Annotated in this window: 52 protein-coding genes and 1 riboswitch (2 of these 53 running past the window's edge); of the genes, 25 read left to right on the top strand and 27 right to left on the bottom strand. The window is 69.1% G+C overall.

Translation table 11 applies throughout. From position 1 onward, the window contains the following. The 8 genes from M5C96_RS03810 to M5C96_RS03775 form a co-directional block, all read left to right on the top strand. On the top strand, positions 1-459 hold the 3' portion of the coding sequence (locus M5C96_RS03810) for a cytochrome C assembly family protein (RefSeq protein WP_272567294.1). Its footprint begins 339 nt before the window's first position; the window shows 459 of its 798 coding nt (coding positions 340-798); its start codon lies beyond the left edge, outside the window; the stop codon is at positions 457-459. Beyond that, positions 456-677, top strand: coding sequence for a PP0621 family protein (locus M5C96_RS03805; protein WP_272567292.1), 222 nt, complete (start codon positions 456-458; stop codon positions 675-677). Before M5C96_RS03810 ends, M5C96_RS03805 begins: the two co-directional genes overlap by 4 nt. A gap of 13 nt (positions 678-690) precedes the next feature. After that, the gene (locus M5C96_RS03800; protein WP_272567291.1) at positions 691-2,397 is read left to right on the top strand and encodes a two-component system sensor histidine kinase NtrB; all 1,707 of its coding nucleotides are present in this window, start codon (positions 691-693) and stop codon (positions 2,395-2,397) included. 18 nt (positions 2,398-2,415) lie between these two features. Continuing rightward, on the top strand, positions 2,416-3,918 hold the full coding sequence (locus tag M5C96_RS03795; RefSeq protein WP_272567290.1) for a sigma-54-dependent transcriptional regulator: 1,503 nt from the start codon (positions 2,416-2,418) through the stop codon (positions 3,916-3,918). Continuing rightward, a complete protein-coding gene (gene ampD, locus M5C96_RS03790; protein ID WP_272567289.1) occupies positions 3,902-4,543 on the top strand; it encodes a 1,6-anhydro-N-acetylmuramyl-L-alanine amidase AmpD in 642 nt (213 codons plus the stop codon). Before M5C96_RS03795 ends, ampD begins: the two co-directional genes overlap by 17 nt. Positions 4,544-4,930: 387 nt before the next feature. Next, positions 4,931-7,873 carry a ribonucleoside-diphosphate reductase subunit alpha gene (locus M5C96_RS03785; protein WP_272567288.1) on the top strand — a complete coding sequence of 981 codons (2,943 nt, stop codon included), beginning with the start codon at positions 4,931-4,933 and terminating at the stop codon, positions 7,871-7,873. Between the two features lie 137 nt (positions 7,874-8,010). Then, entirely contained in the window at positions 8,011-9,207 is a 1,197-nt protein-coding gene (locus M5C96_RS03780; RefSeq protein WP_272567286.1) for a ribonucleotide-diphosphate reductase subunit beta, read from the top strand. Positions 9,208-9,389: 182 nt separating this feature from the next. Next, the gene (locus M5C96_RS03775; protein WP_272567285.1) at positions 9,390-9,995 is read left to right on the top strand and encodes a histone; all 606 of its coding nucleotides are present in this window, start codon (positions 9,390-9,392) and stop codon (positions 9,993-9,995) included. A 102-nt stretch (positions 9,996-10,097) separates the two neighbouring features. Here the strand turns inward: M5C96_RS03775 and M5C96_RS03770 are convergent, their stop codons facing one another. The 8 genes from M5C96_RS03770 to M5C96_RS03735 form a co-directional block, all read right to left on the bottom strand. Further along, complete coding sequence (locus tag M5C96_RS03770; RefSeq protein ID WP_272567283.1) at positions 10,098-10,994, bottom strand: carbohydrate kinase family protein; 897 nt, start codon at positions 10,992-10,994, stop codon at positions 10,098-10,100. A gap of 33 nt (positions 10,995-11,027) precedes the next feature. After that, positions 11,028-12,617, bottom strand: a complete 1,590-nt coding sequence (locus tag M5C96_RS03765) for a DUF3426 domain-containing protein (protein WP_272567282.1) — start codon at positions 12,615-12,617, stop codon at positions 11,028-11,030. Positions 12,618-12,675: 58 nt separating this feature from the next. Beyond that, the gene (gene prmA / locus M5C96_RS03760; protein WP_272567280.1) at positions 12,676-13,578 is read right to left on the bottom strand and encodes a 50S ribosomal protein L11 methyltransferase; all 903 of its coding nucleotides are present in this window, start codon (positions 13,576-13,578) and stop codon (positions 12,676-12,678) included. A gap of 79 nt (positions 13,579-13,657) precedes the next feature. Beyond that, on the bottom strand, positions 13,658-15,007 hold the full coding sequence (gene accC / locus M5C96_RS03755; protein ID WP_272567277.1) for an acetyl-CoA carboxylase biotin carboxylase subunit: 1,350 nt from the start codon (positions 15,005-15,007) through the stop codon (positions 13,658-13,660). Then, the gene (locus M5C96_RS03750; RefSeq protein ID WP_272567275.1) at positions 15,000-15,176 is read right to left on the bottom strand and encodes a hypothetical protein; all 177 of its coding nucleotides are present in this window, start codon (positions 15,174-15,176) and stop codon (positions 15,000-15,002) included. Before M5C96_RS03750 ends, accC begins: the two co-directional genes overlap by 8 nt. Before the next feature lie 7 nt (positions 15,177-15,183). After that, entirely contained in the window at positions 15,184-15,633 is a 450-nt protein-coding gene (gene accB, locus M5C96_RS03745; RefSeq protein ID WP_272567273.1) for an acetyl-CoA carboxylase biotin carboxyl carrier protein, read from the bottom strand. Positions 15,634-15,741: 108 nt separating this feature from the next. Next, positions 15,742-16,326, bottom strand: coding sequence for a TlpA disulfide reductase family protein (locus M5C96_RS03740; protein ID WP_272567269.1), 585 nt, complete (start codon positions 16,324-16,326; stop codon positions 15,742-15,744). 32 nt (positions 16,327-16,358) lie between these two features. Continuing rightward, positions 16,359-16,955: a hypothetical protein gene (locus M5C96_RS03735; protein WP_272567267.1), complete on the bottom strand. Its 597-nt coding sequence runs from the start codon at positions 16,953-16,955 to the stop codon at positions 16,359-16,361. Between the two features lie 188 nt (positions 16,956-17,143). Between M5C96_RS03735 and mpl the strand changes: the two genes are divergently transcribed. Next, positions 17,144-18,553 (top strand): UDP-N-acetylmuramate:L-alanyl-gamma-D-glutamyl-meso-diaminopimelate ligase, encoded by a 1,410-nt coding sequence (gene mpl / locus M5C96_RS03730; protein WP_272567264.1) that lies wholly within the window; start codon positions 17,144-17,146, stop codon positions 18,551-18,553. 76 nt (positions 18,554-18,629) lie between these two features. Here mpl and M5C96_RS03725 read toward each other — a convergent pair whose 3' ends face one another. From M5C96_RS03725 to tldD, 4 genes are all read right to left on the bottom strand, one after another. Next, entirely contained in the window at positions 18,630-18,941 is a 312-nt protein-coding gene (locus tag M5C96_RS03725) for a hypothetical protein (RefSeq protein ID WP_272567261.1), read from the bottom strand. A 106-nt stretch (positions 18,942-19,047) separates the two neighbouring features. Further along, on the bottom strand, positions 19,048-20,169 hold the full coding sequence (locus M5C96_RS03720) for a 3-deoxy-7-phosphoheptulonate synthase (RefSeq protein WP_272567259.1): 1,122 nt from the start codon (positions 20,167-20,169) through the stop codon (positions 19,048-19,050). 257 nt (positions 20,170-20,426) lie between these two features. Beyond that, a complete protein-coding gene (locus tag M5C96_RS03715) occupies positions 20,427-20,972 on the bottom strand; it encodes a hypothetical protein (protein ID WP_272567257.1) in 546 nt (181 codons plus the stop codon). 40 nt (positions 20,973-21,012) lie between these two features. Further along, the gene (tldD, locus tag M5C96_RS03710; RefSeq protein ID WP_272567255.1) at positions 21,013-22,473 is read right to left on the bottom strand and encodes a metalloprotease TldD; all 1,461 of its coding nucleotides are present in this window, start codon (positions 22,471-22,473) and stop codon (positions 21,013-21,015) included. A 161-nt stretch (positions 22,474-22,634) separates the two neighbouring features. Between tldD and M5C96_RS03705 the strand changes: the two genes are divergently transcribed. From M5C96_RS03705 to M5C96_RS03680, 6 genes are all read left to right on the top strand, one after another. Further along, on the top strand, positions 22,635-23,309 hold the full coding sequence (locus M5C96_RS03705) for a GntR family transcriptional regulator (RefSeq protein WP_272567253.1): 675 nt from the start codon (positions 22,635-22,637) through the stop codon (positions 23,307-23,309). Between the two features lie 26 nt (positions 23,310-23,335). Further along, the gene (locus M5C96_RS03700; RefSeq protein ID WP_272567251.1) at positions 23,336-24,016 is read left to right on the top strand and encodes a DUF2848 domain-containing protein; all 681 of its coding nucleotides are present in this window, start codon (positions 23,336-23,338) and stop codon (positions 24,014-24,016) included. Next, entirely contained in the window at positions 24,013-25,380 is a 1,368-nt protein-coding gene (locus tag M5C96_RS03695; protein ID WP_272567249.1) for an amidase, read from the top strand. The genes M5C96_RS03700 and M5C96_RS03695 overlap by 4 nt, the downstream gene beginning before the upstream one ends. A gap of 28 nt (positions 25,381-25,408) precedes the next feature. Continuing rightward, a complete protein-coding gene (locus tag M5C96_RS03690) occupies positions 25,409-26,332 on the top strand; it encodes a LysR family transcriptional regulator (protein ID WP_272567247.1) in 924 nt (307 codons plus the stop codon). 128 nt (positions 26,333-26,460) lie between these two features. Beyond that, a complete protein-coding gene (locus M5C96_RS03685; RefSeq protein WP_272567246.1) occupies positions 26,461-27,141 on the top strand; it encodes a DUF4286 family protein in 681 nt (226 codons plus the stop codon). 69 nt (positions 27,142-27,210) lie between these two features. Continuing rightward, positions 27,211-28,521, top strand: a complete 1,311-nt coding sequence (locus M5C96_RS03680; RefSeq protein ID WP_272567245.1) for an MFS transporter — start codon at positions 27,211-27,213, stop codon at positions 28,519-28,521. 42 nt (positions 28,522-28,563) lie between these two features. On the opposite strand, the gene rodA is transcribed toward M5C96_RS03680, so the two are convergent. Continuing rightward, positions 28,564-29,727, bottom strand: a complete 1,164-nt coding sequence (gene rodA, locus M5C96_RS03675) for a rod shape-determining protein RodA (RefSeq protein ID WP_272567244.1) — start codon at positions 29,725-29,727, stop codon at positions 28,564-28,566. Positions 29,728-29,835: 108 nt separating this feature from the next. Here rodA and M5C96_RS03670 point away from each other — a divergent pair, with 108 nt between their 5' ends. Next, complete coding sequence (locus tag M5C96_RS03670; protein ID WP_272567243.1) at positions 29,836-30,420, top strand: YqiA/YcfP family alpha/beta fold hydrolase; 585 nt, start codon at positions 29,836-29,838, stop codon at positions 30,418-30,420. Between the two features lie 15 nt (positions 30,421-30,435). Here M5C96_RS03670 and M5C96_RS03665 read toward each other — a convergent pair whose 3' ends face one another. Further along, positions 30,436-31,995 carry a PglL family O-oligosaccharyltransferase gene (locus tag M5C96_RS03665; RefSeq protein WP_272567242.1) on the bottom strand — a complete coding sequence of 520 codons (1,560 nt, stop codon included), beginning with the start codon at positions 31,993-31,995 and terminating at the stop codon, positions 30,436-30,438. Positions 31,996-32,078: 83 nt separating this feature from the next. Between M5C96_RS03665 and M5C96_RS03660 the strand changes: the two genes are divergently transcribed. From M5C96_RS03660 to mtgA, 4 genes are all read left to right on the top strand, one after another. Further along, positions 32,079-34,169, top strand: coding sequence for a ribonuclease catalytic domain-containing protein (locus tag M5C96_RS03660; protein ID WP_272567240.1), 2,091 nt, complete (start codon positions 32,079-32,081; stop codon positions 34,167-34,169). Continuing rightward, entirely contained in the window at positions 34,166-35,026 is an 861-nt protein-coding gene (locus M5C96_RS03655) for an energy transducer TonB (RefSeq protein WP_272567239.1), read from the top strand. Before M5C96_RS03660 ends, M5C96_RS03655 begins: the two co-directional genes overlap by 4 nt. 71 nt (positions 35,027-35,097) lie before the next feature. Then, complete coding sequence (gene aroE / locus M5C96_RS03650) at positions 35,098-35,949, top strand: shikimate dehydrogenase (RefSeq protein ID WP_272567237.1); 852 nt, start codon at positions 35,098-35,100, stop codon at positions 35,947-35,949. A gap of 24 nt (positions 35,950-35,973) precedes the next feature. Next, positions 35,974-36,705 carry a monofunctional biosynthetic peptidoglycan transglycosylase gene (gene mtgA / locus M5C96_RS03645; RefSeq protein WP_272567235.1) on the top strand — a complete coding sequence of 244 codons (732 nt, stop codon included), beginning with the start codon at positions 35,974-35,976 and terminating at the stop codon, positions 36,703-36,705. 57 nt (positions 36,706-36,762) lie between these two features. Here mtgA and M5C96_RS03640 read toward each other — a convergent pair whose 3' ends face one another. The 4 genes from M5C96_RS03640 to M5C96_RS03625 form a co-directional block, all read right to left on the bottom strand. After that, positions 36,763-37,560, bottom strand: coding sequence for an IclR family transcriptional regulator domain-containing protein (locus M5C96_RS03640; protein ID WP_272567234.1), 798 nt, complete (start codon positions 37,558-37,560; stop codon positions 36,763-36,765). A 73-nt stretch (positions 37,561-37,633) separates the two neighbouring features. After that, positions 37,634-38,428: an HpcH/HpaI aldolase family protein gene (locus M5C96_RS03635; protein WP_272567233.1), complete on the bottom strand. Its 795-nt coding sequence runs from the start codon at positions 38,426-38,428 to the stop codon at positions 37,634-37,636. Further along, on the bottom strand, positions 38,425-38,784 hold the full coding sequence (locus M5C96_RS03630) for a cupin domain-containing protein (protein ID WP_272567232.1): 360 nt from the start codon (positions 38,782-38,784) through the stop codon (positions 38,425-38,427). The genes M5C96_RS03635 and M5C96_RS03630 overlap by 4 nt, the downstream gene beginning before the upstream one ends. Further along, the gene (locus tag M5C96_RS03625; protein WP_272567231.1) at positions 38,781-39,764 is read right to left on the bottom strand and encodes a Bug family tripartite tricarboxylate transporter substrate binding protein; all 984 of its coding nucleotides are present in this window, start codon (positions 39,762-39,764) and stop codon (positions 38,781-38,783) included. The genes M5C96_RS03630 and M5C96_RS03625 overlap by 4 nt, the downstream gene beginning before the upstream one ends. Positions 39,765-39,974: 210 nt before the next feature. Here M5C96_RS03625 and M5C96_RS03620 point away from each other — a divergent pair, with 210 nt between their 5' ends. The 3 genes from M5C96_RS03620 to ruvC are packed head-to-tail and all read left to right on the top strand — an operon-like array spanning position 39,975 to position 42,407. Continuing rightward, positions 39,975-40,793 (top strand): lysophospholipid acyltransferase family protein, encoded by an 819-nt coding sequence (locus M5C96_RS03620; protein WP_272567230.1) that lies wholly within the window; start codon positions 39,975-39,977, stop codon positions 40,791-40,793. 1 nt (position 40,794) lies between these two features. Continuing rightward, positions 40,795-41,799 (top strand): phosphatidate cytidylyltransferase, encoded by a 1,005-nt coding sequence (locus M5C96_RS03615; RefSeq protein ID WP_272567229.1) that lies wholly within the window; start codon positions 40,795-40,797, stop codon positions 41,797-41,799. Between the two features lie 59 nt (positions 41,800-41,858). Further along, entirely contained in the window at positions 41,859-42,407 is a 549-nt protein-coding gene (gene ruvC, locus M5C96_RS03610; RefSeq protein ID WP_272567228.1) for a crossover junction endodeoxyribonuclease RuvC, read from the top strand. A gap of 52 nt (positions 42,408-42,459) precedes the next feature. Here the strand turns inward: ruvC and M5C96_RS03605 are convergent, their stop codons facing one another. Beyond that, a complete protein-coding gene (locus tag M5C96_RS03605; RefSeq protein ID WP_336297879.1) occupies positions 42,460-43,032 on the bottom strand; it encodes an RcnB family protein in 573 nt (190 codons plus the stop codon). A 230-nt stretch (positions 43,033-43,262) separates the two neighbouring features. On the opposite strand from M5C96_RS03605, the gene M5C96_RS03600 reads away from it, so the two are divergent. After that, entirely contained in the window at positions 43,263-44,357 is a 1,095-nt protein-coding gene (locus M5C96_RS03600) for an IS630 family transposase (RefSeq protein ID WP_272563777.1), read from the top strand. Positions 44,358-44,382: 25 nt separating this feature from the next. On the opposite strand, the gene M5C96_RS03595 is transcribed toward M5C96_RS03600, so the two are convergent. Continuing rightward, positions 44,383-46,047, bottom strand: coding sequence for a methyl-accepting chemotaxis protein (locus M5C96_RS03595; protein ID WP_272567226.1), 1,665 nt, complete (start codon positions 46,045-46,047; stop codon positions 44,383-44,385). 274 nt (positions 46,048-46,321) lie between these two features. Here M5C96_RS03595 and M5C96_RS03590 point away from each other — a divergent pair, with 274 nt between their 5' ends. Beyond that, positions 46,322-48,028, top strand: a complete 1,707-nt coding sequence (locus M5C96_RS03590) for a methyl-accepting chemotaxis protein (RefSeq protein WP_272567225.1) — start codon at positions 46,322-46,324, stop codon at positions 48,026-48,028. Positions 48,029-48,088: 60 nt separating this feature from the next. Here M5C96_RS03590 and thiC read toward each other — a convergent pair whose 3' ends face one another. The 7 genes from thiC to M5C96_RS03555 form a co-directional block, all read right to left on the bottom strand. Further along, on the bottom strand, positions 48,089-49,951 hold the full coding sequence (gene thiC / locus M5C96_RS03585) for a phosphomethylpyrimidine synthase ThiC (RefSeq protein WP_272567223.1): 1,863 nt from the start codon (positions 49,949-49,951) through the stop codon (positions 48,089-48,091). A gap of 116 nt (positions 49,952-50,067) precedes the next feature. Next, positions 50,068-50,191, bottom strand: a riboswitch (TPP riboswitch). Positions 50,192-50,236: 45 nt separating this feature from the next. Beyond that, on the bottom strand, positions 50,237-50,413 hold the full coding sequence (locus M5C96_RS03580; RefSeq protein ID WP_272567221.1) for a hypothetical protein: 177 nt from the start codon (positions 50,411-50,413) through the stop codon (positions 50,237-50,239). A gap of 22 nt (positions 50,414-50,435) precedes the next feature. Continuing rightward, complete coding sequence (gene lpxC / locus M5C96_RS03575) at positions 50,436-51,359, bottom strand: UDP-3-O-acyl-N-acetylglucosamine deacetylase (protein ID WP_272567220.1); 924 nt, start codon at positions 51,357-51,359, stop codon at positions 50,436-50,438. A gap of 145 nt (positions 51,360-51,504) precedes the next feature. Beyond that, a complete protein-coding gene (ftsZ, locus tag M5C96_RS03570; RefSeq protein ID WP_272567219.1) occupies positions 51,505-52,731 on the bottom strand; it encodes a cell division protein FtsZ in 1,227 nt (408 codons plus the stop codon). A 171-nt stretch (positions 52,732-52,902) separates the two neighbouring features. Continuing rightward, positions 52,903-54,132, bottom strand: coding sequence for a cell division protein FtsA (gene ftsA / locus M5C96_RS03565; RefSeq protein ID WP_092741824.1), 1,230 nt, complete (start codon positions 54,130-54,132; stop codon positions 52,903-52,905). Positions 54,133-54,148: 16 nt separating this feature from the next. Next, a complete protein-coding gene (locus M5C96_RS03560; protein WP_272567217.1) occupies positions 54,149-55,003 on the bottom strand; it encodes a cell division protein FtsQ/DivIB in 855 nt (284 codons plus the stop codon). Continuing rightward, positions 55,000-55,132: the final stretch of a D-alanine--D-alanine ligase gene (locus M5C96_RS03555; protein ID WP_272567216.1), read on the bottom strand. The gene runs 893 nt beyond the window's last position; the window shows 133 of its 1,026 coding nt (coding positions 894-1,026); the start codon falls outside the window, past its right edge; its stop codon occupies positions 55,000-55,002. Before M5C96_RS03555 ends, M5C96_RS03560 begins: the two co-directional genes overlap by 4 nt.

The raw sequence follows: 55,132 nt of genomic DNA, 5'->3' as shown, positions 1-55,132 counted from the left end.
CTGCACGTGAACGCATCCGCCTGGCTGCCGCTGCATCTGGCGCTGGGCATCGCGTCCTACGGACTGTTCGCCGCCGCCGTGGTCCACGCCTGGCTCATGACCCGCGCGGAGCGCAAGATCCGCCAGGCCGCGGACCCGCACAGCGGCATTCCCCTGCTCACCCTGGAGCGCCTCACCTTCCGCTTCGTGATGGCCGGCTTCGTGCTGCTGACCGCCACGCTGGTGGCCGGCTGGCTGTTCGGCGAAACGCTGTACGGCCGGGCCTGGAACTGGGAGCACAAGACGGTGTTCTCGGTCCTGTCGTGGATCACGTTCGCGGTGCTGCTGATCGGGCGCGCGCGTTTCGGCTGGCGCGGGCGCAGCGCCGTGCGCGTGCTGTATGCCGGCGCGGGCCTGCTGCTGCTGGCCTACGTGGGCTCGCGCTTCGTGCTCGAAGTGGTCCTGGGACGCGCCGCATGAAATACTTCGTCCTGCTGGCGGTGCTGGTCATCGCGTTCGGGGTGTGGCGCAACCAGCGGCGCCGGGAGATGCCGCCGCCCGCCGCGGCGCGCCCCGCCTTGCCGCAGGCCATGGTGTCCTGTGCCCGGTGCGGCGTGCACATCCCCCGCTCCGAGGCGCTGACCGACGGCGGCGCGAGCTACTGCACTCCCGAGCACCAGCGCCAAGGGCCGGCGTGAAAGGCCTCCGCCCGTGCCGGCCCTGAAACGCGCCAGCGCCCTGCTGTCCGCCGACGCCCCCTTCGCCCGGCTGTGGGGCAGCTTCCTGTCGGGCCGCATCATGGTCGCCGCCGCCCTGCTGCTACTGCAGGGCCTGGGCGTGGCGCTGAACCAGTCCTACGAACCCCTGCTCCTGGGCATCTGCGCCGGCTATCTGGTGGCCACCGTACTGCTGCTGGTGCTGGCCGGCAATGCGCCGCCCGGGCCCCATTCGTGGCTGCAGTGGATGTGCTCGATCGGCGTGGATTTGGCCTTGATCAGCACGCTGCAGATCCTGCACGTGGGCTCCATGAACTTCACGCCCCTGTTCGGCCTGCCCATCCTGATGGCCGGCGTGCTGGGCACGCTGACCCTGGCCCTGGGCACGACCGCGGCGGTCACGCTGCTGCTGCTGGCATGGGCCTGGTGGCTGGGCAGCAGCGGCGGCTCCGACGCCACGCAGCGCTATTTCCAGACGGCCCTCACCGGCACGGGCTACTTCATCGTCGCCTACCTGGTGCACCAGCTCGCCTCGCGCCTGAACCGGGAGCAGCAACTGGCCCAGGCCAGCCAGATGGCGGCCAAGGTGCAGGAACAGGTGAGCGCCCTGGTCATCCACAACCTGTCGGACGGCGTGCTGGTGCTGGACCAGCGCGACACCGTACGCATCGCCAACCCCGCGGCGCTGCGGCTGCTGGGCACCAACGCCCGCCACGCCCTGCCGTTCTCCATGGCCCATTCCTCGCCCTGGAAGCCGCTGCTGGCCATGGCGCGCCAGACCTTCCAGAAAGGCCAGCCGCAAAGCGCCGACGTGGACGTGCTGCACCCGGGGCAAAGCCCGCTGGCGCTGCACGTACGGGCCTGGCTCACGTCGTCGCAGGAGATCGCGCGCGAGACCGGGGGCGAGCACCTGTGCGTGATGTTCCTGCACGACCTGCGCGAGATGGAGGCGCGCCTGCGCACCGAAAAACTCGCCTCGATGGGCCGCATGTCGGCCGCCGTGGCCCATGAGATCCGCAATCCGCTCGCGGCCATCATGCAGGCCAATGCCCTGCTGGAAGAAGAACTGCACGAGCCCGGCCAGAAGCGCCTGGCCCACATGGTGCAGCAGAACGCCGAGCGGCTGGCCCGCATCGCGGAGGAGGTGCTGGACATCGCCCGGGTGCAGCACCAGATCAGCCACGCTCCCGGCTCCACCGTCGTGCTGTGCGATGCGGTCGCGCAGGTCTGGAGCGACTGGCAGGCGCAGGACCCGGGCAAGCGCCGGGCCCAGCTCGCGCTGGAGGCGGGCCGCGCGCCCGTGGAGTTCGATGCCGAACACCTGCGCCGCGTGCTCGTCAACCTGCTCGACAACGCGCTGCGCTACATGGGCGGCGAGCCCGACTCGCTCTACGTGGCCACCTACGTCAGCGCGGCCGGCTCCGTGGCGCTGCAGGTGTGGAGCGACGGCGCGCCGCTGGACAAGACCGTGGAGCGCCACCTGTTCGAGCCCTTCTTTTCCTCGGAAAGCCGCTCCAGCGGGCTGGGCCTCTATATCTGCCGCGAGCTGTGCCAGCGGCACGGCGCGTCGATCGGCTACCAGCGCCTCACCCGCACCCTGGCGCGCGGTGCGGTCGGCGGCAACGCGTTCACGGTCGTGTTCCGCAAGAACGCCCGGCCGCAGGACCCGAACACCACGCTGTTTGACACAATCGTCGTCTGACCCTGCCCGCACCTGTCCATGAACGCCAACGCCGCCACGATCCTCGTCGTCGATGACGAACCCGACCTGCGCACCCTGTACGAGCTGACGCTGCTGCGCGAAGGCTACCGGGTCGAGACGGCAGGCAACCTGCAGGAGGCCCGCCAGCAGTTGCAGGCCCGCAAGTTCGACGCCGTGATCACCGACATGCGCCTGCCGGACGGCTTCGGCATGGAACTGCTGCACGAGCTGCGCGACCAGCAGCGGCGCGAGCGCTGCGTGGTCATGACGGCCTATGGCTCGGCCGAGAACGCGGTGGAGGCCCTGCGCTCGGGCGCGTTCGACTACCTCACCAAGCCGGTGGACCTCAAGCAGTTCCGCTCGGTCGTCGCATCGGCGGTCCAGGGCACGGGCGGCGTGCCGCCGCCCCGCTCGGCCCGCCCCGGCACCGCGCTGCGCGCCCCGCAAGAGGCCGTGGCCGGCGGCACCACGCTGTCGCTGGACCGGCTGGTGGGTGAGTCCGAGGCCATGCGCAACGTCAAGCAGCGCATCGCCAAGGTGGCGCGCAGCATGGCGCCCGTGCTCATCCGCGGCGAATCCGGCACCGGCAAGGAGCTGGTGGCGCGCGCGCTGCATGCCAGCAGCCAGCGCGCGGACGGACCGCTGGTCGCCGTCAACTGCGGCGCCATTCCGGAAAACCTGCTCGAAGCCGAGTTCTTCGGTGCGCGCAAGGGCTCGTACACCGGTGCCACGCAGGACCGCGACGGCTACTTCCAGGCGGCGCGCGGCGGCACGCTGTTCCTGGACGAGATCGGCGACCTGCCGCTGGCGATGCAGTCCAAGCTGCTGCGCGCCATCCAGGAACGCAGCGTGCGGGCGCTGGGCTCCACGGGGGAAGAGACCGTGGATGTGCGCATCGTCAGCGCCACCCACCGCGACCTGTCGGCCGATGTGCAGTCCGGCCGGTTCCGCCAGGATCTGTATTACCGCCTCAACGTGATCGAAGTGGTCATCCCGCCGATGCGGGAACGCCGCGAAGACCTGCCCGCCCTGTGCGCCACACTGCTGGCGCGCATCGCGCAGGAATCGGGCGCGCCGGTGCCCCCCCTCACGCAGAACGCGCTCGACCGCATCGCCATGCACCCGCTGACCGGCAACGTGCGCGAGCTGGAAAACCTGCTGCACCGCGCCGTCGCCCTGAGCGATGGAGAAGAGCTGCACGTGGAGCCCCCGCACGCCTCGGCCGCCGATGCCGCGCGCGCCGATGCGGGCGCATCGCCCGTCCCCGGGGGGGAGCCGCTCGGCAGCGGCACGCCGCGCAGCGCCAACCCGGCCGCCTCCGTGCCCTTGCCCAGCGACCTGCAGGCCTGGCTGGACCAGCAAGAGCGCGAGATTCTGGTGCGGGCCCTGCGGGATACCGGCTTCAACCGCACCGCCACCGCGGCGCGGCTGGGCATCAGCCTGCGGCAGATCCGCTACCGCATCGCCCGCCTGGACATCGCCGCGCCCAACGACAGCGACGCGAATGACGACAGCGAATGAGGCACCGCACCCCGGCCCAGTGCCCTGCCCGGAGGCGGGGGACAGGCCGGTGTGGGACGGCGGCTGGTACCGGGACGCCACGCGCGAGCCCTCGCCCAACTTCGGCCCGCGCCCGGCCCAGGCGGTCATCGATCTCATCGTCGTGCATTCGATCAGCCTGCCCCCCGGCGAATACGGCGGCGGGCAGGTGCACCGGCTTTTCTCCAACACCCTCGACTGGGATGCGCACCCCTACTACGCCGGCATCCGCGGGCTGCAGGTGTCGGCCCACTTTTTCATCGAGCGCGACGGCCGGCTCTGGCAGTTCGTGGACTGCGATCTGCGGGCCTGGCATGCCGGGCCGTCGAGCTATCGGGGCCGCGCCAACTGCAACGACGACTCGATCGGCATCGAACTGGAGGGGCTGGAGGGCCAGACCTTCGAGCCCGCCCAATACGCCACCCTGGCGCGGCTTTGCGCCGACCTGCCGCTGCGCTACCCCATCGCCCACGTGGCAGGCCACGAAGACGTGGCCCCCGGCAGAAAGCAGGACCCGGGGCCGGGCTTCGACTGGCAGCGGCTTCGAGCGGACCTGCCGTGGCCACCCGCCGTGTTTCCACGGAAGTCAACCCGCCCACCGCCATAATTGAGGGTTTTCCCCAACCCTCTGCACGCGGGACGCCAAACCGCGACACTCTGGGCCCGCTGCCCTCCCGCCATGGAAGACAGCGCCCACGCGGCTCCTGAAGTCAAAACGCCCGGCGTCCTGCGCCAGACCACGTTTTCCCGTCTCCCAACCGCATCCACACGGCCTTTGCGCCATGCCTCGCTCACGGCTTCCAGGCCATGGAAACAGCATGTTTCCAGAATCCGGAGCAGAGGGCGCTGTACACTACCGGTAGTGTCTTGCTACCATTGCACACCCTAGATATAGCGTGTGGGCCAGCACCCAACCCCCACCCCGTTCTCCGCTTTGGCGCCGCCTTACGGCCCGCCAGATCCGCCTTTTCCGACAGCTCCCAAAGGACCTTTCATGCAAGCTGCGCTAAACCCTTCATCCACCACCAACGCTACGGGGCAGGCCCCCACTGCCGCAGACGAATCGCCGGCGGCGCAGCCCGGCAGCGACCTGCTGACGCACTACCAGATCATTCGCCGCAACGGCGCGGTGGTGCCGTTCGAACCGCAGAAGATCGCAGTGGCCCTGATGAAGGCGTTTCTCGCCGTGCACGGCACCCAGGGTGCCGCTTCGGCCAGTGTCCGCGAAGTCGTGGACACCCTGACCCAGAACGTGGTGCGCGCCCTCATGCGCTCGCGCCCGGGCGGCGGCACGTTCCACATCGAGGACGTCCAGGACCAGGTCGAGCTGGGCCTGATGCGCGGCGGCCACCACGAGGTCGCGCGCGCCTATGTGCTGTACCGTGAGCGCCGCTCGCAGGAGCGCGCCCACCAGCAGGAGCAGCGCACCCCAGCCGTGCCTACCCTGCACGTGATCGACCATGGCCAGCGCGTGCCCCTCGATGAAGCGCGCATGCTGAGCCTCATCCAGGCCGCCTGCTCCAACCTGGGCGCCGACATCCAGGCCGCGCCCATCGTGGCCGAAACCATGCGCAACCTGTACGACGGCGTGCCCATGGACGAGGTGTACAAGGCCTCCATCCTGGCCGCCCGCACCCTGATCGAGAAAGACCCCGACTACACCTACGCCACCGCCCGCCTGCTGCTGCACACCATCGTGCGCGAGGTGCTGGGCCGCGACGTGGCGCCCGGCGAAATGGGCGCCGCCTACGCGAACTACTTCCCCGTGTTCATCCAGAAGGGCGTGGACAACGACCTGCTGGACCCCCGCCTGCTCGAGTACGACCTGCAAAAGCTCGGCGCCGCACTGAAGTTCGAGCGCGACCAGCAGTTCGACTACCTGGGCCTGCAGACGCTGTACGACCGCTACTTCCTGCACGTGCGCAAGAGCCGCATCGAACTGCCCCAGGCATTCTTCATGCGCGTGGCCATGGGCCTGGCGCTCAAGGAAGACAACCGCGAAGCGCGCGCCATCGAGTTCTACGAGGTGCTCTCGTCGTTCGACTTCATGTCCAGCACCCCCACGCTGTTCAACAGCGGCACGCTGCGCTCGCAGCTGTCGTCGTGCTACCTGACCACCGTGCCCGACGACCTGGATGGCATCTACGAGTCGATCAAGGAAAACGCGCTGCTGTCCAAGTTCGCCGGCGGCCTGGGCAACGACTGGACCCGCGTGCGCGCACTGGGCTCGCACATCAAGGGCACCAACGGCGAATCGCAAGGCGTGGTGCCGTTCCTCAAGGTGGTGAACGACACCGCCGTGGCCGTGAACCAGGGCGGCAAGCGCAAGGGCGCCGTCTGCACGTACCTCGAAACCTGGCACCTGGACATCGAGGAGTTCCTGGAGCTGCGCAAGAACACCGGCGACGACCGCCGCCGCACGCACGACATGAACACGGCCAACTGGATTCCCGACCTGTTCATGCGCCGCGTGATGGAAAAGGGCACCTGGACCCTGTTCTCGCCCTCCAACGTGCCCGACCTGCACGACCTGTTCGGCACCGACTTCGAAAAGGCCTACGTGGCCTATGAAGAGAAGGCCGCGCGCGGCGAGATCAAGCCCTCGCGCACGCTGCAGGCGACCGACCTGTGGCGCAAGATCCTGACCATGCTGTTCGAGACCGGCCACCCCTGGATCACGTTCAAGGATGCCTGCAACGTGCGCTCGCCCCAGCAGCACGCCGGCGTGGTGCACTCGTCCAACCTATGCACCGAGATCACGCTGAACACCAGCGACACCGAAACCGCGGTCTGCAACCTCGGCTCGGTCAACCTGCTGCGCCATCTGAAGGACGGCACGAACGGCCGCGAACTCGACCACGTCAAGCTGCGCAAGACCATCTCCACGGCCATGCGCATGCTCGACAACGTGATCGACATCAACTACTACGCCGTCGAAAAGGCCCGCGCGTCCAACATGCGCCACCGCCCCGTGGGCCTGGGCATCATGGCCTTCCAGGACAGCCTGTACGAACTGCGCATTCCCTACGCGTCGCAGGCCGCGGTCGAGTTCGCTGATCGATCCATGGAAGCCATCTGCTACTACGCCTACTGGGCTTCGACCGAGCTGGCCAAGGAACGCGGCCACTACGAAAGCTACAAGGGCTCGCTGTGGGACCGTGGCATCCTGCCGTTCGACACGCTCGAGCTGCTGGAGAAGGCCCGCGGCGGCTTCGTAGAAGTGGACCGCTCGTCCTCGCTGGACTGGGATGCGCTGCGCAAGAAGATCGCGCAGGACGGCATGCGCAACTCCAACTGCGTGGCCATCGCGCCCACCGCCACCATCTCCAACATCGTCGGTGTCGATGCGTCCATCGAGCCCTCGTTCGGCAACCTCTCGGTCAAGTCGAACCTGTCGGGCGAGTTCACCGTCATCAACGGCTACCTGGTGCGCGACCTCAAGCGCCTGGGCCTGTGGGACGACGTGATGGTCATGGACCTCAAGCACTTCAAGGGTTCGCTGCACTCCATCGACCGCGTGCCGCAGGACGTCAAGGCGCTGTACTCCACGGCCTTCGAGGTCGAGCCGTCGTGGCTCGTCGAGGCCGCATCGCGCCGCCAGAAATGGATCGACCAGGCGCAGAGCCTGAACATCTACATGGCGGGCGCATCGGGCAAGAAGCTCGACGACACCTACAAGCTCGCCTGGGTGCGCGGCCTCAAGACCACGTATTACCTGCGCACGCAAAGCGCCACGCACGTCGAGATGAGCACCGTGAACACGCGCCAGCTCAACGCCGTGTCGTCGGGCACCAACGGCGGCGGCGCACAGGCCGCATCCAAGCCCAGCGCGCTCGAAGCCGCTGCGGCCGCAGCACAGGCACAGGCCGCGGCATTGCCCGCGACCGACGTGAAGTTCTGCGCGATTGACGACCCGACCTGCGAAGCCTGCCAGTGATGCGCACGCCATGCGCGGCACCCTGATCTATCAGGGTGCCGCGCATGTGCAGTGAAGCAACAAAAACATGGCTGTATCACGCTCCAGCGCTTTTAATTTTGCAGCGCTGCTTTCATAATCCGACCATTGGAAAACCTATGCTGACCTGGGACGAAGAAGTCAAGCCCTCATCGCAGAAACTCTTGGACGGCGGTCTGCAAAACAACCGCCCGGCGGAGTCGCCGTCCGCGCTTTCGCAAGCCGCTGCGGCACCCGCCGAAAGCCTGCCCACCGGCAGCACGCCCACCCCCTCGGCCCCGCCCTCCGACACCGTGCACCGCCGCGTGAATGCCGCCGACAAGCGCATCATCAACGGCCAGACCGACGTCAATCAGCTGGTGCCCTTCAAGTACAAGTGGGCCTGGGAAAAATACCTCGCCACCTGCGCCAACCACTGGATGCCGCAAGAGGTGAACATGACGCGCGACATCGCGTTGTGGAAAGACCCAAACGGCCTGACCGAAGACGAGCGCCGCATCATCAAGCGCAACCTCGGCTTCTTCGTGACCGCCGATTCGCTGGCCGCCAACAACATCGTGCTGGGCACGTACCGCCACATCACCGCGCCCGAATGCCGCCAGTTCCTGCTGCGCCAGGCCTTCGAGGAAGCGATCCACACGCACGCCTACCAGTACATCGTCGAATCGCTCGGCCTCGACGAGAGCGAGATCTTCAACGCGTACAACGAAGTCGCCTCCATCCGCAACAAGGACGAGTTCCTGATCCCCTTCATCGAGGCGATCATGGACCCCAACTTCAAGACCGGCACGCCCGAGACCGACCAGACGCTGCTCAAGTCGCTGATCGTGTTCGCCTGCCTGATGGAAGGCCTGTTCTTCTATGTCGGCTTCACGCAGATCCTCGCGCTCGGCCGCCAGAACAAGATGACCGGTGCCGCCGAGCAGTACCAGTACATCCTGCGCGACGAATCGATGCACTGCAACTTCGGCATCGACCTGATCAACCAGCTCAAGCTGGAGAACCCGCACCTGTGGACCGCGGAGTTCAAGGAAGAGATCAACGGCCTGTTCATGAAAGCCGTCGAGCTCGAGTACCAATACGCCGAAGACACCATGCCACGCGGCGTGCTGGGCATGAACGCCTCCATGTTCAAGGGCTACCTGCGCTACATCGCCAACCGCCGCGCCACGCAGATCGGCCTGGAGGCGCTGTTCCCCAACGAAGAAAACCCCTTCCCCTGGATGAGCGAGATGATCGACCTCAAGAAGGAGCGCAACTTCTTCGAGACCCGCGTCATCGAGTACCAGTCCGGCGGTGCACTGTCCTGGGATTGACCTCCCGACACATTCCAGGCCATGCATTTTCATTCCACGTCCCAGACCGGTAGCGCTGCGAAGTCCTGCCGTGCGGGGCGTTCCCGTGTTCATGGCGATGGGACTCGTCCCATCGCCATGGATCGCTCCATGTCCAATGCAGGCGTGGAGTGCTCTTTGCAAATTGACCCAAGGAGAAAATGATGGCAACTGCGAAAAAGACCGCCGCCAAGAAGGCAGTACCCGCGAAGAAAGCCGCCGCCCCCGCCAAGAAGGCGGCGGTAGCCAAGAAGGCCGCCGCTCCGGCGAAGAAGGCCGCTCCGGCCAAGAAGGCCGCCGCCCCCGCCAAGAAGGTAACGGCTGCGAAGAAGGCAGCACCGGCCAAGAAGGCCGCCGCCCCAGCGAAGAAGGCAGCGCCCGCCAAGAAGGCCGCCGCCCCCGCCAAGAAGGTGACGGCTGCGAAGAAGGCAGCAGCGCCGGCCAAGAAGGCCGCTGCTCCGGCCAAGAAAGCCGCAGCGCCAGCGAAGAAGGCAACGGCCGTGAAGAAGTCGGCTGCACCTGCCAAGAAGGCGGCAGCACCGGCAGCCAAGAAGGCCAGCGCCAAGCCAGCGACCGCGACCAAGAAGGCCGTGACGTCGGCGAAGAAGACCTCGGCCGCACCTGCTGCCAAGAAGCCTGCCGCAGCACCGGCCGCCAAGAAGGCCGCCGCGCCCAAGAAAGCCGCCAAGGCCCCTGCGCCCGCGCCTGCAGCCCAGACCACGCTGAACCCCCAGGCCGCCTGGCCCTTCCCCACGGGTGGCAAGCCGTAAGGCTCACGTCCACGGGAAGTCCCGCCAACCCGGTGCCCTGCACCGGGTTTTTTTATGCCCGCTGCACACGCATCGTGCGGCGGCAGGCCTGTGCCCCTGCGCTTACTCGGGGTGGAAGTCGAGCACGTAGTTCTGCGGCCCGCGCTGCGCGATCTTGAGCGCGCCCATGCGGTTGCCCAGCGCGGCGCAGCGCACCAGGGGCCAGTCGCGCTCCAGCCCGAAAAGCAGCGCACCCCGCCAGGCGTCGCCGCAGCCGGTGGGATCGACCACCTCGGCCGGCGCCGCGACCGGCACGTTGGTGCGCTCGCCGTTCTCCCACACGTCGCAGCCCTCGGCGCCCAGCGTGACGACGAGACCCCGCACCTTGCGGGAGATGTCCTGCAGGCTCCAGCCCGTGCGCTCGCACAGCATGCGGCCTTCGTAGTCGTTCACGGTGATCCACGTGGCCTGATCGATGAACTGCGCCAGTTCCTGGCCGTTGAACATGGGCAGGCCCTGGCCCGGATCGAACACGAACGGAATGCCCGCCTCGACCAGTTGCGCGGCGTGCTGCAGCATGGCGTCGCGGCCATCGGGCGCGATGATGGCCAGGCGCACGTCGGGCTCGGCCACGATGCGCGAGCGGTGGGCCTGCATCATGGCGCCGGGGTGGAAGGCCGTGATCTGGTTGTTGTCGCGGTCGGTCATGATCATCGCCTGGGCCGTGTAGAGGTCATCCACCTGCCCCACGTGGCGCGTGTCGATGGCCAGGCTACGCAGGCGCTCCTGATAGCCGGCGCCGTCGCTGCCCAGCATGGCCATGGGCACCGGATCGCCGCCCAGCAGCTTCAGGCTGTAGGCGATGTTGCCGGCGCAGCCGCCGAAGTCGCGGCGCAGGGAAGGCACGAGGAACGAGACGTTCAGGATGTGCAGCTGGTCCGGCAGTATCTGCTCGGCGAAGCGGCCCTCGAAAGTCATGATGGTGTCGAACGCCAGGGAACCGCAAATCAAGGCAGCCATAACAAATCCGGTGAAGAAGAAAAGATCCGAAGATCAGGGATAGAAAGCCAGAACACGGTAGCCGGAGACGCGCGCGCCGCCCGTGGCCACCACCATGGGCAAGGTGCCGCTCCATTCGCCGCCGGGCGCGATCTCCGCGGGCGCCCCCAGGTCCTGGGGCTGCAGCACGCGGCGCAGCACCGGCCGGTCCTGCGTGTCGGTCAGCGTGAGCTCCACCGACGGCATGGCCACGGCAAAACCGGCACGGCTCTTGATGGACAAGGCCAGCTGGTACGAGTCGCCCCGTCCCTTGTTGAAGGACGAGCTGTCGATCACCACCTCGGTGATGCGGCGCGGGGCGGCGATGGTGCATTGCAGCGGCGCGCACAGCGCCTGGAGGACGGGCCGCGCACCGGGGTACTGCGATGCCAGCTGGTCGCGCTCCTGCACCGCCATCTGCAGGCCGAGGCCTGCGGCCAGGGCCATCAGCAGCACGGCTAGGCCGGCCCGCACCGCCGGCTTGCCCCAGAAGGCCTTGCGGCGCGCGGCGCGCATGAAGCCCGGCTCATCAGCGGCCGTGGCATGCACCGCATCGTCGTCCTCGTCATCGTCTTTCGCAGGCGAGTGCAGCGGCAGGCGGTGAACGGAAGGCTGCGCACCGGCCAGGGCCGCAGAGGCGATGGCCGCTTCTGCCGGCAACGCCACCACGCCCTCCAGCCCACCACCGGCCTGCGTGGCGATGGCCACCGGATCGGTGTCGGCATCGATGGCTTCCAGGGCCATGTCCATGGCCACCGCTTTGGCGATGGCATCGTCGGTCGAAGCCTGCCGCCCATGACCATCCGGCACATCGGCGGCGGCTTGCAGCGGCCCATCGTCCAGATCGTCGGGCCATTCGGAATCGCGCAACTCCGCGAAGGGCAGTTCATAGCCCGCTGGCTCGGGTGGCGTTGCGCTGCGCGCGCGCCCTGCCACCGCCGCTTCGTCCTGCGGGGGTGTCGAGGCGGCGGGCACCGCACCGATGGGCCGTTCAGCGGCGGGCACCGATCCCGGCAAGGACCATCCCGATGGCAGTGGAGGTAGAACGGGCTTGGCCGGCGCGGCAGTGGAATCCGTCGCGCTTGAGCGGGTTCGCCAAACCAGCGGAGACGCAGGCTCCAGGCTCCAGTCGGCGGGCGGCTCCACGCCCGGCGACGCCAGCGGCCGCGCGGCGAGGTAGCTTGGCACCGGCGGGGTCTCCGGAACCTCCAGCGGCGCGGGCGGGGCGGGGTCGTCCATCGGCAGCAGTGCTGCCGGCGCTGCTGGCGTTGGGGGGAATGAATGTGGCGGTGCCGGAGCCGCAGAGGCGGTGGGCCCGCGTGGCACGCCGGGCGCGGGTGCTGTTGGAGAGGGTTGCGGCACGCTCGTCGCGCCAGCCCCCCAGGCCCGTTCGGCAGGCGCCGGCGGCCGCACGGCCGCGCGCGGAGCGTCGGGAATGGCCATTTCCGGCAGCAGGTCCTGCGACGCCGAGCGCACCAGATGGGCCGCCGCATCGAAGACCTCCTTGCACTGCCCGCACCGCACCCACCCATCGGAGATGCGCAACTGGTCCGCGACGACCTTGAAGGTCGTGCCGCAGGCGGGGCAGCGTGTGATCTGGCTCATCGGCTCGGGATTGTAGGTGGGCGCCATGCCCGCCCGAAGGGCGGCACGGCCCTGCCCGTCACCGCGCGGCCACCATCAGGATCCAGCCCTCCTGCGTGTCGGCCACCTCCAGGGGCAGCCACGGCGCATAGGCCTCTTTCAGCTCGTCGGCCTGGCGCTCCAGGATGCCGGCCAGCACCAGATGGCCGCCGGCCGCCACATGCGCGCACAGCAGCGGCGCCAGCACCTTGAGGGGTGTGGCGAGGATGTTGGCCAGCACCGTCTGGTAGGTGCCGCTGGCCTGGTCGGGCAGGCCCGCCTTCAGCGCCACGCCGTTGGCCTCGGCGTTCAAACGCGTGGACTCCACGGCCGCCGGATCGATGTCCACGGCATCGACATCCGTCGCACCGAACTTGGCGGCGCCGATGGCCAGGATGCCGGAGCCGCAGCCATAGTCGAGCACGCGGCCCAGCGGGTTGCCGCTGGCGCCGTGCGGCGCGCCGTTCGCCGCGATCCACCGCAGGCACATGCGCGTGGTGGGGTGCGTGCCGGTGCCGAACGCCAGTCCGGGATCGAGCCGGATGCTGCGCGTGGCCTGGGCCGGCAGCTCGTGCCAGGTGGGCACGATCCAGAAATCCGGCGTGATGTCCACCGGCGCGAACTGCGATTGCGTGAGGCGCACCCAGTCCTGCTCGGGCACGGTGGCCACGCCCAGCACGCGGCAGCCCTCGAAGAAGTCCTGCACCTCCAGCAAGGCCCGCGCCTCCTGCGCTTCGGCTTCGTTCTGGAACAGCGCCACCACCCGGCTGCGCTGCCAGCCGTCCTTGGGCGGCGGCATGCCGGGCTCGCCGAACAGCGCCTGCTCGGCATCGGTCTGCGCGTCGGCATCCTCGACCGACACGCTCAGCGCCTGCAGCGCATCGAGCGCATCACTCAGGGACTCGACCCGGTCTTCGGGGCACATCAGGCTCAGCTCAAACATGGGAGACCTCCGGGAGAAAACGAAAATGCTGGCACCCGTTGCCAGGTGCCAGCATGCAAAACCACCACGCGCGGCGATCTCAGCGCTTGTGCTGCGACAGCCACTCTTCCAGGTAATGGATGTTGGTGCCGCCCGCCACGAACTTGGCGTCCACCATCAGCTCGCGGTGCAGCGGCACGTTGGTGTTGATGCCCTCGATCACGGTTTCGGACAGCGCCGTGCGCATGCGGGCCAGCGCCTGCTCGCGCGTGTCGCCGTGCACGATGATCTTGCCGATCATCGAGTCGTAGTTCGGCGGCACGTAGTAGTTGGTGTAGGCGTGCGAATCGACGCGCACGCCCGGGCCGCCCGGCGCATGCCACATGGTGATGCGGCCTGGCGAGGGGATGAACTTGTACGGGTCCTCGGCGTTCACGCGGCATTCGATGGCGTGGCCGCGGATCTCGATCTGGCGCTGGGTGAAGGGCAGCTTCTCGCCGGCGGCGACCATGATCTGCGTCTTCACGATGTCCACACCCGTGATCCATTCGGTCACCGGGTGCTCCACCTGCACGCGGGTGTTCATCTCGATGAAGTAGAACTCGCCGTTTTCATACAGGAACTCGAACGTGCCCGCGCCGCGGTAGCCGATCTTCTTGCATGCGGCCACGCAACGCTCGCCGATCTTCTCGATCAGCTTGCGCGGGATGCCGGGCGCAGGCGCCTCCTCGATCACCTTCTGGTGGCGGCGCTGCATGGAGCAGTCGCGCTCGCCCAGATAGACCGCATTGCGGTGCTTGTCCGCGAGGATCTGGATTTCGATGTGGCGCGGGTTCTGGAGGAACTTCTCCATGTACACGGCCGGATTGCCGAACGCCGCGCCGGCCTCGGCCTTGGTCATCTGCACCGCGTTGACGAGCGCCGCCTCGGTGTGCACCACGCGCATGCCGCGTCCGCCGCCGCCGCCCGCGGCCTTGATGATGACGGGATAGCCCACCGCCTTGGCGATGCGGCGGATCTGCACCGGGTCTTCCGGCAGCTCGCCTTCGGAGCCCGGCACGCAGGGCACGCCCGCGCGGATCATGGCCTGCTTGGCCGAGACCTTGTCGCCCATGGTGCGGATCGACTCGGGCGTGGGGCCGATGAACTGGAAGCCGCTCTTTTCCACCCGCTCGGCGAAGTCGGCGTTCTCGGAAAGGAAGCCGTAGCCGGGGTGGATGGCCTCCGCATCGGTCACCTCGGCGGCCGAGATGATGGCGGGCATGTTGAGGTAGGACAGCGGCGAGGGCGCGGGGCCGATGCACACCGCCTCTTCGGCCAGCTTCACGTACTTGGCATCGCGATCCGCCTCGGAATACACCATGACGGCCTTGACGCCGAGTTCATGGCAGGCGCGCTGGATGCGCAATGCGATTTCGCCGCGATTGGCAACGAGAATTTTCTTAAACATAGGTTTCTTCGCGGCTCATCACCCATGCGCGGGCGCATGCGAGTGCGGTTGGCGTAGCCTTGCCCGGGGCAAGACGGCCGGCACCGGCGACGAGGATTTTCTGAAACATGGACGTTCCCTGGCGCCCGGCAACGAGGCCGGCGCGCCCGACAAGGACCGAGGAAGACATGCGCAATTTATTCGATCACGAACAGGGGCTGCCCGTATTCCACCGCCTGGCCGTTCTCCCCCAGGATGCGGGTGACGGTGCCGGACTTGTCGGCCTCGATCTCGTTGAGGATCTTCATAGCCTCGATGATGCAGATCGTCTCGCCTTCCTTGACCTGGCTGCCCACTTCGACGAACGACTTGGCGCCCGGGCTGGAAGCGCGGTAGAACGTGCCCACCATGGGCGACTTCACGATGTGGCCGGTCGGGGCGGCCGGAGCGGGCAGTTCGGCCACCGGCGCTGCGGCGGCCGCCGCGGGGGCCGGTGCCTGCTGGGCGGGTGCGGCCACATATTGCTGGACCACCGCACCGCCGCTCTTGACGATGCGGACCTTGCCTTCTGCCTCGGTGATCTCGAGTTCTGACACATTCGACTCGGACACGAGGTCGATCAAGGTCTTGAGTTTTCGCAAATCCATGGGAACTCCAACGCCAAAAACAAAATAGGGCGCGAATTTACCCCAAATTCGACCTATGGCCGGTATTTGGGCGCAAATTCATTGATCTTCGCGGTGGATTGCAGACCGCTATCCCAGGGAAGCCCATTGGGTGAGGTCTTCTGCGGTGACCTGGCCCATTTTACGGTGCACGATGCTGCCATCTGCACCCATCAGCACGCTGAAAGGCAGGCCTCCAGTGAGATTGCCCAGCGAACGGCCCAGTTCGGTGCCCGAAAGCCCCGCCAGTCCCACCGGGAAATCCAGCGGCAGGCGCCCCAGGAACTGCCGTACGGACGAGGGCTGGTCGATCGCCAGGCCCACGACTTGCCAGCCTTTGGCGGCATGTTCACGGTAGAAGGCATTCAAAAGCGGCAGCTCGTCCACGCAGGGCGGGCACCACGTGGCCCAGAAGTTCACCAGGAGCGGCTTGCCGCGAAAACGCTCCATCGCCACTGGCTCGCCGCCCGAGGGCGCCTCGAACTGTTGGGCCCACAGGGCGGCTTCGGCGCCGGACAGCACCGTGTGCGGCTGGAACCGCCACCACGCCAGCCCTGCACCGCCCAGCCCGGCGGCGGCGGCCACGCCGGCATACGCCATCAGCCTGCGGCGCGAAGCCTGGGGCGCAGCATCGGACCCGGCCGCGGGGGCCGGGCGGGTGTCGGGTGGGGACATAGGGGTGCCCGTATCGGAGGGCGGTGACACATTCATTCGGGAGGGCTTTCCAACAGCTTGCGCACGGCGCGAATGTCTCCGCGCGGTGCCCGGCCCCGCGCATCGGGGCGCAATGCGCCGCGCAGGTCATCCAGGTCATAGATCAAAAGGTGCACGCCGATCATCTCGCCCAGCACCGGCGAATGGCTGGAGAGGCTCAACGCCTCGACCGACTCGCCATGGAAGCCGGTGACGGTGCGCGGCTCGTAGTCCACATGGTGGTCGATCAGCGCGATCTCGGCAGATTTGCAGTCGTCGCAGAACAACTGCAGATAAATGTCGGACAGCCGGGTCGCCGTGCCATGCCACACCGCTCCGCCCAGGTGCGGGCGAAACGTCTCCATGCGCTCCATCCAGATCAGCGCCAGCTGCCGCAGCGCGAGCAATTCCTGGGGCTGGGTGTCGGCACAGAACAGGCCGATGTACTCGCGCACGGCGTCCTCGATCAGATCGTTGTCGGGCAGCGGTGTGCGGGTGGGCAGGCCCAATTGGCGAACGGCCCGGCGTTTGGCCGGGCCCCATTCCAGGCCTTCTTCGACGACCATGCGGGCCGCGGCGTTGGCGATCTCGGTGGCGAGGGCGTTTGGCATGGCGGCGATCGGGTGGGGGGAAGGGTCCATTGTGGCCTCAATGCAAGAAGGCGGCCCGGGAAAACGCCCGCATCCGGCAGGGGCATGGGGCACCCCATCGTGGACCTTGCTATTGAAAATGTAGCTATCGAGGCAAGAGGGATCTGCGCGGGCGGCCTTGCAGCCCTGGAACCTTAGAATCTGCGCCCATGCATATTCACATTCTGGGCATCTGCGGCACGTTCATGGGGGGCCTGGCGGCACTGGCGCGCGAAGCGGGCCACAAGGTCACCGGCTGCGACGCCGGCGTGTACCCCCCGATGAGCGACCAGTTGCGCGCCTTGGGGATCGAACTGATCGAAGGCTACGGCGCGGACCAGATGGCGCTGGCGCCCGATGCGTTCGTGATCGGCAACGTGGTCAGCCGCGCGCGCCTGCCCGACGGCACGCCGAAATTCCCCCTGATGGAGGCCATCCTCGACGCCGGCGCCGCCTACACCAGCGGCCCCCAGTGGCTTGCCGAGCACGTGCTGCAGGGCCGGCACGTGCTGGCCGTGGCGGGCACCCACGGCAAGACGACCACCACGTCGATGCTGGCCTGGGTTCTGGAATGCGCGGGCCTGCAGCCCGGCTTCCTGGTGGGCGGCGTGCCGCTGGATTTCGGCGTGTCGGCCCGGCTGGGCGCCGCGCGCCGTCCGGTGGCCGGCCCGGGCGTGGCGGGCGATGCGCCCGTGTTCGTGATCGAGGCGGACGAATACGACACCGCGTTCTTCGACAAGCGCAGCAAGTTCGTGCACTACCGCCCCCGCACCGCGGTGCTGAACAACCTGGAATTCGACCACGCGGACATCTTCGACGACCTGCCGGCCATCGAGCGGCAGTTCCACCACCTGGTGCGCACGGTGCCGCCGTCGGGCCGCGTGGTGGTCAACGGGCTGGAGGAAAGCCTGGCCCGCGTGCTGCATGCCGGCTGCTGGAGCGAGGTGGCGAGCTTCGGCGCGCTGGTGAGCGACTTCACGGCCCAGGGCGAGCCGCACGCCTTCGATGTGCTCTACCAGGGCCGGACCGTGGCCCGCGTGGAATGGGCGCTGACCGGGGTGCACAACCAGTTGAATGCGCTGGCCGCCATCGCCGCCGCCCACCACGTGGGCGTGGCGCCGGCAGAGGCCGGCCGTGCGCTGGCGCGGTTCCAGAACGTGAAGCGGCGCATGGAACTGCGCGGCACCGTGCGCGGCATCGCGGTGTACGACGACTTCGCCCACCACCCGACCGCCCTGCGCACCACGCTGGACGGGCTGCGCCGCAGCGTGGGCCCGACGGCGCGCATCCTCGCGGCGTTCGAGCCGCGCAGCAACACCATGAAGCTGGGCACCATGAAATCGCAGTTGCCCTGGGCACTGGAGCCGGCCGACCTGGCGTTCTGCCACACCGCCGGCCTTGACTGGGACGCGGCCCAGGTGCTCGCGCCGCTGGGCGACAAGGCCCGGACTGCGGCGGACATCGGCACGCTGATCGGACAGATCACCCAGGCGGCCCGGCCGGGCGATCACATCGTGTGCATGAGCAATGGCAGCTTCGGCGGCATCCACGGCAAGCTCATCGATTCGCTATCAAAATAATAGCAGCATGCCCTAGTAGAATATGCACTGGAGGCCGATTCGACCGATAGCGCAGAAGGCGACCCTCCGCCCCTCTTCAATACGTCACGGCCATGGCCGGGACATCCACCCGCACGATCGGGCGGGCCAGTGCGGCGCTGGCGGCCTCGGCGAACTGCCGGCCCCATTGCGCGTCGGCCAGCAGCGGGGCCCCGGCGGCCTGTGCCACCGTGAGCACCTTGTCGGCCAGCAGCACCTTGCCGCTGGCCCGCAGGGGCTCGCACTCCAGGCTGATGAACGCCTCGTCCAGCCAGCGGCGAGCATCTTCATTGCTCAAAGGCTGCGAGCCTTTCAGGTCGAAACGGAATTCCTGGCCCGGCGCCAGGGTGATCGAGACTTCTCTGCGCATGGATTGTTTTCCTGGTTGAGGTGGGGCCAAGGGCGGCCACGCAAGCCGATGCCCGCGGCGGGGCCATCGAGCTTACATCGCACGCCGCTGCCCCGGTCCCTGGTTTTCAGCGGGCTCGGCGGGCGGCCACGGCCGCCGACAGGTCGGCCAGTGCCGACAGCGAATCGTCCCAGCCCAGGCAGGCATCGGTGATGCTCTTGCCGTACTCCAGGGCACCCGGCTGGTCCTTGCCCGGCGTGAATTTCTGAGCACCGGCAGTCAGGTGGCTCTCGATCATCACGCCGAACACGCAGCGCGAGCCGCCCGCGATCTGCGCGCCGATCTCGCGCGCCACGTCGCGCTGCTTTTCGTGCTGCTTGCTGCTGTTGGCATGGCTGCAATCCACCATCAGCGTGGCGGGCAGCTTGGCAGCCTCCAGGTCCTGGCAGGCCGCGGCGACGCTGGCCGCGTCGTAGTTCGGCGCCTTGCCGCCGCGCAGGATCACGTGGCAGTCGGGATTGCCCTGCGTGTTGACGATGGCCACCTGCCCGTTCTTGTGCACCGACAGGAAGTGGTGGCCGCGGCTGGCGGACTGGATCGCGTCGGTGGCGATGCGGATGTTGCCGTCCGTGCCGTTCTTGAAGCCGATGGGCGCCGACAGGCCCGAGGCCAGTTCGCGGTGCACCTGGCTTTCGGTGGTGCGCGCACCGATGGCGCCCCAGCTGATGAGGTCGCCGATGTACTGGGGCGAGATCACGTCCAGGAACTCGCTGCCGGCCGGCACGCCCATGCGGTTGATGTCGATGAGCAGCTGGCGCGCGATGCGCAGGCCTTCGTCGATGCGGTAGCTCTCGTCCAGGTACGGATCGTTGATCAGGCCCTTCCAGCCCACCGTGGTGCGGGGCTTTTCGAAGTACACGCGCATCACGATCTCCAGCGTGTCGGCGTACTGCTCGCGCACCGCCTTCAGGCGCCGCGCGTATTCCAGCGCGGCGGCCGGGTCGTGGATGGAGCAGGGGCCGATCACCACCAGCAGCCGGTCGTCCCGGCCGGCCATGATGTCCTGGATGCCGCGCCGCGTGCGCGTGATCAGGGATTCCACCGCCGTTCCCCGGATGGGGAAGAAGCGGATCAGATGTTCTGGAGGGGGCAACACGGTGATGTCCTTGATACGTTCGTCGTCGGTCTGGCTGGTCTTCTCGACGTCGCGGTACCAGGCATCGCTGGTGGGGTTGGCAGTGGCCGTCATGGTTGCGTCCTCGTGGGTTGGATCGGAAAAAAAGGGGAGCGGAAAAACAAAAAACCGCCGGGCTTTTCAGCTTCGGCGGTTTCTAGAGGAGGGGGGCTCGGGTGGTTGCGCGCTGACCTCTCATCCGCCTGGGACAGAGAAGTAAAACCAAAAATAAAACGCGCTACGCACTTGCATCGGTGGCAATGTAACACCGATTTTTGCGCCGCAACATCCCCGGCGCGTTGCAGCGCTGCCACAAGCGGGATGCCGCGCTTTCATCGCCCGCGCCCCGCCAACCAGCGGCGCAGGCGCGCCAGCATCGGGCGCCGCCGGGCCGCGGCGGGCTCTGGAGAAGGCTCGCTGAGCATCGCCCCGCCCTGCTCGTACATGTCGATGACCAGCATCGCCTCGCCCAGGGTGCGCCAGGCCAGGCGCTCGAACGCATCGAAGCAAGCCGGCTCGCTGCGGCTTTGGCGGGTCAGTGCCTGGTGCCAGATCTCGATGGCATCGCGCAGGTCTTTCAGGGCCTGCTGGTAGGCCCCCAGCTCATAAAGCGCATGCCAGGCGGAGCCCAGCCCGGTGAGAAAGAACTGGTGCTCGCGCGCGGCGCGCTTCAGGTGTTCCAGGCTCCAGAAGATGGCGGAGGGATCGGCGCAGGCGCGGCGCAGGTGCGCGGCATCTTCGATGAGCGCGGACAGCGACGTCAGCGCATCGCGGAACTGGCGGGATTCTTCGTCGGCCACGCCTTCGCGCAGCAGCCGGCTCACATCGCCGAACGACTGTGCGGTGTTCAGCAGCTGGCTGGACGAGGGGTCAGGCATGGTGGGTGCACGCCTGGAAGGTCCGCCGCCGCCCGGGGCCTTATGCGGTGCCGCCGACCGTCAGGCCGTCAATGCGCAGCGTGGGCTGGCCCACGCCGACCGGCACGCTCTGGCCTTCCTTGCCGCAGGTGCCCACGCCGCTGTCGAGCGCCATGTCGTTGCCGATGAGCGTCACCTTCTTGAGGGATTCCGGACCGCTGCCGACGATGGTCGCGCCCTTGACCGGGTACAGGATCTTGCCGTTCTCGACCCAATACGCCTCGCTGGCCGAGAACACGAACTTGCCGCTGGTGATGTCCACCTGGCCGCCGCCGAAGTTGGTGGCGTAGAGGCCGCGCTTGATGCTCGCGACGATCTCCGCCGGGTCCTTGTCGCCGCCCAGCATGTAGGTGTTGGTCATGCGGGGCATGGGAATGTGCGCGTAGCTCTCGCGCCGGCCGTTGCCGGTGGGCGCCACGCCCGACAGGCGCGCGTTCATCGAGTCCTGGATGTAGCCCTTGAGGATGCCGTCCTCGATGAGCACGTTGCGCTGGCTGGCGTGGCCTTCGTCGTCCACGTTGAGGGAGCCGCGGCGGTCGGCCAGGGTGCCGTCGTCCAGCACCGTCACGCCCTTGGCCGCCACGCGCTGGCCGATGCGGCCGCTGAAGGCGCTCGAGCCCTTGCGGTTGAAATCACCCTCCAGCCCGTGGCCCACGGCCTCGTGCAGCAGCACGCCAGGCCACCCGGGGCCGAGCACCACGGTCATCTCGCCCGCGGGCGCAGGGCGCGACTCCAGATTGACGAGGGCGGCGTTCACGGCCTCATCGACGTACTGGGTGATCTGCGCATCATCGAAATAGGCCAGGCCGAAGCGCCCGCCCCCGCCGGCCGAGCCCACCTCGCGGCGGCCGGCCTGCTCGGCGATCACGGTGACCGACAGGCGCACCAGCGGGCGCACGTCGGCAGCCAGCGTGCCGTCGGAGCGCGCCACCAGCACCACGTCGTATTCGCTGGCCAGGCCCGCCATCACCTGGGCCACGCGCGGGTCCTTGGCGCGGGCCTGTTGCTCCACCTTTTCCAGCAGCGCCACCTTGGCCGTGCTGTCCAGCGAAGCGATGGGATCGGTGCCGGGATAGAGCGATCGGCTGGCGGAGATCTTCTTGAGCGAGATCTTCGCCCGCTTCTCCTGCGAGGCCGCCGAAATCGCCCGCACGGTGCGGGCGGCATCGAGCAAGGAGGCCTCGGAGATGTCGTCGGAATAGGCGAAGGCCGTCTTCTCGCCGCTCACGGCCCGCACGCCCACGCCCTGGTCGATGCTGAACGATCCGGTCTTGACGATGCCTTCTTCCAGGCTCCAGCCCTCGCTGCGCGTGTACTGGAAATACAGGTCGGCATCGTCCACCTGATGGGCCCGGATGTCGGCGAGCGCGCGCGCCAGATGGGTTTCGTCGAGACCGAAAGGCTCCAGGAGCAGGCGGCGGGCGACGGACAGGCGTTCGATGGTGGGTTCGCGGGAGATCATGGGCGGATTCTAGAAGCCTTGGTGCCTGCCGGCATGGCGCTTTGCGAGCATCCCACCCGGCGGCGCGGCCATGCTGGCGCGAATCGGCGATGGCTAAGACGACTCAGTGATATTTCACTGATATATCATTTGTGTTTCACCGCCCCCACCCACCCGTCCCGATGCCCGTCCTGCCCCAGCCCTCCCTTCCCGCCGCGCCCGGCGGCGGCGCCCAGTTGCGCGAGCAGGCCTACGCCGACATCAAGCGCCGCATCATTGCCTGCGAGCTGGCACCCGGCGCGCAGATCAACGAAGGCGCGTTGGGCACGCTGCTCGGCCTGGGCCGCACGCCCATCCACCAGGCGCTGCACCGGCTGGAGATGGAAGGGCTCGTGACCATCCTGCCGCGCAAGGGCATCGTGGTGGCACCGCTGTCGCTGGACGAGGTGCTGGACATGATCGAGGTGCGCGCCTGCAACGAGACCCTGTGCGTGCGCCTGGCGGCCGAGCGGGTCCGGCCGGCTGAACTGGCCGCGATGCGCCACCTGCTGGACGAGGCCCCGGCGCTCCTGGCCGCGCACGACGTGCCTGCGCTGATGGCGCTGGACCTGCGCTTTCACAGCGCGATCTCGGCCGCCGCCCGCAACACCGTGCTGGCCGACCTGCTGCGCCGGCTGCACGAACAGCAGGCGCGCTTTTGGTTCCTGACGCTCTCGGAGGCCGGGCACAGCGTGCGCATCCACGACGAGCACCAGGACATCCTGGCCGCGCTCGAGCGCCACGACCCCGATGCCGGCGCCGCCGCGATGCAGCGCCACATCGACGATTTCCGCCGCGCGATCACCCGCGCACTTTGATCCTTCCGCCCTTTCGTTGCCCCACCATGCCCCAGCACACCTTCGATCTCGCCGGCCACGGGCCGGTTACCCTGGACATCCGCCACCTCGTCATCGCCGGCTGGGCCGGCCGCGACCGCGCGGCGGTGGACCACCACATCGCCGAGCTGGCCGCGATCGGCGTCAAGCCGCCCTCCACGGTGCCCACCTTCTACCGCGTGGCCAGCCAGCTGCTCGACACGGGCAGCGCGGTGCAGGTTCCGGGCCATGACTCCAGCGGCGAGGTGGAATGCGTGCTGCTGGCCAGCGAGGCGCACGGCGTGCTCGTGGGCATCGGCTCGGACCACACGGACCGCACCGTCGAGGCCTACGACGTCACGGTGTCCAAGCAGATGTGCGCCAAGCCCGTGGGCCGCGCCCTGTGGAAGCTGTCGGAAGTGCAGGGCCACTGGGACCAGCTGGTCACCCGCTGCTGGCGCACCCGCGACGGCGTGCGCGCGCTGTACCAGGAAGGCGCCCTGGCCCGCCTCCTGCCCCCCGCCGAGCTGATGCAAAAATGGAATGCGGCAGACGGCCTGTCCACCCACACGGCCATGTTCTGCGGCACCCATGCGGTGATCGGCGAACTCGGCTGGGGCGAGGCCTTCGAGCTGGAATTGCACGACCCCGTTCTGAACCGCAGCCTGCACCACCACTACGCCACCCAAGCCCTGGAGATCGCCCGATGAATGCCCTCGCCACCACCCGCCACCCCACCGTCCGCGAACAGGCCGAGGCCCTGGCCCGGGGCGACACCACCAGCGTGGCGCTGGTCGAGGCGGCGCTCGCGCGCATCGCCAAGCACCGCGCGGCGGGCGGGCACGCCTATGTGGGCGAGGTCGATGCCGAAGCCGCGTTGCAGGCGGCCCGCGCCAGCGACGCCGCCCGCGCGGGCGGGCACGTGCCTTCGCCGCTGGCGGGCCTGCCCGTCTCGATCAAGGACCTGTTCGACGTGCAGGGCCAGGTGACCCGTGCCGGATCGGCCGTGATGGCCGGGGCGCCCGCCCAGGCCGACGCCGTCGCGGTGGCCCGTCTGCGCGCCGCGGGCGCAGTGCTGCTCGGTCGCACCAACCTGAGCGAGTTCGCCTTCTCGGGCCTGGGGCTCAATCCCCACTACGGCACGCCGGCCAACCCGCACGACCCGAGCCGCATTACCGGGGGCTCCACCTCCGGCGGCGCCGCCACCGTGGCGCTCGATCTGGCCACCGTGGCGCTGGGCACCGACACGGGCGGCTCGATCCGCATTCCGTCCGCGTTCTGCGGGCTCACGGGCTTCAAGCCCACCGCCCGGCGGGTGTCGCTGGCCGGGGCCTATCCGCTGTCGCGCAGCCTGGACTCGGCCGGCCCGCTGGCCCGCAGCGTGGACTGCTGCGCCGTCGTCGATGCCATCCTGAGCGGCGAGGCGCTGGACACCCGCGCCGCGCCGCTGGCCGGGTTGCGCCTGGGGGTGACGGACGACTTCGTCATGGACGGCGTCGAGCCCGAGGTGGCGGCCGCCTTCGACGGCGCGCTCCAGCGCCTGTCCGCCGCCGGCGCACGCATCGTGCGCTTCGGCTTCACCGAACTGCACGAGCTGCCCTCGCTCAACGCCGCGGGCGGGCTGATCGCCGCCGAGGCCTGGCAGGTGCACCGCGCGCGGCTGGAAGACCCGGCCCAAGAGGCGCAGTACGACCACCGCGTCGCCCAGCGCACCCGCCGCGGCGCCGCGATTTCCGCGGCCGACTACATCGATTTGCAGGACGCGCGAATGCGCCTGCAAGCCACCGCTCGCGAGCGCCTGCGCGACCTCGATGCCTGGCTGATGCCCACCGTGGCCGTGCGCGCGCCGCGCCTGGCGGACCTCACCGGCGACGACGCCCGGTTCTTCGCCACCAACGGGCTGGTGCTGCGCAACACGACGGTGCTCAATTTCCTCGATGGCTGCGCGCTCTCCCTTCCCTGCCAGGCGCCCGGCGAACTGCCCGTGGGCCTGTCCGTGGGCGGCGTGCACGGCGCCGATGCGCGCGTGCTGCAGGTGGGCCGCGCCATCGAAGCCTGCCTGCGCGCGGGCTGAAACGCTTGCGGCCAGGGCCCTGCGCGCGATGGACACCCGCTTCGTCGAAGCCTTTCTCTGGATCGCGCGGCTCGGGAGCTTCCGCGCCGCGGCCGAGCGGCTGCACGTGACGCAGGCGGCCATCTCCAACCGCATCGCCTCGCTGGAGGAAGAGATCGGCGCCCGCGTGTTCGAGCGCGACCTGCGGCTCACGCCCGTGGGCCTGCGGCTGCTGGACTATGGCGAGCGCATGCTGGAACTGCAGCGCGAGATGATCGCGCTCGGGCACCCGCAGCAGGAGCTTCTGGGCCTGGTGCGCATCGGCGCGATCGAGAGCGTGGTGCACACCTGGCTGGTGGACTTCCTGGGCACGCTGCAGCGCCTGCACCCGGGCATCGAAGTGCAGCTGACCTCGGAAACCACCCTCGCCCTGCACGAGCGCCTGCAGATCGGCGCGATCGACATCGCGCTGCAGACCGACCCCATGGCCAGCGCCGAGATCGTCAACATGGCCTGCCCGCCGATGGCCATGGGCTGGGTGGGCGCCGGCGCCTCCGCGCCCCAGCCCGACGAAGGCCGCATCGCCCACCTGCTGCTGCAGCCGGTGCTGACCATGAGCCCGGGATCGCAGCCCCACCAGGCGCTCAAGCAGCTGTACCGGCAGGCCAGCATGCCCGTGGGCAAGGTGCATTGCGTGAGTTCGATGGCGGCGATCGTGCGGCTGGTGCAGTCGGGGTTCGGCAACGCGCTGATCCCGCTGCCACCCGTGCGCGAGGAGATCGAGCGCGGCGACCTGCGCGTGATCGCGTGCGACACGCCCCTGCCGCCCCAGCGCATCGTGGTGAGCCATCTGGACGCCAGCGGCTCGGCCGCCATCCGCCGCGCGGCCGAGCTGGCGTGCAGCGAATCCGAGCGCTTCGCTGCCTCGCTGTCCGCACCATTCCGGACGCCGGGCACAGAGGGTGAACCCTGATTTGGTGCAGAAAAAGCATCCGACCCGACAAGTAATTCTGATGGCCGCAGGGCAAAAAAACCCGTTTGTGGCACGCCGATGCGCGGCCGATGATTCCCTGGTCTTTTTGCAAGGAATCGCAAGTGCCCATGGCTTCCCAGAACCTTCCCTCCGCCGCCCCCGGCACCGTGCACGGCATGCTCTTCGTGGCCGCCGATGTCGATGCCGACGACGAGGCGGACTTCAACCAGTGGTATGACCGCGAGCATGTCGAAGAGCGCGTGCGCATCGACGGTTTTCTCTCCGGTGCCCGCTACGTTTCACGGCAGGGTGGCCGAAAGTACCTGGGCCTGTACCGCACGCAGTCGCTCGCTGCCTTCACGTCCGATGCGTACCGCGCCGCGTTCGGCCGGCAAACGCCCTGGTCGGTCACCAACCTGGGCCGCATGCGGGACCCGATGCGCCGCGTGTGCGCGGTGGAGGCCGTCACCGGGTTCGGCGCCGGCAGCCACCTGAGCGTGCTGGCCCTGCCGCCGGCCGATGACCGCGCCGCACTGGTGGCGCGCGCCGTGCAGGCCGGCACCCAGCTCGCGCAGGTGCCCGGCTTCGTGCAGTCGTACCTGCTGGTGCCGGACCCGGTGCTGAGCACGCCCCTGCCCACGGAGCGCACCGAGGGCCGCGTGCTGCAGCCGCTCATGGTGGTGGAAACCGGCCATGCCGACGCGCACCGCGAGGCCCTGGCGCGCGCTGGTGCGCTGCTGCAGGCCGATGCCGTGGCGGCGGCCCAGTACACGCTGGGCTGGAAGCTCACGCGGGCCGACCTGGCCTGATCCCATCTGCCATCCCCGGCCCCTGCGCCCCCGATTTTTCCTTCATCGCCTTTCACCGGAGATCCTCCCATGCGTGCAATTCCCCAGGGCGTCGCCCACGCTCCCCCCGCCGCCCCCAAGATGGGCCGACTTGCCATGGCCAGCTCGGTCGGCACCACGCTCGAGTGGTACGACTTCACGGTCTACAACATCATGGCGGCGCTGGTCTTCAACGCCATCTTCTTTCCGTCCTTCGACCCGCTCACCGGCACCATCCTCGCGTTCTCCACCTATGCCGTGGGCTACATCTCCCGGCCGCTGGGCGGCATGGTGTTCGGCCACCTGGGCGACCGGCTGGGCCGGCGCTTCGTGCTGGTGGCCACGCTGGTGATCATGGGCGTCTCGACCGGGCTGATGGGGCTGCTGCCCACGTACGGCACCTGGGGCATCTGGGCGCCCATCGCCCTGGTGGCGCTGCGCTTCGTGCAGGGCGTGGCGCTCGGCGGCGAATGGGCCGGCGCGGTGCTGCTGTCGATGGAGCACGGCAAGCCCACCGAGCGCGGGCGCAACGCCTCGTTCACGCAGGTCGGCCCGTCGTGCGGCACGCTGATCGGCACCGGCTTCATCGCCCTGGTCTCGGCCTGGCTGAGCCCCGAAGACTTCCAGGCCTGGGGCTGGCGCATTCCCTTCGTCTCCAGCGTGGCGCTGGTGCTGTTCGGCCTGTGGCTGCGCCGCGGCGTCGACGAGACGCCGGTGTTCCGCGAAATGGAGGCCCACCAGGCCACGGCCAAGACGCCCATCAAGGAGGTGTTCTCGCAGCACTGGCGGCGCCTGCTGGTGGCCGGCGGATCGCGCATCGGCTCGGACGTGCTGTATGCGCTGGTCGTGGTGTTCACCCTGACCTACGTGACCACGGTGCTGCACCTGTCGCGCCCGCTGGCGCTCACCGCCACCATGATCGGCGCGGCGTGCAACGCCCTCGCGGTGCCATGGTTCGGCGCGCTGTCGGACCGCATCGGCCGGCGCCCGGTGTACATCGCCGGCGCGCTGCTGGGCATTGCCTGGGCCTTCGTGTTCTTCGTGCTGATGGACCGGGCGCAGCCGCTCGCCATCTGCGCGGCGGTGGTCGGCGGCCTGCTGATCCACGCCATGATGTACGGCCCGCAGGCCGCCTTCGTGACCGAGCAGTTTCCCAACCGGGTGCGCTATGCCGGCGCCTCGCTGGCCTACACGCTGGCGGGCATCCTGGGTGGCGGCTTCGCGCCGCTCATCATCGCCTCGCTGTTCAAGTCGTACGGCTCCACCGTAGCGGTGTCGCTCTACGTGACGGCCGCGCTGGGCCTCACGCTGGTGGCCCTGCTGGTCGCCCGCGAGACCGCGCACGAGCCGCTGCAGGCCTGAGCCGCCCGGCCCCTCACGAAGCCGGCCGCCTGGCCGGCTTTTTCATGTGCGCTCGTTCAGCGGAATGCGCTGCGCCCGCGCGATGGACATCAGCACGCCCAGCGCCAGCCCCAGCGTGACCATGGCGGTGCCACCGTAGCTCACGAAGGGCAGCGGCACGCCCACCACGGGCAGGATGCCGCTCACCATGCCCATGTTCACGAAAGCGTAGGTGAAGAAGATCATCGACACCGCGCCGGCCATCAGGCGCGAGAACAGCGTGGTGGCCCCGACCGCGATGGCCAGGCCCCGCCACACCAGCATCAGGAAGCACACGATCAGGAACAGGTTGCCGGCCAGGCCGAACTCCTCGGAGAACGCGGCGAAGATGAAGTCGGTCGTGCGCTCGGGAATGAACTCCAGGTGCGTCTGCGTCCCGGCCATGAAACCCTTGCCCCAGAAGCCCCCCGAGCCGATGGCGATCATGCCCTGGATGATGTGAAAGCCCTTGCCCAGCGGATCGCGCGTGGGGTCCAGCAGGGTGCAGATGCGCTGCTGCTGGTAGTCGTGCAGCACGGGCCAGCGCACCCCGTCGGCGCACAGCTGGGGCTCGAACCACACGATGAGGGCGATGCCGATGCCCCCGATCAGCACGGGCGGCAGCACCAGCTTCCATGGCAGGCCGGCGAAGAAAATCACCGACAGCCCGGCCGCCAGCACCAGCAGCGAGGTGCCCAGGTCGGGCTGCTTCATGATGAGCCCCACCGGCACCGCCAGCAGCGCACCGGCCACCACGAAGTCCAGCGGCCGCAGCTGGCCCTCGCGCCGCTGGAACCACCAGGCCAGCATGAGCGGCATGGCGATCTTGAGCAGTTCGCTGGGCTGGATGACCAGCCCCAGGTTGATCCAGCGCTGCGCGCCCTTCTTGGTGATGCCGAACAGCGCCACCGCCACCAGCAGCGCCACCCCCACCGTGTACAGCGGCACGGCCATCGCCATCAGCCGCTGGGGCGGCACCTGCGCCACCACGAACAGGATGCCGGCGGCCAGCAGCATGTTGCGGCCATGGTCGTAAAAGCGCGTGCCGTGGTCGTAGCCCGAGGAATACATGGCCACCAGCCCGGTCGATGCCAGCATCAACAGCACCAGGATGAGCAGCCAGTCGAAGCCACGGAACAAGGGCAGGACGCGCTGCAGCAGGGAGGGTTTGTCGAAGACGGCGGACATGGGGCGCGATTATCCGGCCGGCCGAAGGCACCGCCGTCCCGGCACAATCGAAGGCCCCCGGCACTGCCGCACCATTGCCTGCATCGCTCCACGCCGCGCCCCCCCACCATGCCCACCACCCACCTGCTCTACCTGCACGGCTTTCGCTCCTCGCCCCAGTCGGCCAAGGCCCGGCAGATGGCGGCGCACGTGGCCGCCCACCATCCGGGCGTGCATTTCTGGTGCCCGCAGTTGCCGCCCTCGCCCCGGGCGGCCATGGGCCTCGTGGCGCAGGGCATCGCGGACTGGCCGCAGGGGACGATGGCGGTGGTGGGCTCCTCGCTCGGCGGGTTCTACGCGAGTTGGGTGGCGCAGCAGACCCGCTGCCCGAGCGTGCTGCTGAACCCCGCCGTGGACCCGGCGCGGGACCTGGAACGCTACATCGGCGAGCAGACCGCATGGCACGACCCGGCCGAACGCTTTTTCTTCCGCCCCGAATACATCGCCGAGCTGCGCGCGCTGGACATGCGGGGCCGGCCCCCGGCCGGCCCGGAGCTGGCCGTCATCGCCAAGGGCGACGAGCTGCTGGACTGGCGCGAAATGGCGGGCCGCTATGCCGCCGCGCAGGTGGTCCTGCTGGGGGGAGGCGACCATGCCTTGAGCGACTTTCCCGCGCACATCGGCACGGTGGCGCGGTTCTGCGGCCTGGCCTGAGGGGCGGTCAGGGCATCAAGGCAGCGGGGCGGAGGCTGCGGCGGCCGGGTGGCTGGCCGCCCAGCGCGCGTACTCCTGCGGATAGGCGATGCGGTAGCGCACCGTGTGGAAATCCACCTCGTCCGTGCGCCCGAGCAATGCCGCGCTGGCCAGCACCGCCTCGATGACGCGGGGCTCGGGCGAGTAGTGCAGCAGCCGGGTGGCCCGGGTGTGGACGTCGGCCGCGTTCTGCGCGGTCACGGGTGTCGTCGTCACGGTGGCGAAATCGGCCGTGCCGCGGAAGAAGGCGATATCGCCCAGCACCTTGCGGGCGGTGTCTTCGCGGTAGGCCGGGTCGCGGTCGGGCACGGCGCGGTAGAGCTGGCTGACCCGTTCGTAGTCGCGCACCAGCAGCCCCCCGAAGGCCAACGCAGCACCCCCGGCCAGCGCGGCGGCGGCGATCCAGGCCGGCCCGGGCCGCCAGGGCCGCGCCGGGCGCACGAGCAGCAGCAACGCGAACCCCGTGGCCAGCTGGAACGGCCCGTACCAGAGCGGAAACTCCAGCAGGCTGTGCACGCCCACGATGGCCAGCACGCCCCAGGCCAGCTGGCGCACCGGATCGGTCTCGCGCCAGGGGGCCAGGCGCCACACGCCCCAGAGCGCCAGCAGGCACAGCCCGCCCGCCACGGGCAGGCCCAACTCGACGGCCAGGTGCAGCGGCAGGTTGTGGGCGTTGTCCAGCAGCACGCAAAAGCGCTCGCCCGGGAACAGCGTGCTGTAGTGGGCATAGGCCATCTCGCCCCAGCCCCAGCCGGTCCAGGGCTTTTGCGCGATCAGGTGGAGCATGTTGGACCACAGCACGGTGCGGCTGACGCAGCCTTGGCCCTCGTCCGCGAGCCGCTGGAACAGCCCGTCCATCGACACGCCCGCCCAGCGCTCCAGCATCCAGGGCAGCGCCCAGGCCGCCAGCGCGTACAGCAGCCCCCCCGTGGCGGCGAAGGCCAGGGGCAGGCCGCCCAGGGAGCGGCGCCAGAGCACCAGCAGCCCGAGCATCACGCCCCATTCGAGGATGCCGGTGCGCGAGGCGGTGGCCGCATCCGCCGTGCTGATGAGCATCAGCGCCCAGGCGGCCAGCACGCCCGCGGCCACGGGCCGCCACGGCTGGCGGGTGCCGGGCAGCGCCGCCTGCAGGCGGCCCACCATCCAGGCCAGGGCCCAGGCGCCCATGCCCAGCAGCGAGGCCTGCTGGTTGCGCTGGCGCAGGTTGCCCAGCGCCAGCCCCGGCGTGGAGGGGTAGATCCACGGCGCCGCGCCCACGTCGCCCCAGAAGAACTGCACCAGCCCCACCCCGGAGGCCAACACCGCCGCCAGCACCAGCCCGCCCGCCAGCACCCAGGCGGCCCCGCGGCGCAGCCCGCCCCGGGCCGGCGGCACCCGGGCCGCGCCGATCGCCAGGCCCGCCAGCACAAGGGCGCACGCGCCCGACACCATCAGCGGCCAGAAATTGGACAGCGGCGCCTGGGTGTGCGCGAACAGGAACGGCAGCGCCACGGCCACGGTGGCCAGCGCGGCGGCGAAAGCGTTGAACAAAGGCATGGGGCGGTTGGCCGAGGCAAAGGGCCGATCATAGGCAGGGCCGCCCGTTCGGCCCCTCGGGCGCCCATGGGACAATCCCGCCCATGCATGCATTGTTTGAAGAAGCCGGCAAATTTCTCGCCGGACGCATCCTTTCCGAGGCCGAAAGCTCCGCCCAGATCGAGCTCGACTCGGGCAAACGGGTGAAGGTCAAGGCCGCCCACCTGCTGATCCGGTTCGAAAAACCCGCCCCGGCCGAGATGCTCGCCCAGGCGCAGGCCGTGGCCGCGTCGATCGAGCTCGACCTGGCCTGGGAGTTCGCCCCCGAGGACGAATTCGGCTTCGCCGACCTGGCGCGGGACTATTTTTCCGAGAACGCCACCCTCGTCCAGCAGGCCGGCGCGCTGTTCGCGCTGTACGAGGCGCCGCACTACTTCCGCCGCGCGGGCAAGGGCCGCTTCAAGAAGGCGCCGGCCGAGATCCTGCAGCAGGCGCTGGCCGCCATCGAGAAAAAGAAGCTCGTGCTGCAGCAGATCGCCGACTGGGCCGAGCAGCTCGGCCGGGGCGAGTGCCCGCAGCCCATCCGCGAGCAACTCTACAAGATCCTGTTCCGGCCCGACAAGAACGCGCCCGAGTACAAGGCCGTGGTGGAGGCCAGCCGCGCCACCCACCTGCCGCCGCTCGATCTGCTGCAACGGGCCGGCGCCATCGACTCGGCCTACCAGTTCCACTGGAAGCGCTTCCTGTTCGACAACTTTCCCAAGGGCACCGGCTTTGCGGCCATCACCGCGCCGCAGCCGCCCGACGACCTGCCGCTGGCGCCCGTGCAGGCCTATTCCATCGACGACTCCCAGACGACCGAGATCGACGATGCGCTGTCGGTGCAGGGCCTGGGCACCGGCACCGTGGTGTTGGGCATCCACATCGCGGCGCCGGGCCTGGCCATCGTGCCGGGCACGCCGCTCGACCAGCTGGGGCGCAACCGCCTGTCCACGGTGTACATGCCCGGCTACAAGATCACCATGCTGCCCGACGAGGTGGTGAAGATCTACACGCTGGACGAAGGCCGCGCCAACCCGGCCGTGTCGCTCTACGTGACCATCGACGAGGCCACGCTCGAAGTCACCGGCACCGAAACCAAGCTGGAACGCGTGCCCGTGGCGGCCAACCTGCGCCACGACCAGCTGGACCACATCGTCACCGAAGCCTGGCTGACCGACCCCACGGTGCAGGCCCCGGAAGCCCCCCAGCGCTTGCTGGAGCTGCGCGGGCAGCTATCGTTTCTGTACCGCCTGGCCCAAAGCCTCAAGGCCCAGCGCGAGGTGGTGCGCGGCAAGCCCGAGACCTTCAACCGGCCGGACTACAACTTCCGCCTCACCGGCAACGACGGCGCCGAGCCGCAGGGCCGCGAGACCGTCTCGATCACCACGCGCCGGCGCGGCGCCCCGCTGGACCTGATCGTGGCCGAGGCCGCCATCGTGGCCAACAGCACCTGGGGTGGCCTGCTGGCCGACCACGGCGTGCCCGGCATCTACCGCAGCCAGGCCAGCCTGGCGCCCGGCGTGAAGGTGCGCATGGGCACCAAGGCGCTGCCGCACGCGGGCATCGGCGTCAAGAGCTACGCCTGGGCGACCTCGCCGCTGCGCCGCTACGTGGACCTGGTGAACCAGTGGCAGATCATCGCGTGCGTGCGCCACGGCAAGACCGCCGCGCTGGCCGCGCCGTTCAAGCCCAAGGACGCGGACCTGTTCTCCGTCATCAGCAGCTTCGATGCGGCCTACAGCGCCTACAACGGCTACCAGGCCGGCATGGAGCGCTTCTGGACGCTGCAGTACCTGCAGCAAAACGAGATCACCGAGATCGAGGCCACCGTGTTCAAGGAAGGCCCCGGGGGGAGCTTCCTCGTGCGGGCCGACACGCTGCCACTGGTGCTGCCGGTGCTGGGCGCGCAGAACCTGCCGCGCGGCGCGCGGGTGCGCGTCAAGCTCGGTGAGATCGACGAGATCACGCTCGACGTGAACGGCACGGTGCTGGAGCGACTGGACAGCCCCGCCGACAGCGCCGAGGCCGCGCCGCAGGGCGACGAGGCGGGCGAGGACGACGAAGAGGCCGTGGCCGGCCCCATCGCCATCGCGGTGGACGTGAACGAAACCGAGGCCGGCGCCAGCGCCAGCACGGATAATCGGGCGCCGTGAAACTGCCCGCCTTCTTCCAACGATTCAGCACGCTGCAGCTGGCGCTCGGCGTGTCCATCGCCGTGCATGCGGTGCTGCTGTCGGTGCGGTTCATCGACCCCGAGAGCTTCAACCGCGTCTTCCAGGACACGCCGCTGGAAGTGATCCTGGTCAACGCCAAGTCCAGCGAGCGGCCGGACAAGGCCCAGGCGATCGCGCAGTCGTCGCTGGCCGGCGGCGGCGAGGCCGCCAAGGGCCGCGCGACCAGCCCCCTGCCCTACTCGGCCCTGACAGCGGTGGGCGACGATTTCGAGGAGGCCCAGCGCAAGCTCGACGCCATGCAGGAGCAGCAAAGCCAGCTGCTGGCCCAGTTGCGCAAGCAGCTGGCCACCCTGCCGGTGCCCGACCCGCGCCAGCCCAGCCAGAGCGCCGACGCGCTGGCGCAGGAGGAAAAGCGCCGCCAGCTCATCAAGCTGCTGGCCGAGATCGAAAAGCGCATCAACGAAGAGAACGCCCGCCCCAAGAAGCGCTACATCAGCCCCGCCACGCGCGAGGAGGTCTACGCGATCTACTACGACGGGCTGCGCCGCAAGATCGAGGACAAGGGCACCGACAACTTTCCCGAACAGGGCGGCAAGAAGCTCTACGGCGAACTGACGATGATCGTGACCGTCAACCACGACGGCACGGTGCTGGAGACCGAGATCGTGCAGGGCTCGGGCAACCGCCTGCTCGACAACCGCGCCCAGGCCATCGCCCGCTCGGCCGGGCCGTTCGGCGTGTTCGGCCCCGCCATGCGGGCCAAGGCCGACCAGATCGCTGTGGTTTCGCGCTTCAAGTTCACGCGCGACCAGACGCTGGAAACCAGCGTGCGCTGACGCCGCGCCCCCCTTCGCCGTACGTCCTGCGCCGTACTTTTCTTGCCGCTTTTCTTCCGCACGACACCCCGATGACTTCGCCCGTGGATTCCTACTGCGTGATGGGCAACCCGGTCGAGCACAGCCGCTCGCCCTGGATCCATGCGCGCTTCGCCGAACTCACCGGCGAGCGCCTGTCGTATGCCCGCCGGCTGGTGCCGCTGGACGGCTTCCCGCAGGCCCTGGCCGACTTCGCCGCGGCGGGCGGGCGCGGCTGCAACGTGACCGTACCCTTCAAGCTCGACGCGGCGCGGCTGGCCGCCCAGGGCAGCGAGCGGGTGCGGCTGGCCGGCGCGGCCAACACCCTCACCTTCGGCGACGACGGCCGCATCGCCGCCGACAACACCGACGGCCTGGGCCTGGTGGCCGACATCGTGCGCAACGCCGGCGTGCCCCTGGCGGGCAGCGACGTGCTGCTGGTGGGCGCGGGCGGCGCGGCGGCCGGGGCGCTGGGGCCGCTGCTGCACGAACGGCCGCGCCGCATCGTGGTGGTCAACCGCACCGCGGCCCGCGCCCAGGCGCTGGTGCAGGCGCACGCCGATCTCGCTTTGCTACAAAAAACAGAGCTAAACGCCCTAGAAGATCATGCGCTGGAGGCCGATTTTGATGTGATCGTCAACGCCACCGCCAGCAGCCTGGGCGGCGGCGGCATTCCGGTGCCGGCCCACGTGCTGCGGGCCGGCAGCCTGGCCTACGACATGATGTATGGCCCCGCCGCGCAGGGGTTCCTGGACTGGGCCGGCCGCCACGGCGCGGTGCCGCGCGACGGGCTGGGCATGCTGGTGGAGCAGGCGGCCGAGGCGTTCGCCCTGTGGCGCGGCGTGCGCCCGCCCGCGGCCCAGGTGCTGGCCGAGCTGCGCGCCGCCATGGCCGCCGGCCACTGACCCGCCCTGGAGAGAGACCGCGCCATGAAAGGCTTGCTGCGTTGGATCGGGCTGGTGCTGCTGGCCTTCGTGGCGCTGCAGGTGTTCTTCGTCGGCCGCATCGCGGCCATGGTGGCGATCGACCCCGAATCCACCGCCTTCCAGCGCTCGGAGGCCTGGGGCCAGGTCGCCCACGGCTCGCTGCAATGGCGCCAGCAGTGGGTGCCTTACGGCCAGATCGCCGACACCCTCAAGCGCGCGGTGATCGCCTCGGAGGACGACGGCTTCGTCAACCACGACGGCGTGGACTGGAACGCGATCGAAAAGGCCTGGGAGCGCAACGCCCGCGCCGAGGCCCAGGCCGCCAAGCGCCAGGAGCTGCAGCCCGACCGACCGGTGCGCACCGCGAAGATCCGCGGCGGCTCCACCATCACCCAGCAACTGGCCAAGAACCTGCTGCTGTCGGGCGAACGGACGCTGCTGCGCAAGGGGCAGGAGTTCGTGCTCACGCTGGCGCTGGAGCAGCTGCTGAGCAAGCAGCGCATCCTGGAGATCTACCTCAACAGCGTGGAATGGGGCGACGGCGTGTTCGGGGCCGAGGCCGCCGCGCAGCACTACTTTCGCAAGAGCGCCTCGAAGCTCAGCGCGGCCGAGGCCGCCCGGCTGGCGGTGATGCTGCCGCAGCCCAAGCGCTTCGAGAAGGCGCCGGGCTCGGCCTACCTCTCCGGCCGTACGCGCGTGATCCTGGGACGCATGGGCTCGGCGGAACTGCCCTGAAACGGCCGTGGGGACGAGCGGGGCGGTGGCGGCACCACCCCTGCCAAAGCGGACAGGTCAGACGTGCGGGCCGTTCAGCGCCTCGCCCAACTGGCCGGGCATGATGGCCGCCTCTTCCCCGATGCGGTCCGCCGTGGCCTGCACCAGGGGCAGGAAGCGCTTGAGCATGCGCTCGTCCATCTGGCTGGCGAACGTGGAATACACCAGCGTGCCGCGCAGCACCCCGCCGCCGAACACCGGCACGGCGAAGGCCGTGCTCTCGGCATTGCTGCGCGCGTGGCGGATGGCATAGCCCTGGCGCCGCGTCTGCTGCACGATCTTGCGCATCGCCCACAGGTCGGTGATCTTCTGGCTTTCGTCGCCATTCAGGTTGGCCGACTCCACCAGGATGCGGCGCTCGGCCCGGCTGCAGAACGACAGGTAGGTGCGGCCCAGCGCGGACGGGATCAGCTCGTAGCGGCGCCCCAGGCTGGAGGGCCGGATCGCGTACGGGCTGTAGGGCATGGTGCAGAACACCACGCGGATCTGGTGCCCTTCGATCACCCCCAGGGACAGCGGCCACTTGATCTGGCGCGTGGTGGCGATCATCAGCGGCGCGGCCACTTCGGCCAGGCGCAGCTTTTCGTTGATGCCGCTGCTCAGGTTGCCCACGGCGAGCGTGAGCTGGTATTGCCCATAGGCGTGCGGATCGCTGCGCACGTATTTCTCGGACTCCAGTGTGCTCAGCAGGCGGTGCAGGGTCGATTTGGCCAGGCCGGTGCGCTGATGCAACTCCTGCAGGCTCCAGGTGGAGCGCTCATTCATCACGCGAAGGATGAGCAGCGCTCGCTGCACGGAACGGACTTCGGTACTCATGTTTCTCTCTCGGTCTCGGGTTGGGCAGTATGGCGCACGCCATACACCCCGCGCAATATGTAGTACCAGGGAGTCAGGCGGCGATGGATTCCAGCGCGCCCGCCATGGCCTGCCGTGCCGCAGCGCGCAAAAGCGCCTGGTCGGAGCCCACGACGAAGAAAGCGATGCCCAGCGCCCGCAGGCCGGCCACCTGCGCGGCATCGGACACGAAGCACCCCACGGCGCACTGCGCGGCACGCCCGGCGGCGCACACCCGGGCGATGGCCTCGGCCACGCGCGGGTCGCCCGGGCTGTCGGCCCCCATGGACACGGCCAGGTCGGCCGGCCCGATGAACAGGCAGTCGACGCCCGGCACGGCCGCGATCTCCCGCGCCTGCGCCACGGCCTCGCCGCTTTCGATCTGCACGATCACCGCGGTGTGCGCATCGCTCAGCCGCAGGTGGTCGGCCATGCTCCGCTGGCCGTAGCCGCCGGCGCGCGGCGAGGCCGAATAGCCCCGGGTGCCGCCGTAGCGTGCCGCACGCACGACTTCGAGCGCTATGGCGGCGGAGTCCACGTGCGGCACCATCACCCCGGCCGCGCCCATGTCCAGCGCCTGCTGGATGGCCGCGCCGCGCGGATAGGGCACGCGCACCAGCACCGGCAGGGCGCACGCGCGTGCCGCGAGCAGGCTGCGGTCCAGGCTCTCCGGCCCGAAGGGCGCATGCTCGGCGTCGAGCACCAGGGTATCCAGGCCCGTCGCGGCGAGCACCTCCACCGTCTGGTGCGAGGTGGTCTTCACGAACGTGGCGAACAGGAAATCGCCCGCCACCAGCCGCTCGCGCAGGGACGGGGCCTCATCGACGGCGCCGGGGCGGGCCGCCGTCATGCCAGGTATTCCGGGCGCGCGGGGGTGAAGACGTCGAGATTGAGCACCGGCTCGTCGCCCACCACGATGCCGTGGTGCATGGCGTTGGGGGGCACCACCAGCAGGCTTCCCGGGCCCAGGCGCACCACCTGGCCTTCCACGTAGAAGTCGATCTGGCCCGCCAGGATGTACACCACCTGCTCATGGGGATGGGAATGCGGGCGCGGCTCGTGCCCCGGCAGCAGCCGGTGCAGCGCGAGCGTGACGTGCTCGCTGCCGAACGCCTTGCGCTCGATGCCGTGGCGCACGGGCTTCCATTCCATGGCATTCCAATCGACGCTGTTCAGCGCCATGGGCAGGGGGTGTGGGGCGTTCATTCGGAGGAAATTCCCAGCGACTTGATGGTGGAAGACCACAGCCGGTAGTCAGCCTGCAGGATCTCGCGCAATTGAACCGGGTCCACGGGCGCCCGCACCATGCCCAGGCCCTTGAGCCGCTCGGCGACCTCGGGCAGGCCGGTCACCCGGTTGATCTCGTGGTTGATGAGGGCGCGGCGCGCCACATCCAGCCCCTTGGGCGCGAACACGCCGTACCAGTTGGTGACCTCGAAGCCCTTGAGCGTCTCGGCCGCGCTGGGCACATCGGGCAGCAGGTCGGAGCGGGTCTTTTCGGTAACGGCGATCAGGCGCACCTTGCCGGCCTGCGCATGCGGCAGCAGCAGCGAGGCGCCGCCAGCGAACATCTGGCATTCGCCCTGCAGCAACGCGGCGACGGCCGGGCCGCCGCCCTTGTAGGGCACGTGCACGATGTCCAGTTGCGCCGTCTTGGCCAGCAGCGCGAGCGTGAGGTGGTTGTGGGTGCCGATGCCGCCCGAGGCGTAGTTGAGCTTGCCCGGGTTGGCGCGGATGTAGGCCAGCAGTTCGGGGAAAGTGCGCGCCGGCACGCTGGGCGAGACGGCGATGACGTTGATCGCGTAGGCCAGCATGGCCACGGTGTCGAAATCGTTCATCGGATCGAACGCCAACTGCTTGTACAGGCTGCCGTTCATGGCATGCGTGGACATGGCGCCGATCTCGAGGGTGTAGCCGTCGGCCGGGGACCGGGCCACCAGCGCGGCGCCCAGGTTGCCGCCCGCGCCGGCCATGTTTTCCACCACCATCGGCTGGCCGCTGGCGGGGAACAGGTGCTTGGACAGCAGCCGCCCGAGGATGTCGGTCGAGCCACCCGGCGCGAACGGCACGATCAGGCGCACGGGGTGGGTGGGAAAGTCGGCGCCGGCCTGCGCCCTCGCCAGCATGGGCAAGGCGCCCGAGGCACCCAGAACCAGGGCCTGGCGGCGTGTGGTCGAAACGTTCATGGAGAAACTCCCTGCTTTTTTAGCGGAATCGCCGCGGTGAAGCGGTACGGACAGTCTAGAAGTGGCCTCGCGAAAGGGAAGCGCGAACTTGGAAAATTCCACTTCGCAGAACGAATCTTCCCGGTGCGCGGCCGGCCCGTGGCGGGGCCCCGCCGGCCCACGGTGCAGGCCGGCGCGGCCCCTTTGCCACGCCCCCGTATCATCGCCGCCATGCTTTCCAAGTTGATGAGCCTTTTCCTCCTCGGGCTGGTGCGATTTCTCACCGGTTCCCAGGCCCGCTGGTACGGCTGCCCGCCCAAGGCCGAGCAACGCATCTATTTCGCCAACCACCAGAGCCACGCCGACCTGGTGATGATCTGGGCCGCGCTGCCGCAGGAGTTGCGCAGCATCACCCGCCCCATCGCCGCCAAGGACTACTGGACCAAGACGCCCTTTCGGCACTGGATCACCTCGGCGGTGTTCAACGCCGTGTACGTGGACCGCCAGTCGGGCACGTCTGCCGCGGCGCCAGCGGCGGCGCCCGGCGCCGAAACGGCCGCCCTGGACCCCGCCCCGCCGGCCCCGGTGGACGGCCAAACCGCCCTGAACGCGGCCTACATTCCGCAGAGCGGATCTCCGCTGGAAGCCCCGGTCCCGGCACCCCATGAAGCGGCCGCCGAATCCGCGCTGCCGACGCCCGAAGCCCTGCGCGCCGCGCTCGCGCCCGACGACCCGCTGGCCCCGCTGGTGCAGGCGCTGTCCAGCGGCGATTCGATCGTGATCTTTCCCGAGGGCACGCGCGGCCACGGCGACGAGCCCCAGCCCTTCAAGTCGGGCCTGTACAAGCTGGCGCTGATGTTCCCGCAGGCGGTGCTGGTGCCGGCCTGGATCCACAACGTGCAGCGCGTGATGCCCAAGGGCGAAGTGGTGCCCGTGCCCATCCTGTGCTCGGTGACCTTCGGCGCCCCGATCCAGGTCGAGCCCGGCGAGGAGCGCCGCCCGTTCCTGGACCGCGCGCGCCGCGCCGTCATCGCGCTGCGGGAGGTCTGAGATGAACGATTTCCTTCGCAACCTCACCACCACGCAGCAGATCGGCGCGCTCTTCGTCGCGATGTTTGGCCTGCTCTCGCTGGTCACCCTCTACGCCTTCTTCCAGACGCTGCGCGAGGCGCGCGGCACCGGCGTGCAGGACCAGGCCGAGCACGAGGCGCACCAGCAGGAATGGCGGCGCTTCTGGAGCCTGCTCAAGACCTCTTGGTTCATGGCCACCGTGTTCTGGGTGGGCTGGGCCCTGGGCGATACCGTGGCCACGGTGCTCTTCGCCATCGTGGCGTTCTTCGCGCTGCGCGAGTTCATCACCCTCTCGCCCACGCGCCGGGGCGACCACCGCAGCCTGGTGCTGGCCTTCTTCGTGGTGCTGCCGCTGCAGTTCATCCTCGTGGGCACGCGCAAGTTCGACCTGTTCACGGTGTTCATCCCGGTGTACGTCTTTCTCGCGCTGCCAGTGGCCAGCGCGCTCGCCAACGACCCCGAGCGCTTCCTGGAGCGCAACGCCAAGCTGCAGTGGGGGATCATGGTGTGCGTGTACGGCATGAGCCATGTGCCCGCGCTGCTGCTGCTCGACTTTCCGGGCTACGAGGGCAAGGGCGCCTTCCTGGTGTTCTTCCTGGTCGTGGTGGTGCAGGCCGGCGTGATCGCCCAGCACCTGCTGGGCCGCCGGTTCCCCCACAAGCCGGTGGCGCCGCAGGTGAGCCAGAGCTTCCAGTGGCTGAGCTGGGCCAGCGGCGTGGCGGTGGGCGGCGTGGCCGGGGTCATGCTGTCGTTCATCACGCCGTTCAAGCCGGGGCAGGCGCTGGGCATGGCCCTGCTGGCGTGCCTGGCGGGCAGCCTGGGCCACCTGGTGATGAAGGCGCTCAAGCGCGACCGCGGCATCACCAGCTGGGGCATGCAGGGCCAGTCGGTCACGGGCGCGGGCGGGTTGCTTGACCGGGTGGACGCGCTGTGCTTTGCGGCGCCGGTGTTCTTCCACTCCGTGCGCTGGTACTTCGGCTTGTAGGCGAAATCGGCCCCATGCCCTAGAACTTATTGCCCTCGATGCTATGAATAAGTGAGCACATGCGAATCCTGGGAATCGACCCCGGCCTGCAGACCACCGGCTTCGGCGTGGTGGATGTGGACGGCCACGCGCTGAGCTACGTCGCGAGCGGCACGATCCGCACCACGGCGCTCGCACTGGGCAACCTGCCGGGCCGGCTCAAGGTGCTGTTCGACGGCATCACCGAGGTGGTGGCGCGCTACCAGCCCGACGTGGCCACGGTGGAAATCGTCTTCGTGAACGTGAACCCCCAGTCCACCCTGCTGCTGGGCCAGGCGCGGGGCGCCTGCATCACCGCGCTGGTGGCCAGCGACCTGCCGGTGGCCGAGTACACCGCGCTGCAGATGAAGAAGGCCGTGGTCGGCCACGGCCGGGCCGCCAAGACCCAGGTGCAGGAGATGGTGCGACGGCTGCTGCACCTGCCGGGCCTGCCCGGCTCCGACGCGGCCGATGCGCTGGGCATGGCCATCACCCACGCGCATGCGGGGGCGGCCATGGCGCGCCTGGGCGAGGCAGCCACGCTCAACCGGCGCCAGCACGCCATGTACAAGGGCGGCCGCAGCTACTGACCGGCGGGGTGCGCCGGCATCGGGCCCCTCGGCCCAGGTGCAGGCCAGCGGCCTACTGGAAGACGATCTGCGCGATCACCCCGGTGCCGATGGCGATGAGCAGGTAGTCCGGCCCGTTCTGCACCCAGTGGTATCCCCGCGGCGGGGGCGCCAGGTGGTGGTGGCGCCAGTTGTTCACCACGTAATGGTGCGAGCGGTACATGGGCGGCACGCGGCTGCCGCGGTACCAGTTGTGCTGCGGGCCGACGCCGCGCCGGCCGTGCATCTGCGGATGGCCGGGGTGCACCATCGGCGGTCCGGGCCGGTACACCGGGCCGCCGTGGTAGGCCTGCGGCGGCGGGCCCGGGTGGCGGTAGGCCGGCGGGCCACGGCGGTCGTCGTGCCGGCCGCCGTGGCGCTGGCCATGGCGCTGCTCATGCCGGTCGTCGCGCGGCTGGGCTTCGGCGCCCAGCGATGCGGCGCCCAGGAGGACGGCCACGCACGCGGCGGCCAGGCCCTGCAGGCGGCGGGGTGTGGGAGCGGTCGAAGCGGTGATGGGGGTTCCCGCGGCGGCAGCGCGGCCGGGGAAGGAATGCAGGGTCGAAGCGTCTCGCGACATTTCCAGCCTTTCGAAAAGGTTGAACATGCCCGCATGGTGCCGCAATTTGCCGGGGCCCGGTCCCGGGGCGGCCCTGCTTTACCGGAGGTTTTCCCGCGGTTGCCACAGGTTTGCACACGCTGCACACCGGCAACGAAATGCATCCGCAGAGGCATGCACGGCTTGAATGGGCAGGCGGCGCAGGGCACTAGTGTCCTGTCCCGTTAATTCGCAGGCACGATAGCTGCATGGTTTCGGGCCATCCTTGAGGTGCCGCCATGCCCAATGCAACGACCCGAACAGAAATTGCGCTTAGTGAAGTGGAGCGCGCGGAACTGACGTCCATGGCGCGATCACGTTCGCTGCCAGCGGCGTTGTCGCTCAGGGCGCGCATCGTGCTGACTTGCGAAGGCACAGATAAAGCCAGCACCGCGGTTGCGCAGGCTCTGGGGATCAGTCGTAGCACTGTCACCAAGTGGCGCGGGCGCTATGCGCGCCATCGCATTGCAGGGCTTTACGACGAGTTGCGCCCGGGTCGCCCCCGCACGGTAGATGACGAGCGTGTTGCTGAGTTGATTACCAAGACGTTGCACACCAAGCCTGCTGATGGGGGTACCCACTGGAGCACCCGCACGCTGGCCGCCGATACGGGCATCAGCAAGAGCACGGTGGCGCGCTATCTGCAGACCTTCAACCTCAAGCCGCACCGGGCCGACAGCTTCAAGCTGTCGACCGATCCGCTGTTCATCGAGAAGCTGCGCGACGTTGTGGGGCTGTACCTGAACCCACCTGACAACGCGCTGGTGCTGTGCGTGGACGAGAAGAGCCAATGCCAAGCTTTGGAGCGTACGCAGCCGATGCTGCCAATGGGGTTTGGCTATGTCGAAGGTGTCACGCACGACTACGTGCGCCACGGCACCACCACCTTGTTCGCGGCCCTGAACGTGATGAATGGCCAAGTGATCGCGCAGTGCCGGCCCCGGCATCGTCATCAAGAGTTCCTTGCCTTCCTGCGCGCCATCGACAAGGCAGTGCCCGACGAACTGGATGTGCACTGCATAGCTGATAACTACGCCAGCCACAAGCATCCAAAGGTGCGCGCTTGGTTGGCCGAGCGGCCTCGCTGGCACATGCACTTCGTTCCGACCTATTCAAGCTGGCTCAATCAGGTCGAGCGCTTCTTCTCGATCATCACCACGCGGGCAATCCGCCGTGGCTCGTTCACCAGCGTGAAGGATCTGATCAACAAGATCGACACATTCATCGCGAATTACAACCAGTCCTGCCAGCCGTTTACTTGGACAGCTACAGCAGACTCCATCCTCGAAAAACTCGCCAGACTATGCGGGCGAATTAACGGGACAGGACACTAGCCTGCCCCGCCCCCATCGACGGCACTCAGCGCAGCTGCAGCGCCTTGGCTTGCGCCACAGCGGGCGGCAACCCGCTGGCAGGGTGGGCAGGGGCACGCGCGGCGATCCGGCCCGCCGGGGCGGTTTCGGCGGCATCGCTCAGCTTGAACTGGCTCACGGCCTGGGTGAGCTGGTTGGCCTGGTCGCGCAACGATTCCGATGCGGCGGTGGACTCCTCCACCAGCGCGGCGTTCTGCTGCGTCATCTGGTCGAGCTGGCTCACCGACTGGCTGATCTGCCCGATGTTGTCGCTTTGCTCGGACGACGCGGCCGTGATCTCGGAAATGATGTCCGACACCCGGCGCACGCTGCCCACGATCTCGTTCATGGTCGCCCCGGCCTCGCTCACCAGTCGCGAGCCGTCTTCCACGCGGTCCACCGACGAGCCGATGAGGCCCTTGATCTCCTTGGCTGCTTCGGCGCTGCGCTGCGCCAGGCTGCGCACCTCACTGGCCACCACGGCGAAGCCCCGGCCCTGCTCGCCGGCGCGAGCGGCTTCCACCGCGGCGTTCAGCGCCAGGATGTTGGTCTGGAAGGCGATGGAATCGATCACGCCGGTGATGTCGGCGATCTTGCGCGAGCTGTCGGTGATCTGCCCCATGGTGCTGACCACCTGCGACACCACGGCGCCGCCGCGCGCGGCCACCTCGGCCGCGGTGGTGGCGAATTCGCTCGCCTGGCGCGCGGACTGCGCGCTCTGCTGCACGGTGCTGGTGAGCAGCTCCATGGACGACGCGGTTTCTTCCAGGTTGGCGGCCGTCTGCTCGGTGCGCTGGCTCAGGTCGTGGTTGCCCGAGGCGATCTCGGTGCTGGCCGTCGAGATGCTGCCCGACGCTTCCTGCACCTGCCGCACCAGTCCGCGCAGCGAATCCTGCATGCGGCCCATGGCGGTCACCAACTGGCCCACCTCGTCCTGCTGCGTGGCATGCACCTCGTGCGACAGATCGCCGCTGGCGATGCGCTCGGCCAGATCGCGCGCCTGGGCCAGCGATTGCGTGATGGAGCGCACGCTGAAGAAGGTCAACGGAATGAGCACCGCCAGCCCCAGCAGGAGCCCGCCGCCGATCGCGGCCGACATGAAGGCCGTGCGCGCCTCCACGCCCTGGCGCGCCTCCTCCATCTGCTGGCGCGCGGTGGTGGCCAGGCTGGCGAACAGCTGGTCAGTGGCCTCCATGTGCTGCTTGAGGCGGTCGGCATAGGCGCCGCCCCCAGCCCCGTCGATCTGCGCGCGCTCGATCTGCTCGAAGATGGGCGAGATGCCGGCCTCGTACTGCTTGATCTCGGCGAGCGACTTGTCGATGCCCTCGACGAAGGCGGCATCCCCCGCCTGGGCCTGCCGCACGTCGGCCAGGCTCTTGCGCAGCGCGGCGAGCGTCTTGCCCCAGCTGTCGCGCAGGGCCGACACCTCGACCGAGTTGTTGAAGTTGATGATGATGTCCTTCTCGGCCCGGCGCAGATTCCCCAGTGTGGTGCGCAGTTCGGCCATATCGGTCAGGGTCTGCACGCGCTGCGAAAACAGCACCTGCAACGTGTCCCGCGTACGGTCCAGGGCGAGATAGCCCATGGCACCGATGACGACGAGGAGCACCAAGGAAAAGATCGTCCCGAAATACAGGCGGGTGCGAATCGACAGGCGGCCCAGAGCGTTCATGGCTCTCCTCTACAAAATGTTACTTGAGCGTTAGCAATAACCACGCCACCAAAAAAACACGGCCTCGTGGGCCGCATCGGCGATCACTATATGCGGCGCCCTGCCAATAGCCGACGGGGTATTCACCGAGGGGCCAACACGCGGCGCCATGCCCTCACACCGTGCAGTGGAAAACAAATTGTCACAAATGGAGGGCAAAGTCACTGCCATCGCGACCGCGCCGGCGCGCGCCTTCCTGCCCCGCCATGGCGCCCGCCACACCTTCGGACTCCACATGGCACACCCCTTCACTGCATCTCCCACGTCCCACGAATCCCCTGCCCCCACTGCCGCCCGGCCGGGCACCGGCTCACTGAGCCAGCGCCTGCTGACTGTCTTTCTCGCCGTCCTGGCGCTGAGCCTGGTGGGCTCGGCCATCGGCATCTGGTCGCTGCACCACATCGGCCGCGCCACGGACGCCATGGTGCAGCGCAGCGTCGCGACCGAGCGCCTGGTGGCCGATGCGTACCGGCTGCAGGCCATCAACGCCGAGCGCTACAAGGCCGTGGCCCTGAGTTCCGAACCCGAGGTGGGCGAGATCCTCGGCGCCGACATCGCGCGCACCCAGCAGCAGTACGACGCGCTGGTCGCCCAACTGGCCCGGCGGCTCGAAGGCACCGAGAACATGCAGCAGGTGGCGCAGGTGCGCACCATGGGCGCCACCTTCCTGGCCGCGCGGACGGAGCTGGTGGCCGCGCGCGATTCGGGCCTCACCGAGCGCATCCGCAAGGTCTACGGTGAACGCTTCCTGCCCTCGGCCACGGCGCTGCTCCAGGCGCTCGAAGCGCTCTCGCAGTCGCAGCGGCAGGACATCGACGAAGCGGCGGCGCAGGTCGCGCGCCTGAGCGGCATGGCGCGCTGGGCGCTGGTGGCCTTCGGCGCGCTGTCGCTGGCCCTGGGCACCCTGCTGGCGCTGTGGCTGGTGCGCAGCATCACCCGCCCGATCGCCATCGCCAGCGCCACGGCGGACCGCGTGGCCGGGCTGGACCTGCGCCAGGACATCGCCGGCCACGAACGCGACGAGACCGGCCGCATGCTCACCTCGCTGTCGGTGATGCAGGGCGCGCTGCGCAGCCTGGTGCACCGCGTGCAGACCCTGGGGCAGAGCATCAGCGCCGCCTCGACCGACATCGCGGGCGGCAACGCCGACCTGTCCAACCGCACCGAGGAGGCCGCCGCGCGGCTGCAGGAAACCGCGGCCTCGCTGGAGCAGGTCACCCGCCGCGTGGCGGATGCGGCGGCGTCCGCCGAGCGCACGGAAGCCCTAGCTTCGCAGGCCGCCAGCGTGGCGCAGGAAGGCAGCGGCGTGGTCACGCAGGTCGTGGACACCATGGACCGCATCGCCACGGGCTCGCGCCGCATCGCCGACATCACCGGCGTGATCGACTCCATCGCCTTCCAGACGAACATCCTGGCACTGAACGCCGCCGTGGAGGCCGCACGCGCCGGCGACCAGGGCCGGGGCTTCGCCGTGGTGGCGTCCGAAGTGCGCAGCCTGGCCAACCGCTCGGCCGAGGCCGCCAAGGAGATCAAGGCGCTGATCGCCGAGTCCGTGCAGCAGGTGGCCTCGGGCGCCAGCCTGGCCGGGCACGCCGGCCGCACGATGGAGCGCGTGGTCTCCACCATCCAGCACACGGCGCAGACCATGGGCGAGATCCGCAGCCACACCCGGTCGCAGAACCAGGACATCGCGGCCATCCACGCCGCCATGTCGCGGCTGGACGAGATGACGCAGCAGAACGCGGCGCTGGTGGAGCAGTCGGCCGCCGCGGCGGAAAGCCTGCGCGGGCAGGCGCACGACCTGTCGTCGGTGATCAGCCGCTTCGCGCTGCCGCATTCCTCGGCGGCCAGCGAATCGGCGGAACGCCTCTCCGCGCCCGTGCCGGCGCCTTTGCCCGCAACGGTCCCTGCGGTGCGGGCCCTGCGCCTGGGCCACGCCTGAGGTCCGCCAGGGCACGCCGCCGCCTTGCCAGGCGGCGCGCCCTGCGCCCATGAAGGGCGATCAGCCCACCGGCTGGATCGGCACGTACAGCTCGCCGCCCGTGCCGCGGAACTCCACCGCCTTTTCCTGCAGGCCCTTGGCGGCGAACTCGCGCACCTCCTGCGTGATCTTCATCGAGCAGAACTTGGGGCCGCACATCGAGCAGAAGTGGGCGACCTTGGCGCTGTCTTTCGGCAGCGTTTCGTCGTGGTATTCCTGGGCCGTCTCGGGGTCGAGGCCCAGGTTGAACTGGTCCTGCCAGCGGAAATCGAAACGCGCCTGGGAGAGCGCGTCGTCGCGCGCGCGGGCGCCGGGGTGGCCCTTGGCCACGTCGGCGGCGTGCGCGGCGATCTTGTAGGCGATGATGCCCTGCTTGACGTCGTCGCGGTCGGGCAGGCCCAGGTGCTCCTTGGGCGTCACGTAGCACAGCATGGCCGTGCCCATCCAGCCGATCATGGCCGCGCCGATGGCGCTGGCGATGTGGTCGTAGCCCGGGGCGATGTCGATGGTCAGCGGGCCCAGCGTGTAGAACGGCGCTTCGTGGCAGGTCTTGAGCTGCTCGGTCATGTTGGCCTGGATCATGTGCATGGGCACGTGGCCGGGGCCCTCGATCATGGTCTGCACATCGTGCTTCCAGGCGGTCTGGGTGAGTTCGCCCAGCGTGTGCAGTTCGGCGAACTGCGCCTCGTCGTTGGCATCGGACGCGCAGCCGGGCCGCAGGCCATCGCCCAGGCTGAACGACACGTCGTACGCCTTCATGATGTCGCAGATGTCCTCGAAGTGCTCGTACAGGAAGCTCTCCTTGTGGTGCGCCATGCACCACTTGGCCATGATGGAGCCGCCGCGCGAGACGATGCCGGTGCGGCGCTGGGCCGTGAGGTGGATGTAGGCCAGCCGCACGCCCGCGTGGATGGTGAAGTAGTCCACGCCCTGCTCGGCCTGCTCGATGAGCGTGTCGCGGAAGATGGCCCAGGTCAGGTCTTCGGCCACGCCGCCGACCTTCTCCAGCGCCTGGTAGATGGGCACCGTGCCGATCGGCACCGGCGAGTTGCGCACGATCCAGTCCCGCGTGGTGTGGATGGCCTTGCCGGTGGACAAATCCATCACGTTGTCGGCGCCCCAGCGGATGGCCCACACCAGCTTTTCCACTTCTTCCTCGATGCTGGAGGTGACGGCCGAGTTGCCGATGTTGGCGTTGATCTTGACCTTGAAGTTGCGCCCGATCGCCATCGGCTCCACCTCGGGGTGGTTGATGTTGGCGGGAATGATCGCGCGGCCGCGGGCCACTTCATCGCGCACGAACTCGGGCGTGATGATCTTCGGGATGCTCGCGCCCATGGGGTTGCCCATCAGGCGCTGCTCGCGGCCCGCATCCTGCATGTACTGCGCCATCCATTCGCGGCGGCCGTTCTCGCGGATGGCCACGTATTCCATCTCGGGCGTGACGATGCCGCGGCGCGCGTAGTGCATCTGCGTCACGTTGGCGCCGCTCTTGGCGCGCAGCGGCTGGCGCTGCAGCGCGGCGGCCTCGGCCCGCAGCTGGGCCAGGCGGGCGGCGTCCTCGCTCTTTTGGCCATCGTCCAGCGCCACGGGCGGGCGGCCTTCGTAGTGCTCCACATCGCCGCGCGCCGTGATCCACCCGCCGCGAACGCTGGCCAGGCCCTGGCGCACGTCGATCACGGCCTCGGGGTCGGTGTAGGGGCCGGAGGTGTCGTACACGCTGACCTGCTCGCCGTTGGTGAGCGCGATGTCGCGCACCGGCACGCGCAGGTCCGCGTGCGTGTGGCCGGGCAAGTAGGCCTTGCGCGATGCGGGAAAGGGCGCGCGGGTGAGCGCGAGCAGTTCGGCGAATTTTTCGCGGGCGAGGGGTTCGGGTGCGTTCATGGGGCAGGTCTCCTGTTTCCGGGGGCGGTGGGGCTGCTCCGGAAATGGACCTGTGCCTGGAACGCAGGCGCAGGGCGCCTGGTGAAGCGGTGCGTGCCACGCGGGTGCGGGCACGGTCACGGGAGGTCGGCTCTTCTTCCGCCGGCATGAACCGGATCAAGTTCGTCGGGTTCGCAAGCCAGCCTGACATTCGTCAGGCCGCCCGCATCTCAGCGCATCAGCACACCCCGGAGCAGGCGCCAGTATAGGCCAGCCCCCTCGCCCGCCGCCATCCCTCCGTGTCGGTCAGGCGATGCGCCCCAGGATGAGCACGGCGAAGAACACGAAGCCGGCGATCACCGTCCACTTCAGGATGATGAGCCCCCAGCGCTTGTAGCGCGCCTGCCCCGTGCCCACGTAGAACGCGAACGACACCGCTGCCATGAGCAGCAGCAGGGTGGCGATCCAGCGAAAGATCAGCATGCCGCGAAGCCCCTGCGCCGCCCTACCACGCGGCCACCGGCTGCGCGAAGCCGGCGGGCGCCTGGCGCTCGTTGTCGAACGTGGCGATTTCCCAGGCGTCCTCTTGCGCGAGCAGTTCGCGCAGCAGCAGGTTGTTCATCGCGTGGCCTGAGCGGAACGCGCTGTAGGCCGCCAGCAGCGGCTTGCCGACGAGGTACAGGTCGCCGATGGCATCGAGGATCTTGTGCTTCACGAACTCGTCGTCGTAGCGCAGGCCGTCGCTGTTGAGCACCTTGTAGTCGTCCATGACGATGGCGTTGTCCAGCCCGCCGCCCAGCGCCAGGCCGCTGGCGCGCATCATCTCGACGTCCTTGGTGAAGCCGAACGTGCGCGCCCGCGCGATGTCTCGGGTGTAGTTGCCGGAGCCGAGGTCGAACTCCACGCTCTGTCCGGTGGAATCGACCGCCGGGTGGGCGAAGTCGATCTCGAAGCGCAGCTTGTAGCCGTGGTACGGGTCGAGCCGTGCCCACTTCGTGCTCGGGCCCGTGCCCTCGCGCACCTCGACCGGGCGCGTCACGCGGATGAAGCGCTTGGGCGCCTTCTGCAGCTCCACGCCGGCGCTCTGCAGCAGGAACACGAACGAGGCGGAGGATCCGTCGAGGATGGGCACCTCTTCGGCGGTGATGTCGATGTACAGGTTGTCCAGCCCCAGGCCCGCGCAGGCCGACATCAGGTGCTCGACCGTGTGCACCTTCGCGCCGCCCACGCCGATGGTGGAGGCCATGCGCGTGTCCACCACGGCCATGGCGGTGATGGGAATGTCCACCGGCTCGGGCAGGTCCACCCGGCGGAACACGATGCCCGTGTCGGGCTGGGCGGGACGCAGCGTCAATTCGACGCGCTGGCCGCTGTGCAGGCCCACGCCGACGGCGCGGGTCAGGGTCTTGATCGTGCGTTGCTGGAGCATCGGTCGATTTTAGAGGGGGAGGCCCCATCATGGGGCATCGCTGCCGCTATGGGGGCAATAGGCCCACGCGCGCAAGAAAAAACCGCCAGCCCCTTGCGGAACATGGCGGTGTTGTGAACAAGAAAGGCCCGCAGGGCCTTCCCCGTCAGTCGGCCTGCTTGCGCAGGAACGCGGGGATTTCCAGGTCGTCCATGCCGCCCGAGGACAGCGCGTCCACGCGGGCGGCCGCCTGCGTGCGGTTGGTGCGCCACACGCTGGGCACCGACATGTTGCCGTAGTCCGCCTGGGCGGTGCCGCCACCGACCAGGCCCGCGCCCAGCGTCGCGCCGGACATGGGCATCTGGTAGGCCACGTTGTCCGTGCCGGTGCGCAGGCCGCCCTGCACCACCGAGATGGGCTGGCGGCGTGCGTTCTGGCGCGACAGGCCGGTGGCCACCACGGTGACGCGGATCTCTTCGCCCAGGCTGTCGTCGTAGGCGGCGCCGTAGATCACGTGCGCGTCCGGCGAGGCGTAGGCATTGATGGTGCTCATGGCCAGGCGCGACTCGGACAGCTTCAGGCTGCCCTTGGCGGCCGTCACCAGCACCAGCACGCCCTTGGCGCCCGACAGGTCGATGCCTTCCAGCAGCGGGCAGGCCACGGCCTGCTCGGCGGCGATGCGGGCGCGGTCGGGGCCGGCCGCCGTGGCCGTGCCCATCATGGCCTTGCCGGGCTCGCCCATCACGGTGCGCACGTCTTCGAAGTCGACGTTGACGTGGCCGTATTCGTTGATGATTTCGGCGATGCCGCCCACGGCGTTCTTGAGCACGTCGTTGGCGTGCGCGAAGGCCTCGTCCTGGGTGATGTCGTCGCCCAGCACTTCCAGCAGCTTCTCGTTGAGCACGACGATCAGCGAATCGACGTTGGCTTCCAGCTCGGCCAGGCCGTTGTCGGCATTGGCCATGCGGCGGCCGCCTTCCCAGTCGAAGGGCTTGGTGACCACGCCCACGGTGAGGATGCCCATCTCCTTGGCCACGCGCGCGATCACGGGGGCCGCGCCGGTGCCCGTGCCGCCGCCCATGCCGGCGGTGATGAACAGCATGTGCGCGCCGGTGATGGCGCTGCGGATGTCTTCCACGGCCGCTTCGGCGGCGTCGCGGCCCTTGTCGGGCTTGCTGCCCGCGCCCAGGCCGCTGCCGCCCAGCTGGATGGTGCGGTGCGCGGGGCTGCGCGTGAGGGCCTGCGCGTCGGTGTTGGCGCAGACGAACTCCACGCCCTGCACATTGCGCGCGATCATGTGGGCGACGGCATTGCCGCCGCCGCCGCCGACACCGATCACCTTGATCTGGGTGCCCTGATTGAATTCTTCGGCTTCGATCATTTCGATGGTCATGGTGGGTGCTCCTAGTCTTTCACGTGAATTGCATGGGGCCAAAACGGCTGGATGGTTGGAATCGGGTGGGACGCGGCCCGGGGCACGAAAGGGGGGCCGGTGCCCCGCCATCGTTGCCAGAACAGCGCATCGGGGCCGGCGCGAGCGAGCCAGTGCTGAGGGGACAACATGTCAGAAGTTCCCCACGATGAAATCTTTGAAGCGGCCGAACGCGGTCTTCACCGAGCCGCTCTTTTGCGCCACCTTGAAGCCGCGCAGGCGCGCAAGGCGCGCCTCTTCCAGCAGGCCCATGACGGTGGCGGCGCGCGGCTGGGCGATCATGTCGGCCAGCGCGCTCGAATACTTGGGAATGCCCCGTCGCACGGGCTTCAGAAAGATGTCCTCGCCCAGCTCGACCATGCCCGGCATGATGGCGCTGCCGCCCGTGAGCACGATGCCCGAGGACAGCACCTCTTCGTAGCCCGACTCGCGGATGACCTGCTGCACGAGCGAGAAGATCTCTTCCACGCGCGGCTCGATCACGCCGGCCAGCGCCTGCTTGCTGAGCATGCGCGGGCTGCGGTCGCCCAGGCCCGGCACCTCCACCTGCGCCTCGGGATCGGCCAGCAGCTGCTTGGCATAGCCGCTTTCGACCTTGATGTCCTCGGCGTCCTTGGTGGGCGTGCGCAGCGCCATGGCGATGTCGCTGGTGATGAGGTCGCCCGCGATCGGGATCACGGCAGTGTGGCGGATCGCGCCGCCGGTAAAGATCGCCACGTCGGTCGTGCCCGCACCGATGTCCACCACCGCCACGCCCAGCTCGCGCTCGTCGTCGGTCAGCACGGCCTGGCTGGAGGCGAGCGGGTTCAGCATGAGCTGCTCCACCTCGAGCCCGCAGCGGCGCACGCACTTGATGATGTTCTCGGCCGCGCTCTGCGCGCCGGTCACGATGTGGATCTTGGCCTCCAGGCGGATGCCGCTCATGCCGATGGGCTCCTTCACATCCTGCCCGTCGATCACGAATTCCTGCGGCTCCACCAGCAGCAGGCGCTGGTCGCTGGAGATGTTGATGGCCTTGGCCGTCTCCACCACGCGCGCCACGTCGGCCTGGGTGACTTCCTTGTCCTTGACCGCCACCATGCCGCTCGAATTGAGCCCGCGGATGTGGCTGCCGGTGATGCCGGTGTACACGCGCTGGATCTTGCAGTCGGCCATCAGCTCGGCCTCTTTCAACGCCTGCTGGATGCTCTGCACGGTGGCGTCGATGTTCACCACCACGCCGCGCTTCAGGCCGTTGCTGGGCGCCACGCCCAGCCCGGCCAGCTTGAGTTCGCCATTGGGCAGCACCTCGGCCACCACCGCCATCACCTTGGCGGTGCCGATGTCCAGCCCCACGACCACGTCTTTGTATTCTCTTGCCATATTCTGTGTCCTGCCCTCAGTGGTTCTGCCCTGTTGTTCTGGCGGGGCGCGCGCGCTGCGGTGCAGTGCGCGCGGGGGCCCGGGCGGCCGCCTTGGGGGCGTCGCCATTGACCGTGGTCACCCCGCGCAGCCGCAGCGCATAGCCGTCGGCGTGGCGCAGGTCGGCCGATTCGAGTGCGTCCGCGCGCCGCCCGTACTGGCCCGCCACGCGCGCCAGCGTGCGCACGAAGCGCTGCGTGCGCTGCACCACGTCCTGCGGCGTGCCGCCGCCCAGTTCCACCACGGCGCCGCTGTCCAGCGTGGCGCGCCAGCCGCCTCGGCCGGTGAGCTCCAGTGCATCGACCTTGGTGTCCAGCGGCTCGAAGACCGGCTGCAGGCGGTGGTACATCTGCAGCACCTCCAGCGACTGGCCCTGCGGGCCCTGCAGGCGGGGCAGGTCGTCCGCGTCCAGGTCGTCGCCGTTGGCCTCGAACACCTCGCCCTGGCTGTTGACCAGGGTGGAGCCCTCTTCGGCGCCCCAGTAGGCCGCGGCGTCGTGCTCCTGCAGCTCCACGCGCAGGCTGTTGGGAAACTCGCGCCGCACCATCGCGTGGCGCACCCAGGGCACCTGCTCGAACGCCTCGCGCACGGCGCGCAGATCCACGGTGAAGAAATTGCCCACCAGGTGCGGCCCGACGTTGGCCCGCAGCGTGACGGCGTTGTTGTGCACCAGCTCGCCCTGCACCACGATGCGCCCGATCGCGAACGCCGGATGGCGCAGCATCCACGAGCCGCCCACCACCAGCACGAACGCGGCGCAGCCCACGAACAGGACCGTGGCGGTCAGGTTCATGAGCTTGACGTCGAGCGGTGCGGGCAGCGAGGCGGTCATGCGGCTCCTGAGGTTCCCGTGGGGGTGGCGTGGACGGTGACGCCGGCGCCGGCATGGCCCTGCAGCCCGTCGAGCGAGGCGCTCGCCAGGATGCGCAGGCACAGCGCCTCATAGCTCACACCGCTGGCG

Origin of the sequence: Acidovorax sp. GBBC 1281 (assembly GCF_028473645.1) — a bacterium.
Classification (GTDB): domain Bacteria; phylum Pseudomonadota; class Gammaproteobacteria; order Burkholderiales; family Burkholderiaceae_C; genus Paracidovorax.
The sequence above is the reverse complement of the archived record's forward strand: the minus strand, read 5'-3'. Positions and strand labels throughout refer to the sequence as shown.

What these genes read in the sequence shown, in the direction of transcription:
- aroE (WP_272567237.1), top strand. Translation starts at nt 35,098, where the DNA reads ATGACTTCGCCCGTGGATTCCTACTGCGTGATGGGCAACCCGGTCGAG.
- M5C96_RS03770 (WP_272567283.1), bottom strand. Translation starts at nt 10,994, where the DNA reads ATGGCTGCCTTGATTTGCGGTTCCCTGGCGTTCGACACCATCATGACT.
- M5C96_RS03595 (WP_272567226.1), bottom strand. Translation starts at nt 46,047, where the DNA reads ATGAACGCTCTGGGCCGCCTGTCGATTCGCACCCGCCTGTATTTCGGG.
- tldD (WP_272567255.1), bottom strand. Translation starts at nt 22,473, where the DNA reads ATGATCTCCCGCGAACCCACCATCGAACGCCTGTCCGTCGCCCGCCGC.
- M5C96_RS03680 (WP_272567245.1), top strand. Translation starts at nt 27,211, where the DNA reads ATGCGTGCAATTCCCCAGGGCGTCGCCCACGCTCCCCCCGCCGCCCCC.
- M5C96_RS03665 (WP_272567242.1), bottom strand. Translation starts at nt 31,995, where the DNA reads ATGCCTTTGTTCAACGCTTTCGCCGCCGCGCTGGCCACCGTGGCCGTG.
- prmA (WP_272567280.1), bottom strand. Translation starts at nt 13,578, where the DNA reads ATGTTTGAGCTGAGCCTGATGTGCCCCGAAGACCGGGTCGAGTCCCTG.
- accC (WP_272567277.1), bottom strand. Translation starts at nt 15,007, where the DNA reads ATGTTTAAGAAAATTCTCGTTGCCAATCGCGGCGAAATCGCATTGCGC.
- M5C96_RS03590 (WP_272567225.1), top strand. Translation starts at nt 46,322, where the DNA reads ATGGCACACCCCTTCACTGCATCTCCCACGTCCCACGAATCCCCTGCC.
- accB (WP_272567273.1), bottom strand. Translation starts at nt 15,633, where the DNA reads ATGGATTTGCGAAAACTCAAGACCTTGATCGACCTCGTGTCCGAGTCG.
- ruvC (WP_272567228.1), top strand. Translation starts at nt 41,859, where the DNA reads ATGCGAATCCTGGGAATCGACCCCGGCCTGCAGACCACCGGCTTCGGC.
- M5C96_RS03715 (WP_272567257.1), bottom strand. Translation starts at nt 20,972, where the DNA reads ATGCCTGACCCCTCGTCCAGCCAGCTGCTGAACACCGCACAGTCGTTC.
- M5C96_RS03740 (WP_272567269.1), bottom strand. Translation starts at nt 16,326, where the DNA reads ATGTCCCCACCCGACACCCGCCCGGCCCCCGCGGCCGGGTCCGATGCT.
- M5C96_RS03705 (WP_272567253.1), top strand. Translation starts at nt 22,635, where the DNA reads ATGCCCGTCCTGCCCCAGCCCTCCCTTCCCGCCGCGCCCGGCGGCGGC.
- M5C96_RS03780 (WP_272567286.1), top strand. Translation starts at nt 8,011, where the DNA reads ATGCTGACCTGGGACGAAGAAGTCAAGCCCTCATCGCAGAAACTCTTG.
- lpxC (WP_272567220.1), bottom strand. Translation starts at nt 51,359, where the DNA reads ATGCTCCAGCAACGCACGATCAAGACCCTGACCCGCGCCGTCGGCGTG.
- thiC (WP_272567223.1), bottom strand. Translation starts at nt 49,951, where the DNA reads ATGAACGCACCCGAACCCCTCGCCCGCGAAAAATTCGCCGAACTGCTC.
- M5C96_RS03690 (WP_272567247.1), top strand. Translation starts at nt 25,409, where the DNA reads ATGGACACCCGCTTCGTCGAAGCCTTTCTCTGGATCGCGCGGCTCGGG.
- M5C96_RS03660 (WP_272567240.1), top strand. Translation starts at nt 32,079, where the DNA reads ATGCATGCATTGTTTGAAGAAGCCGGCAAATTTCTCGCCGGACGCATC.
- M5C96_RS03735 (WP_272567267.1), bottom strand. Translation starts at nt 16,955, where the DNA reads ATGCCAAACGCCCTCGCCACCGAGATCGCCAACGCCGCGGCCCGCATG.
- M5C96_RS03580 (WP_272567221.1), bottom strand. Translation starts at nt 50,413, where the DNA reads ATGCTGATCTTTCGCTGGATCGCCACCCTGCTGCTGCTCATGGCAGCG.
- mtgA (WP_272567235.1), top strand. Translation starts at nt 35,974, where the DNA reads ATGAAAGGCTTGCTGCGTTGGATCGGGCTGGTGCTGCTGGCCTTCGTG.
- M5C96_RS03805 (WP_272567292.1), top strand. Translation starts at nt 456, where the DNA reads ATGAAATACTTCGTCCTGCTGGCGGTGCTGGTCATCGCGTTCGGGGTG.
- M5C96_RS03695 (WP_272567249.1), top strand. Translation starts at nt 24,013, where the DNA reads ATGAATGCCCTCGCCACCACCCGCCACCCCACCGTCCGCGAACAGGCC.
- M5C96_RS03765 (WP_272567282.1), bottom strand. Translation starts at nt 12,617, where the DNA reads ATGAGCCAGATCACACGCTGCCCCGCCTGCGGCACGACCTTCAAGGTC.
- ftsA (WP_092741824.1), bottom strand. Translation starts at nt 54,132, where the DNA reads ATGGCAAGAGAATACAAAGACGTGGTCGTGGGGCTGGACATCGGCACC.
- M5C96_RS03725 (WP_272567261.1), bottom strand. Translation starts at nt 18,941, where the DNA reads ATGCGCAGAGAAGTCTCGATCACCCTGGCGCCGGGCCAGGAATTCCGT.
- rodA (WP_272567244.1), bottom strand. Translation starts at nt 29,727, where the DNA reads ATGTCCGCCGTCTTCGACAAACCCTCCCTGCTGCAGCGCGTCCTGCCC.
- M5C96_RS03640 (WP_272567234.1), bottom strand. Translation starts at nt 37,560, where the DNA reads ATGAGTACCGAAGTCCGTTCCGTGCAGCGAGCGCTGCTCATCCTTCGC.
- ftsZ (WP_272567219.1), bottom strand. Translation starts at nt 52,731, where the DNA reads ATGACCATCGAAATGATCGAAGCCGAAGAATTCAATCAGGGCACCCAG.
- M5C96_RS03600 (WP_272563777.1), top strand. Translation starts at nt 43,263, where the DNA reads ATGCCCAATGCAACGACCCGAACAGAAATTGCGCTTAGTGAAGTGGAG.
- M5C96_RS03605 (WP_336297879.1), bottom strand. Translation starts at nt 43,032, where the DNA reads ATGTTCAACCTTTTCGAAAGGCTGGAAATGTCGCGAGACGCTTCGACC.
- M5C96_RS03560 (WP_272567217.1), bottom strand. Translation starts at nt 55,003, where the DNA reads ATGACCGCCTCGCTGCCCGCACCGCTCGACGTCAAGCTCATGAACCTG.
- M5C96_RS03785 (WP_272567288.1), top strand. Translation starts at nt 4,931, where the DNA reads ATGCAAGCTGCGCTAAACCCTTCATCCACCACCAACGCTACGGGGCAG.
- mpl (WP_272567264.1), top strand. Translation starts at nt 17,144, where the DNA reads ATGCATATTCACATTCTGGGCATCTGCGGCACGTTCATGGGGGGCCTG.
- M5C96_RS03795 (WP_272567290.1), top strand. Translation starts at nt 2,416, where the DNA reads ATGAACGCCAACGCCGCCACGATCCTCGTCGTCGATGACGAACCCGAC.
- M5C96_RS03615 (WP_272567229.1), top strand. Translation starts at nt 40,795, where the DNA reads ATGAACGATTTCCTTCGCAACCTCACCACCACGCAGCAGATCGGCGCG.
- M5C96_RS03700 (WP_272567251.1), top strand. Translation starts at nt 23,336, where the DNA reads ATGCCCCAGCACACCTTCGATCTCGCCGGCCACGGGCCGGTTACCCTG.
- M5C96_RS03625 (WP_272567231.1), bottom strand. Translation starts at nt 39,764, where the DNA reads ATGAACGTTTCGACCACACGCCGCCAGGCCCTGGTTCTGGGTGCCTCG.
- M5C96_RS03720 (WP_272567259.1), bottom strand. Translation starts at nt 20,169, where the DNA reads ATGACGGCCACTGCCAACCCCACCAGCGATGCCTGGTACCGCGACGTC.
- M5C96_RS03630 (WP_272567232.1), bottom strand. Translation starts at nt 38,784, where the DNA reads ATGAACGCCCCACACCCCCTGCCCATGGCGCTGAACAGCGTCGATTGG.
- M5C96_RS03775 (WP_272567285.1), top strand. Translation starts at nt 9,390, where the DNA reads ATGGCAACTGCGAAAAAGACCGCCGCCAAGAAGGCAGTACCCGCGAAG.
- ampD (WP_272567289.1), top strand. Translation starts at nt 3,902, where the DNA reads ATGACGACAGCGAATGAGGCACCGCACCCCGGCCCAGTGCCCTGCCCG.
- M5C96_RS03620 (WP_272567230.1), top strand. Translation starts at nt 39,975, where the DNA reads ATGCTTTCCAAGTTGATGAGCCTTTTCCTCCTCGGGCTGGTGCGATTT.
- M5C96_RS03685 (WP_272567246.1), top strand. Translation starts at nt 26,461, where the DNA reads ATGGCTTCCCAGAACCTTCCCTCCGCCGCCCCCGGCACCGTGCACGGC.
- M5C96_RS03750 (WP_272567275.1), bottom strand. Translation starts at nt 15,176, where the DNA reads ATGTCTTCCTCGGTCCTTGTCGGGCGCGCCGGCCTCGTTGCCGGGCGC.
- M5C96_RS03670 (WP_272567243.1), top strand. Translation starts at nt 29,836, where the DNA reads ATGCCCACCACCCACCTGCTCTACCTGCACGGCTTTCGCTCCTCGCCC.
- M5C96_RS03635 (WP_272567233.1), bottom strand. Translation starts at nt 38,428, where the DNA reads ATGACGGCGGCCCGCCCCGGCGCCGTCGATGAGGCCCCGTCCCTGCGC.